The following is a 57,671-nucleotide window of genomic DNA, read 5'->3' on the forward strand; positions in this document are numbered from 1 at the left end:
TTTTAGATTTACCACAAGAAGAAAACACGGGTACAAAGACTCCTGAGCTACAAGGCAATATTAAATTTGAGCATGTCGATTTAACTTATAAAAATAATGTCAAAGCAATTGATAATTTATCATTAGATATACAATCAGGACAAACTGTCGCACTGGTTGGTCGTTCTGGGGCTGGAAAATCATCACTTGTTAATATGTTGGTGCGTTTCCAAGAAAAAAGCGCAGGTGAAATCTATTTAGATGATTTACCGATTTGTGATATTGAATTGACATGTTTACGTTCGCAAGTTGCGATGGTCAACCAACAAGTGGTTTTGTTTGATCGAACTGTTCGTGAAAATATTGCCTATGGTCAGTTGGAAGCAGCCACAGAAGAGCAAGTGATTGCTGCTGCAAAAGCGGCTTATGCACATGATTTTATCATGGCATTGCCAAAAGGCTATGATACGCCATTGGGTGCGCAGGGGCTTAGCCTATCAGGTGGGCAACGTCAACGAATTGCGATTGCACGTGCACTTCTTAAGAATGCGCCTATTCTTATTCTGGATGAAGCGACCAGTGCTTTAGACAATGAATCTGAGCATTTCATTCAGAAAGCCTTTGATGAAGCAATTTTAGATAAAAATCGAACAACGATTGTAATTGCACACCGTCTTTCGACTATTGAAAATGCAGATAAGATTGTGGTTATGGATAAAGGGCGTATTATAGAACAAGGTAGCCATGCTGAATTGTTGGCAAAACACGGCGCTTACTATCAGTTACATGAACGCAATTTTGAGGAATAACGGATGTCTCTCGCGCAAATCATTCAAGATGCTTGGAATAAACAATCCAAGTGGTTGATTGTACTGCGTCCGTTGTCATGGCTATATCAATTTGGTTTTGTTCTCAATAAACAGTTGTATCAATTTGGACTCAAAGAAACGTATAAAGCTCCAGTCCCGGTGATGATCATTGGAAACATCACTGTAGGTGGAAGTGGGAAAACTCCACTTTTGATTCAGTTGGTCAAATATTTACAACTTAATCAGGTTCGTGTCGGTGTGATTAGTCGTGGTTATGGGGGTAAGGGTCCATTTCCTGCACTGGTAACATTAGATTCCTTACCTGAAGCGGTGGGTGATGAGCCTTGTTTGATTGTGCAATCGACTGATGTGCCTATGGTGGTTGGCGCAAATCGCCGTGCAAGCATTGAGCTGTTGCTTCAGCGTTATGATTTGGATTTGATTATTAGTGATGATGGTTTGCAGCATTGGGCATTGCAACGACAGATTGAATGGATTGTTTTAGATAATAATCGAGGCTTAGGGAATAAAAAAATGCTTCCCGAAGGTTATCTGCGAGAACCAATCAGTCGTTTAAAGCAAAGTACAGTGATTGAACATGCGCAACAGCCACATTCACCATTGAACATGCATTTAGAGGTTGCCGAACCTTATTTGTTAAATCCTTTTTTTGATCAAGCTGAAGCTTTTGACCCCACGCTCGATTATTATGCGGTGGTGGGTATTGGGTTCCCACAGCGATTCTACAATACTCTGGAAAGTATTGGTGTGAGCCAATTTCAATGTCATGAGTTCCCAGACCATCATGATTATGAAATTGATGATTTACAATTTGAAGATGCAAATCCAATCATTACGACTGAAAAAGATGCGGTGAAATTACTGGCTTTATTAAAAGATCATCCTGAATTTAATCGCGAAATTTGGGTGGTTCCTGTCGGTGCAGTACTCTCAGAAGAATGTTATTTGCTCCTTAATCAACAACTCTCTCAGCTTGGTATTGATCTAATACAAGGTTAATTTGATGAAACATATTGTTATTCCTGCACGTTTTTCGAGTACACGTTTACCTGGAAAGCCACTTTTAGAAATTCATGGTCGTGCAATGATTCTGCGTGTCGTTGATCAAGCAAAAAAAGTTCAGGGGTTTGATGATCTGTGTGTAGCAACAGATGATCCACGTATTGCTGAGATTTGTCGTCAGGAGGGTGTGGATGTGGTGATTACAGATCCTAATCATCCATCGGGTACTGATCGTTTGAGTGAGGTTGCTCGAATCAAAGGTTGGGATGCAGATGATATCATTGTCAATGTGCAAGGCGATGAACCTTTACTCCCTGCACCATTGGTCATTCAAGTCGCAACACTGCTTGCCGAAAATCCACAATGTTCAATGTCAACACTATGCGAACCCATTCATCAGCTTGAAGAGTTCCAGCGTGAAAGTATTGTTAAAGTGGTCATGTCAAAATTTAACGAAGCGCTTTATTTTAGTCGTTCACCGATTCCGTATGAACGTAAAACTGAACAACTGAATGATCAAACATTACATCAATCTGCATATCGACATTTAGGTTTGTATGCGTATCGGGTGAAATTGTTACAAGAATATGTGACTTGGGATATGGGCACTTTGGAGCGTTTAGAGAGCCTTGAACAATTACGTGTTTTAGAGAATGGACATCGTATTGCCATAGATATTGCACAAGTCAATTTACCGCCAGGTGTGGATACACAAGCAGATTTAGATCGTTTAAATGCCTTAGATGTTTCTGTTTTTAAATAATTTATATTTAAGCTATTTGTTTTTTAGGTCTTTAATTTATGGATGCATCAAGTTCTCAGGTTTACCCTTGGCAACAACAAACATGGGATACACTGACTACACGTTTTCCCAAATTAGGACACGGTCTACTATTTTATGGTAAAAAGGGCTGTGGCAAAGAGGCTTTTGCACAGCATTTTTTGTCATGGGTTTTATGTTTAAATAAGACGCCACAAGGTGCTTGTGGTGAGTGTAGCAGTTGTCAGTGGTTAAAATCGGATACCCATCCTAATTATGTCAATATCACGACCGATGAAGAGAATAAGAAACAAAACGCGAAAATTAAGATCGAGAAGATCCGTGATTTACTACCATTTGTGCAACAGACAGTAGATGGTTGGCGCGTTATTGTGATTGAACCCGCTGAAGCATTAAATATTGCTTCAGCAAATGCATTATTAAAAACACTCGAAGAGCCTGGTGAACGGGTATTGATTATTTTGTTGGCGGATCATTATCTAAAGCTTCCTGCAACAATTCGTAGTCGATTACAGCATTTTGCGATGGATCGTATTACTCCTATACAAACAGAGCAGTATTTACAGCAACAACTTCCTGTAGAAAAACATGCTCAAATTCAGTTGTTGATGAACTTATCTAACAATATGCCTTTACAAGCACAGTCCCTTGCAGAATTGGATTGGCTGAATCGGCGTGGGGAATTTTTGCAAGATTGGTTCAAACTGGTCAGTCAAAAAAGCATGCCAATGCAGTTTGCTTCAAAATGGAATAAAGAACTGAGTTTTTATGATCTGATTCAAATGTTTGAATACTTGTTGTCAGATATAATTTGTGTCAAGCTGAATCAAGTTGTCAAAAATTCAGATTTAGTGTTTTCAGAGATTGCGACACAATATGATTTACAAACACTGTTCTCGATTTATGAAAACTTACAACAAGCGAAACTCAAAGTTGATCAAAATGTACAAACAAATCTAATTATTGATCAACTCACCATTCAGTTAATGAATGTGACATAAAATTTGAATATTTAAGGGGAATAATCATGCAACCACGTATGGGCGGTTTGATTCAAGTGAACATCGCTGATCGAGCAACTTTGCAGGCAAGCTATATGCCATATATTTTAGGTGGTGGTTTGTTTGTACCTTCAAAAACCCCAGTCAAAATGGGTGATGAAGTTTTTGTGCTTGCGGGCTTGCCAGATCAATCACAAAAAATTCCTTTAACGGGTAAGGTGATTTGGATCACGCAAAAACAAAATGGTATGAAGCCTCAAGGTTTTGCAATTCAGTTAACTGGTGAAAAAGGCGTCTATTACAAAATGGAAGCAGAAAAACTACTCGCTGGGAGTATGTCTTTGGATCGTCCAAGCTTTACAATGTAAGCCAATTTAGAATATTTAGGAAAGCCTGTGTTTGTTGATACGCATTGTCATTTAACCATGTTAAATCTTGAACCTTATGCAGGCGATTTGGATCTAGCATTACAGCAGGCACGGGATGCAGGAGTCTCTAAATTTATGGGGATTTCTGTGGATTTAGATGACCATATTGTGCTTGCTGATATCGCCGCACGTCATGCCGATGTTGGTTATAGTGTTGGGGTGCATCCTTGTGAAGATCCAGAGATGATGCAGCGCGCAACTGTAGAAAAACTTGTAGAACTTGCACAAACTGAAAAAGTTTGGGCACTGGGTGAAACAGGGTTAGATTACTTTCACAGCACCGAATTTATAGAAGAACAAAAACAATGTTTCGCACGACATATCCATGCATCGCAAATCGTCAACAAACCCGTAGTGGTACATACCCGTTCTGCAAAGCATGAAACTGTCGATATTATACGCGCTGAAAAGTCAACGCATGGTATTTTGCACTGTTTTACTGAGGACTGGGAAACTGCCAAAGCTGTTTTGGATTGTGGCTATTACATCTCATTTTCTGGGATTGTATCCTTTAAAAATGCACAGGATTTAAGAGATGTGGCTAAACAAGTACCACTTGATCGTGTTCTAATTGAAACAGATAGTCCTTATTTAGCGCCGATGCCTTATAGAGGAAAGTCTAACGAACCTAAATACGTTCCCTATGTAGCCAAAGCCTTAAGTGATGTATATGATAAAACACTTGAGGAGATGGCTTTCATTACCACACAAAATTTTGAAAATCTTCTTCGACAAAAGTAAAGCGCCACTGATTGATAAAATCATGACTAGAAGTGCGTCAATTTATTAACGGATAGAATTAACAAGAGAGTTTATCGGGTGAAGATGGATCGACAGGCTCAATTTAGAGCAAGAGAAGCTTTAATTTTTCAGGTTGCTGAACAATTGCTTTTAGAAAACGGTGAAGCGGGGATGACATTAGATGCACTCGCAGCGGAACTAGATCTAGCGAAGGGAACACTTTATAAACATTTTCAGAGTAAAGATGAACTTTACATGCTGCTGATTATTCGTAATGAACGCATGTTATTAGAGATGGTGCGAGACACTGAAAAAGCTTTTCCAGAGCATTTGGCTTTTTTTATGCTGCACCATTTACATCATCCTGAAAGAGCGGTGTTATTTCATCAAATTGAAGAACGTTTATCGACTACAGGACAAGGGATTTATCACTTGTTTAATGAGCTTTATCAGGTTCGCAAACAACGTCTTCGTCTGATTATTCGGATGACGGAAAGTTATTTGGAGTCCATACATAGTTTGATGTCAGTACGTGATTATTTGGCTTCGATTTGGTCAATCACACATGGCGGCGCTGCAATACTGAATTCAAGTTTTTATCAACGTTATTTGGGTTGTCGAGATACTTTGCGTGTGGCATTGATTGATCAAGCATTGGCGATTCCCAAACACCCACAAGCTTCAGAACAAGTGGCTTAACGGTTATGAAGCGTATGCCAACATCTCTCAACAATAAAGGTTTTACCTTGATTGAGGTGATGGTTGTCATTGTGATTATCAGCATTATCGCTTCATTGATTGTTTTAAATATTGACGGTGTTGATCAGCGTAAGGCGATGCAAGCACGTGAGATGCTATTGCTTGATTTAAAGCAAATCAATCGTGAAGCCAATGATCAATCCCGTATTTATGCTTTGGATTTTCATGCTGCAACCGATGTCGCTACCGCACAATATGGATTGGTCGAATATATTCCCATGCAGCAAGATCCAGTACAGCGTGTACGTGTGATTGATAACAAGCCTTGGAAAGATGTAACAGATTTTACCCGCCGAAATTTGCCAGATCAGGTTTCATTTTCTATTCAGCCTCAAGAGCATCAGTTTCGAGATGCCAATAATGCGGATTTATTGGGAAATAATGCACCTAAATTGATTTGGTTTGGCAATGGAGAAGCAAAACCTGTCATGATTCAAATGTATTATCAACAAAAACCTGTAGGTGGTGTGATTCGGGTAGACTATTTAGGTAAAGTCGATGAAGAAAAATAAAGGCTTTACCCTTATCGAAGTAGTCGTGGCATTGGCGATCTTTGCTGTTGCAGCAATGGCTTTGACTAAAGTTGCGATGCAATACACCCAATCTACAGCCAATGCCATTTTACGGACCAAAGCACAATTTGTTGCACAAAATGAAATTTCAATGATGATGATTAACCGAGAGTGGTTAACTGGAACAGCTTCAAAACAGATCACGGCTCAAGGTGAAACATGGCAAGTGGATAAAAAAGCAGAGTCTACACTGAGTCCTGATGTGCAAAAAATCGATGTGCAGGTCAGTTTATTTAATACTGATACAGGTAAAGTGGAAGCAGGAATCACCAATATGGTGTTTTATAATTATCCAATCAAAGAAAAATAGTCATGAACGTCGTCCAAAATAAAAACAATAATACTGTCAAAATGCAGAAAAGATCAGGCTTTACTTTGATTGAGCTACTTGTCGCAATTGCTATTTTTGCGGTGCTTTCTGCCTTGGGTTGGAAAATATTTGATTATTTGATTAAGGTCAAAGATCGTAATGTGATGCACGAAGAAAATTTAGGGCAACTCCAAGGTGCATATCAACAAATTCAGCGTGATACATTACAAATCGTGCCAATTTCAGCCCGAAGTGGTGAACAAGTTGAACCTGCATTGCGCTTAGATCGACAAAAACTATCATTTAGTAAAGCTGGTGTTACAGATCCTTTAAAGCAAGGTCTCTCACCTTATGAGCGAATAGAATACGGTTATGACCAGCAAGAGAAGAAACTATATCGATTAAAGTATTCCAATCTGAATCGAAATAGCTCGGAACAACCATTGTCGAGTGTCATGCTGACGGATGTAGATGCCTATCAAATTGAAATACTCAATCCAAATGAGTCAGATAGTTGGCCAAATGATTTAACTAAAAATGATAGCCAATTACCGCGTGGAATTAAAATGAAAATCACGATTCATGAAGTAGAATATGAGTGGATTTTTAGTTTATTGAATACTGATTTTTTGATAAAGAATAATCAAAATGGATAAATCATTTATACAATTCAAACCACAGCAAGGGATTGCCTTAATTACTATTTTAGTAATGGTGGCTTTGGCAACGATTATTGCTGCATCAATTGCAAAACATCAAAACTATACCAATGAAAGCACAGGCTTTTTAAAACGTCAAAGCCAAGCCTTGTTCTATGCCAAAAGTGCAGAAGCTTTTTATTCTGAGATATTGGTTCAGGATAGTGAGAATGGGAAAGAAGCTGACTACCTTCAAGAAACATGGGCAAAACCCATGCCAGCCTTTCCAGTGGAAGATGGTTATGTCTCAGGTGTTTTGGAAGATGAATCGGGTAAATTCAACCTCAATAGTCTATTAAACACTGAAGCTAAGCCGAATGAGGCAGCACAGAAATATTTCTCTAAATTGTTGGTGCGTGTGGGTTTACCCGCGGATAACGTTCAGGCAGTTATTGATTGGCAAGATCCTGATAATGAAACGATCGGCGCAATGGGAGCAGAAACAAGCTACTATCAAGGTCTCCCTAAACCTTATTCTGCTGCAAATCGTAAATTTGCCAGTATTGAAGAGTTAAAGTTGGTGCGTGGTTTTGAAGGTACCAAATATGATTTGATTGCGCCTTACATATCAGCTTTACCAGACATCAATACGCGAATTAATGTCAATACAGCACCTGCCATGGTTTTGGCAGCACTCAATGAAAAATTAGATGTCAATAGCATACAAACTGCATTAAATGCACGCCAAGAAAAACTTGAGTATTTTGCCAATGTGGGTGATTTGATGAAAATATCACCCTTTTATAGTTTGGATGCAACGGAAAAAACAGAAGCAGACAAAATTTTTGGTGTGAGATCGAATTATTTTAAAGCAAAAATCGAAGTCTTATTAAGCAACCGTAAGCGTCAATTTACCAGTCATTTGTTACGAAATGATCAGTCGCAAGTGTTTGTATACTCACGAAGTTTGGCACCTTTTTAATTGAAAGATTAAAAGAATTATTTGTAAGTTTATTATTCTAAAAGGATTTTTAAGGTTGTAAAAAGGTTGGTTGAGATATTTTATTGAATTGGATAAGCTCAATCCAAGCCAAAAAAGGGGATTATCCTTTTAGCTAATTGTAATGAACGAGAAAATTAATGCTCAGGGTTCGAGTTTTGCTTTATAATCGAGTTTCTTAACCGCTTTGTTTATAAAATTTGGCTCATGTTAATTCGTAAGTTATTTAAGTTTGAAAATGCACATATTGTGCGTAATTGCACATCAGATCGTTGTAAGCGATCTATACATGGGCATAGCTATAAAGTTGAGTTATTACTGAAAGCTTCAAAACTTGATCATGGTCAAATGGTATATGATTTTGGATTGCTGAAAGGAATAATCAAAGAAATTTTTGATAGCTTTGATCATGCGATTTGTTTTTGGCAAGAAGATAGTCCTGAGTATATTCAAGCGTGTAAAACATTTAGTGCGCGTTGGGTGGCATTACCCGTTTCACCTTCAGCTGAGCAGTTTTCACGCGTATTTTTCTTTCTTGCGCAACAGGTTCTAAAATCAACCATTACCCAGAATGGTGAAGGTGATGTTGAGGTTTATTCTGTTATCGTGCATGAAACAGATACAGGATATGCGCAAAGCTTTCAGGAAGATATTGAAAACACACAAATGGGACTGCTAAGTTTGGATAAAATTATTTTTTCTGAACAAGTTCAAGTTGAGTGGACAGACCCTGAAATGTATGAAAAATTGAAACAAGGTGTTCAATTTCAAAACCCTGAAGTGGATTTACAGGTTAAAATATAAATTGCGGTTTCAATCAAGAAACCCATTGAGATATAAATACGTTTTTTAGGAAATTAAAATTTAGGATGAAAGTTGATGCAATTGTCTGAACTCGAACAAACAAAACTAAATCAAGTTCGGTTAGATCAAAGTTGGAAAGAAGGCTTGGCTGATTTCCTATTAAGTCAGCAAATGGATGATTTGCGTTCTTTTTTAGTGGCTGAAAAAAATGCAAACAAAACCATATATCCACCAAGCTCGCTCATTTTCAATGCCTTAGACACAACGCCTCTTCCAAACGTAAAAGTGGTGATTCTTGGACAAGACCCTTATCATGGTCCTGATCAAGCGCATGGCTTGAGTTTTTCTGTACAAAAAGGGGTCGCATTACCTCCGTCTTTGCGCAATATTTTTCATGAACTGAATACCGATTTAGGTGTTCCAGTCTCACGTCATGGTGATTTGAGTAAATGGGCGCAACAAGGCGTGTTACTGCTTAATAGTGTATTGACCGTAGAGGCTGGGCAACCTACATCACATCAGAAACGTGGTTGGGAAAATTTTACCGATCATGTCATTGATGTACTCAATGAGCGAAGAGAGCAAATTGTGTTTATCCTATGGGGTGCATATGCTCAGAAAAAAGGACAACGTATCGATCAGAACAAACACCTCGTATTAAAGGCTGCTCATCCATCTCCATTGGCAGCAAATCGTGGTGGTTTTTTTGGTTGTAAGGTTTTCTCTAAAACAAATAATTACCTGAAACAACATGGCATTGAGCCAATCGACTGGCAGCTGGACGCATGACAAATTCTCCCGAAATAAATAACTATCACCCTGATTTGATTATCGAAGAAGCGCAAAATGGCTGGCGCATTATTCGGTTAAATCGACCTAAATCGCTTCATGCGCTGGATGAATCCATCGTTGCAGCACTGTTGAAGCTGTTTGAAGATTTTCATGATGATGATGCAGTCAAGGCAATTTGGTTAGATTCAACTACACCTAAGGCATTTTGTGCCGGTGGTGATGTGCGTAAGCTTCGTCAATTGGTGATTAACAATGAAGTCGAAACTGCCAATCAATTCTTTGAAACTGAATACGCTTTAGATTTATTGCTACATAACTATGCCAAACCTATTGTTGTTTGGGGTGAAGGTTATGTTATGGGTGGTGGTTTAGGCTTATTTATGGCTGCACCATTCCGTTTGGTGACGCCTTACTCTCGTTTGGCGATGCCAGAAGTGAATATTGGACTTTATCCAGATGTTGGTGCGACGCGATTCTTGGCAGATCGTGGTCCTATCGGATTATTTACTGGTTTAACAGGATCCATCATGACTGCTGCAGGTGGTTATGGAATCGGTTGGGCAACCCACATTTGTGATGCGCAACGTGATGTAGTGTTGCAAAAACTACTCGATATTGATTGGGATCATTATCCTGCTGGTGATTTCCGTGCTTTGGATGACACGCTAAATAGTTTACATCGCCCGGTTTCACCGGGTCCTCTACAAAACTCATTGGATGTAATCCATAGTGTTTGTCGTGGTGTAAACTTTGAACAAGATTATGAAGCGATCATTGGTTTAAGCGATGCACGCAGTGACTGGTTGCGCCAAGCCAGTGAGAACTTACAAAAAGGTTCTCCAAGTACTGCTGCAATTACATGGTTATTATGGCAATGGGGACGCCAAGTTCATTCTTGGGCTGAAGTATTTGAATTGGAAAAGCAAATTTCTGACTGGAAAATTCGTCATCCAGATTTTGTTGAAGGTGTACGTGCGCGTTTAGTTGACAAAGATCTGTCTCCAGAGTGGGAAAAGGTTGAATCAAGAACGTTAAAAGGCATTCTTGGACACAATCCGCCGAAAACGACTATTGAAAGTTGGAATGTACTATTGACTCAATATGGCATTACCTAGTCTAAAATGACTGAATTGCCGCAGCAAAATGTTGATGAAAAATGGATGCAACTTGCTTTAGAGCAAGCTGCATTCGCAGCTTCCCTTGGTGAAATACCTGTAGGTGCAGTCTTGGTCAGTCAAGGTCAATTAATTGGCATGGGCTTTAACCAACCGATTGCACAACATGATCCTACTGCACATGCCGAGATTCAAGCACTCCGGCATGCTTGTCTCAATATTCAAAACTACCGACTTCCTGAAGATACCACTTTATATGTAACGCTTGAACCTTGCACAATGTGTGTAGGTGCGTTGATACATGCTAGGGTACATCGTGTTGTATTTGGTGCAGAAGAACCTAAAGCTGGTTCGCTCATCAGTAGCCGAAGGTTGTTGGAGACAGGTTACTACAATCATATATTTGAATATCAAGGTGGATGTTTGCAGCAACAATGTTCACTTCAATTGTCTAATTTTTTTAAAATGCGTCGTGAACAAAAAAAACAATTCAAGCAACAACAAAAGACCTTAAATGACACATTAAAATGATCTAGAATACAGGTGTTTTTAATGACAATTGATATTGTCAAAAATAAGTGCGACAAAATATATGACCAGCATAAAAGGGTACAATAATGAATTCTATTCAAGTAAAACAAGAGTTTGATGCACCAGTTGAACAGGTATTTGACTTACTGTCGAAACATGCAACCTACAATGTGGCATTTGCGCCTGTACAAGTGGTACGTGTAAAAGATGCGGCTGATCCTGAACGTCCAGATGGATTAGGGTCGATTCGTCGTATGGGATTTGGTCCGATTAAACCAATTCAAGAGCAAATCACGTATCTAGATGTCAATAAACGTATCGAATATAAGTTGATTAAGAATCCACTCATCAAACACCATATTGGAATTATTGAGTTTGAAGAGCTTTCACCAAATAAAACCCGTGTTAACTATACGATCGAATTACAAGCACGTGCACCTTTTGTGAGTAAATTAATACTTGCACAGCTTAAACTAGCGATTACACTTGGCTTTAAGAAACTTGCAAAGTCTGTAGCTTAATTGGAAATACAATGACAATTCAAATTATCACGATTGATGGACCGAGTGGTTCTGGTAAGGGAACACTGGCAGCAAAACTCGCAGATCATTATCAATTTCATCTCTTGGATTCTGGGGCGCTCTATCGTTTGCTTGGGTTGTCGTTACATCAAAAAGCATTGTTGGATACTTTGGATGATGTGGATACACTTCAACAAAGCGTTACAATTGCAATGCATTTGGATATTGTGTTTAAGACGACTGAAACTGGTACAACTATTTTACTCGATGGGGAAGATGTGACCCAAACCATCCGTACTGAACGGGTGGGGGAATTTGCTTCAAAAGTTGCTGCAATTCCAGCGCTTAGGGCGGCTTTGGTTGAACGTCAGCATGCATTTGCTCAAATGCCTGGTTTGGTTGCAGATGGTCGAGATATGGCGACTTCGATCTTTCCACAAGCGCAAGCTAAAATATATCTCACCGCATCGGCTGAGTCCCGTGCAGCACGTCGTGTAAAACAGTTGCAGGGAATGGGGCTGGATGTTAAAATAAGCGACATTTTAGCTAATATACAAGCTCGAGATAAGCGAGATATGGAACGCGCAGTCGCTCCACTCAAGCCAGCAGTAGATGCTTATATCATCGATAGTTCAGAATTGAACATTGATGAAGTATTTAAACTGATGACTGATTATGTCGATACTCATTTAGCTAAGTAACGAATATTTAATTAAATATTAGCAAAAGCATAGCTTGATCAGTTTCATATGGACTATGTAGATGCTTAACTAAACCGGCCTTGTCTGATCCAAGACCGCTGACTTTTCTAGGTATATCATGACCGAATCTTTTGCAGCCCTCTTTGAAGAAAGCGAATCAACTCTTAATATCGACAAAGGTGCCGTTATTAAAGGTATCGTTGTTAGCATCGACTCTGACTGGGTTACTGTTGACACTGGCCTTAAATCTGAAGGTGTTGTTGCACGCTCAGAATTCTTAAACGAACAACGTGAACTTGAAGTTCAAGTTGGCGACGAAGTTGATGTTGTTGTTGAAGCGCTTGACAACGGTATGGGTCAAACAGTTTTATCACGTGAAAAAGCGAAACGTGCTGAAACTTGGACTAAACTTGAAAAAATCTTTGAAGACGGCGAAATCGTTACTGGTGTTATCTCTGGTAAGGTTAAAGGCGGTTTCACTGTTGACATCGGTCCAGTTCGTGCATTCTTACCTGGTTCATTGGTAGACACTCGTCCTATCCGTGACACAACTCACCTTGAAGGTAAAGAGTTAGAATTCAAAGTAATCAAACTTGATGCTAAACGTAACAACGTTGTTGTATCTCGTCGTGCTGTTATGGAAGCTGAATCTTCAGCTGACCGTGAAGCGCTTCTTTCTCAATTGGAAGAAGGTCAAACAGTTACAGGTACAATCAAAAACCTTACTGATTACGGTGCATTCGTTGACCTTGGTGGTATTGATGGTCTTCTTCATATCACAGATATGGCGTGGAAACGTATCAAACACCCTTCAGAAGTTGTTGAAGTGGGTCAAGAAGTTACTGTTAAAGTACTTAAATTTGACAAAGAACGTAACCGTGTATCTTTAGGTCTTAAGCAATTAGGCGAAGATCCTTGGTTAGCGATCATGAACCGTTATCCTAAAGGTTCTATCGTTAAAGCGCGTGTAACGAACTTAACAGACTACGGTTGTTTCGCTGAAATCGCTGAAGGCGTTGAAGGTTTAGTTCACGTTTCTGAAATGGATCACACCAACAAAAACATCCACCCATCTAAAGTTGTTCAGATTGGTGATGAAGTTGATGTTATGGTTCTTGAAGTTGATGAAGAGCGTCGCCGCATTTCATTGGGTATCAAGCAAACTCGTGCGAACCCATGGGAAGAATTCTCTAAGTCACACGACAAAGGTGAAAAAGTTTCAGGTACGATTAAGTCAATCACTGACTTCGGTATCTTCATCGGTTTACCAGGCGGTATCGATGGTCTAGTTCACTTGTCTGATATTTCTTGGAACGAACAAGGCGAAGATGCCATCCGTCGTTACAAGAAAGGTGATACAGTTGAAGCTGTTATCTTGTCTGTAGATGCAGAAGGTAACCGTATCAGCCTTGGTATCAAGCAAATGAACAGCGATCCGTTCAATGACTTCTTAGCTGCTAACGAACGCGGTGCGTTGGTTAAAGGTACAGTAACTGCAGTTGACGCTAAAGGCGCTACTGTTAAGTTAGCTGACGAAGTTGAAGCTTCTTTGAAAGCATCTGAAATCAACCGTGATCGCGTTGAAGATGCAACTAAATTCTTAGAAGTTGGTCAAGAAGTTGAAGCTAAAATCATCAATGTAGATCGTAAATCACGTTCTATCAACTTGTCGATTAAAGCGAAAGACGAAGCTGAAGAGAAAGAAGCAGTAGCTAACTTGAAAACAGTTGCAAATGGTCAAGACAATGGTCCTAAGACTATTGGTGATTTGATCAAAGCGCAAATGAACCACTAAGTTATTGTTAAGAAGTATTATTTAATGTAATTAATTAATATTTTTTATTCAAATACTGTAAAAGGTAGCGTAGTATATGATGACTGCGCTACCTTTTTGTATTTAAAAAGGATATTATCTAGTGTATGTCAAATAGCATTAAAATTAATGAGGTCTTAAATGACAACTGAAGCACTTAATAAGTCTGACTTAATAGAAAGAATTGCTCTCAAGAACCCACATTTGGCAGAGCCATTGGTTGAAGAAGCAGTAAAAATTATGATTGATCAAATGATTGCATCATTGTCTTCAGATGATCGTATTGAAATTCGTGGTTTTGGTAGCTTTGCACTGCACCACCGTGAGCCGCGTGTAGGTCGTAATCCTAAAACAGGTAAGTCTGTAGAAGTTGCAGCGAAAGCAGTGCCGCACTTTAAGCCTGGTAAAGCATTGCGTGATGCAGTAAACGAATCTGCTAACTAATAAAATTCGAATGGGGTGATTATGCGCTATTTCTTAGTTGCATTACTGTTGGTGGTATTTGGTTATGCTTTAGCATTAGTCTTACAAAACCCTGCTGAGCTACCAGTAGACTTGTTGTTTACACAGGTTCCAGCAATGCGTTTAGGGCTATTACTATTATTGACTTTAGTCCTCGGAATTGTTCTTGGATTGTTGCTTGGTGTACAGGTTTTCCGTGTATTCCAAAATGCTTGGGAAGTTAAGCGTCTTCGTAAAGATATTGATCATCTCAGAAAGGAACAAATTCAGACTGCGCAATTGGCTGCTGCTGAAGCTGCTGCAAATGCTCGTCATGAAAAGACGGTATTAGATATTCAACCTGAAAACAAGAATTCTAATCCTCTTTAATCATTATGCTAAAAAAGCGCTTTATCTCACCGGTAAAGCGCTTTTTGTTTTGTTATTGATTCCATTTGTTTTAGTTAAAATCGCACTACTTGATCAAGCGAAACACAGTAGTAACAAGCGTAGATACGAGAATAATACTGATCAGCGAATAATTTTTCCAAATTAAATACAAACCGACAGCGACACCGATAATTTTAGCAAAATCAGTCGATTCGTTGCCTTCAAAAAAAGTACTCAAGATTGCAATCGAAAAAAGTAAAGTGGTTGCTGCATCATTAAACAATTGTTCTTGCTGTTTACTGATCGAAAAATAATGATTAAATGCCAAGCCTGAGTAACGAATTAGGTATGTGCCACCTGCAAGAATCATAATACCAATTAAAATAATCATTTGTTGATTCATGTTATTTTCTTCCTGCAATTAGACCCAACAAGGACATGAGTATTGGGATTCCAGTTGGAAGAAAAGGAACTGTTGCTAAACTTATTATTGCACCTGTGATTGCGGATTTTCGTGTTGATTTTCGCTTTAATGCCTTGAATGTAAGTGCAAACAGCACTACAGGAAAAATCGTATCGATTCCTAAAAGTTTTGTATACTCTAGGTGGCTTCCCATAAGATAACCTATCAATACGCCTAAGGGCCAAGTCAGCAAAATTCCCATCCCACAAAGCCAATATGCACTACGTTTTAGAGTGTCTGATGATTGTGTAAGCCCGAATAATACACTCTCATCATTCATGATATGGCTTGCAAAAAACTTAAACTTATTATTTTCAATAAAATGGTGTACAGCTAAACCAAATGGGAGGTGGCGAAGATTGATTAAAAGCCCAGCAATTGCAGCAGTAATTGGACTGCTCCCAGAAGCGATCATGCCAATAAATGTAAATTCAGCAGCGCCTGCCAGTACGCAACTTGATAGAAGCAATGGAATCCAGATTGGCAGGTGATAGTTGACGGCAAGTGAGCCTAAGGAAACACCAATTAATCCTGTGGCTATACAAATAATCACAATAGATTTGACAAGAGGCTTAGGTAAGCTTTTAATTTCTTTATACTTCATCAGAGTCAGCCTGAATTTAGAGTGTAGGATTGTTCGATATAATGAACAGTCATTTGTTATAATAGTTTGATTATAATTGTTCGTCAAATCGAACGATCGTATTTTTTGAGTGAAATAATGACGATACCTATTGAAATCATTGCAACCAATTTACAAAGAGAACGAAAAAGTGCAGCCTTGTCCTTAGGAGAGGTTGCAAGACGTGCAGGCATCGCGAAATCTACACTCTCTCAGCTTGAGTCTGGACAGGGTAATCCTAGTCTGGAAACATTATGGGCATTATGTGTGGCTTTAAATATTCCTTTTGCTAAACTGGTAGAAGTACAAACACAATCATCGCAAGTTATTCGCTATGGAGAAGGTGCTTCTGTAACTTCTGAAATATCGAATTATCAAGCAGTCTTGTTAGCAACATGTCCACCGAATGCAAGACGGGATGTGTATATTTTAACGACTCAACCAGGAGAACCTCGTTGTAGTCAACCGCATCCTGTAGGGAGTGTAGAGCATATTATTATCATGCAAGGATCAGCGAAAGTAGGTTTGGTCAATGCTTATGAAGTTCTAAAAGCTGGTGATTATATGTCTTATCCAGCAGATCAAGCGCATATCTTTGAAGCACTCGAGCAAGATACACGTGCAATTCTAATTTCTGAACAGAGATAGTGCATTTTGCAATGTTAAAACTGGGTTTTTTAGTGAAGTCGGTTTTCTGCTTCTCCTAATCACTTTATAATGTGCCAAATTTTATGTGATGGAATGAAGATCCGTGAGTATTATTGTTGCCTTAGATGCAAAAAGCCAATATGACGCCCTAAAAATTGCTGATCAGCTCGATCCATCACTATGCCGTTTAAAAGTGGGTAAAGAACTATTTACTCATGAAGGTCCAAGTGTCGTTAAAGCATTGCATGATAAAGGCTTTGAAGTATTTTTGGACTTGAAATTTCATGATATTCCAAACACGACTGCGCAGGCAGTATGTGCTGCGGCTGACTTAGGGGTATGGATGGTGAATGTTCACGCTTCTGGTGGTCGTATGATGATGGAGACCTGTGTAGAGCGTTTAAAAGCAGGTAATTATTCTACACAACTGATCGCTGTAACTGTTTTGACCTCAATGGGGCGTGAAGATCTACGAGATATTGGTTTAGATATAGAACCTTTTGAGCAAGTGAAGCGTCTTGCCAAACTCACTCAAGACAGTGGTTTGGATGGTGTAGTCTGTTCTGCACAAGAAGCAAAAATGTTACGCCAAGATCTAGGTGCAGAATTTGCGCTTGTTACACCTGGGATTCGCCCAGCAGGTGCAAATGCAGACGATCAAAAACGTATCGTTACACCTAAACAAGCGATGCTTGATGGTTCGACACATTTAGTCATTGGTCGACCGATTACTCAATCGGCAAATCCAAGCCAAACACTTCAAGATATTCTCGCAACGCTTTAAAAAGTAAACCCTCTTTCAATATTGAAAAGAGGGTTATTTTTGGTTGCATTATAAAGAACATTTTAATCTAACGATGTATGAAAAACATTCGAAATTATAAATCGTTTAAAGTGCTGCCAATATGCTGACCGCAATTGGAGCAAGTACTGACAGGACAAAACCACTGACCATCGCATGTGGAATAAAGTCATTGCCGCAGGCTTGTTTTACCATGGGTAATGTGACATCCATTGCTGTTGCACCAGCTGAAGAAATTGCAGATCGTGGGTAACGCCATCCAATCATATACATAAATAAAATTGCAAATATTTCTCTAAATAAATCATTCATTAAAGCCACACTGCCTAAGTGAGCGTTCTTTAATTCTGTTACTACAATCCCTGTCATTGAATAGAAACCATAACCTTGCGATAACATGATTAAATCTCTCATACTGATGCCTTGTATCAAGAAAAATGAAGCAATTGCACCAAAGAGTGAGCCGATTACACATGCCAAAGGAACCAGCATGATTTTCCAATTTAACCAAGAACGATCCAGTGGTGAATAAGCTAAATCCAAACCGATCAATAGCATATAAACTAAAAGTAGGTTCCATGTACTGATATGTAAAGGTAAATCAGCAGCATGTGCAAATTCAGCCAGTGCATAACCGATTGCCAAAGCGATAAAGGCATAACTAATATTTAATAACGAACCGAGCAATAATTCAGCAGAGACTTTACCTTGGGCGGGTTTAAATCCAATCGCTTTAAACACGATGTAGCAACAGATAAAAGCACCCAATGATGTGGTTAATGCGATCGTCAGGGCGCTGGTTAATATTTGTGCAGGACTGGCAATATTGTGAATGGTCTGAGAAAATTCGATGGCAATCGCAATCAGTAAAATATAAGTGAAATAAGGTAATATCTTGAACGCGATTTTTTCAATAATTTGAGGAATTCTTCGAGCGAGAATAAATCCTAAAAACAAGCAAAATAATAGTTGGAAAATTAACCAAAGCGATTGCATAAAAAATAGATAGGCAGTGAAAACCTATCTATTATAGCGAAGCTTTTAAAAGCTGTTTGCAATATTATGACCTGATTTTCAAAAAAATTATGCGGCTTGAGATTTGGCTTGAAGTTTTTGTTTGTTTCCTAACAGTCTAAAATCACTCGGATTAAGCTTGCGTGTTTCTAACCAAAACTTCCAAGTATATGTAGGCCAAAGCGCAAAGTTTTTACCGCCATCCTGTTGATACCAACTCACACAACCTGACTGCCAAACGGTACCTTCAAGTTGCTTTTGAACTTTTTTATTAAATTGATCTTGAATTTCTGCTTTAACGACTACAGCTTGCGTTTGGGTTTTTTGCACCATCTGAATCAACTGTAAAATATAATTGACTTGGGATTCGATCATGAAAATAACAGAGTTATGCCCTAATACAGTATTCGGTCCAAGCAATTGGAATAGATTTGGAAAGCCTTTGGTAATGACACCATAGTAGCTTTCTGCGCCATCTTTCCAAGCTTGTTTTAATTCAAGACCATTTTCCCCATAGCAATCAAAAGATTTTAAGTAAATGCGTGGATCAGTAATAAAACCAGTACCATAGATTAAACAATCAATTTGGCGTGCTTTACCATCTTTCGTGATGATGCTGTCTTCCGTTATTTCTTGAATAGCATCAGTAATCAGTTCAACATTGTCACGATTGAAAGTTGGAAAATATTTATTTGAAATAAGGATGCGTTTACAGCCCATAACATAATCAGGAATGAGTTTTTTCGCTGTTTGTTGATCTTTGACTTGGAATTTAATGAAGGCTTCAGCAAGTTTTTGACCGTATTTCATGATTTGTGGTTTAACAATAGGTACTACACGCGACTCATTTGACCAATATAAACGGGCACGATGTAGTTTTCTAAACCATTCAAAGCGCTGAAATAGCTTTTTATCAAGTGTATTGTAGGCACGCTCATCGCGTGGGATTACCCAAGCAGGTGTTCGTTGTAATACGTAGAGATTTTTGACTTTGGCAGCGATTTCAGGAATGTACTGAATTGCACTTCCTCCAGTCCCAATAGAGGCAACATTCTTTTGATTCAGATTATATTTATGGTTCCATTGAGAGGAGTGAAACACTTCACCTTTAAATTTTTCAATGCCTTTAATCTGTGGGATTTGTGGAACATGCAGAGGACCAGATGCAAAAATAACAAATTGTGCATCAATTTGCTGACCATTTTTTAATGCTAAATGCCAATTAAACTGATCTTGGTCGTATTGTGCAGAAATCACTTCTTGGTTAAATTGAATATATTTTTTTAAATCATATTCTTGAATCAAATCTTGGATATAATCAAAAATTTCAGGTGCTTCCGCATAACGTTTTGACCAATCAGTTTTGGGGGCGAATGAAAGTGAGTACATGTGCGATTGAACATCACAAGCAGCACCAGGGTACTGGTTTTCACGCCATGTACCACCCACATCATTGGCTTTTTCAAGGATAATGAAGTCATGGATATTGGCTTGTATTAAGCGGATCGCCATGGCTAATCCCCCAAAACCTGCTCCAATAATTGCAACTTGTGTTGATTGTGCTTTTGCTTTAACCGCAGATGTTGTACTCATTTTTCTTTACTCTGAGTTTTCCAGTTTTGCATAGAATATAGAAATTGTAGAATTTGAAATATGATTGCGCTGACATGAAAATTGATATATTCGGCAATTTCCAAAAAGTTGACTTTGTAGTAAAAAGTTTGGGTGAAAATGAAATGATGATGAAATGAAGCGATCGATTCTCGGTTTAATGTATTTAATTCATGGTATGCGTAATGCGGGAATTGATGTTGACTCACGTCTTGCAAGTGTCGGGATTAAAGCTGATGCACTTGATCCGAGTTCAATTATTCATCCCAGTTTAGAGTGGGATATTCAGAAAATTATCGGTCAAGGTGTACAGCCTGAAACAGGTTTATTCATTGGTCAGCATTATTCTCTAGCAGGATTTGGTCCTTTATTGATGCTATTGGTGACTTGCAGTAATGTCGGTGATGCAATTCAAAATGGGATTCGTTATCAAGGTTTGACTTATCTGTATGGAGTACTTGGACTTGAAAAAGGCCATCATCAAATTGCACTGACTTATCAACCAGTGGATTTGGAAACCGAAATGGGTTTACTTCGGGCGCAATGTGAAATTTCAGGGACCTATAAATTTCTTGACGATATTTATAAAATGATGGGATTAACTGCACCAAGTGTCAGAATTGAATTACCGTTTCAGCAACCTCAAGATCCCAGTATTTTAAAACAATACCATGATTATTATGGTTCAGATTTACACTTTAATTGTGATAACGCTGCATTTTGGATTAATGAAGATGTGATGCAATTGCCCATACCTTCAGCCGATCCCATTACCCATCGGGTGTATGAGGCAAAATGTATTGCTGAAATTGAGCGTTTAAATGCTGAGGAACAGAAAATTGCTCCGCTGATTCAACGTGTCAATGATTATTTGGAATTACAACAAGGTGTTATTCCATCGATGGCTGAGGTTGCACAGGCTTTAAATGTTCCTGAGCGTACCTTGCGCCATCAGTTGCAACAATTGAATACCAGCTATAAACAGATTCGAGAGCAGTTAATTAAACATAAAGCTTTACGTTTGATTGAATATAAAGAGTATTCGATTGAAGTGATTGCCGAATTGTTAGGCTATTCAGAACCCGCGGCATTTAATCATGCATTTAAACGTTGGTTTGGACAAAGCCCGCGACAGTACGGTAAATAAACAGGTGGTGTTAAAATGAAATACAGTATCGAAATTATGCCAAAGTTTTATTTATCAAAAATGAATCTTCGATATACTTCCTTTAGCCTTTAAAAGTAACAATACGATATGTTATTAGATCAGAATAGAACTTCCTCAACAGCATTTACTCCCGTTTCACCTGCTGAGCGTTATGCCAAAGCATTATCCTCTGGGCAATTTTTACCAGATGACGCTCAAGCACAAGCAGTACATGAGCTGGAACGTGTATGGCAAGAGCTGATTAATCGTTATAAAGCTTCAAAAAAGGCTTTTCGTCGTTTCCGTCGCCAAACAGCGCCAAAAGGGGTTTACATGTGGGGTGGCGTTGGACGAGGAAAAACATGGTTAATGGATCAATTCTACGATTCCATCCCATTTCGTCGTAAAACACGCATGCATTTTCATCACTTTATGCAATTTGTTCATAAAGAACTTAATAAATTATCTGGGCAGCGTAATCCTTTGGATATTGTGGCAGATCAGATTTACAAAGAAGCGGTAGTTATTTGCTTTGATGAATTTTTTGTGTCCAATGTGACTGATGCAATGATTTTGAGTGACTTGTTCCAGAAATTGTTCACTCGTGGCATTACTTTAGTAGCAACTTCAAATATTGCGCCAGATGGCTTATACAAAAATGGTATCCATCGAGATCGTTTTATCCCAACCATTGAAATGGTGAAAACCCATTGCGTCGTTTTAAATGTAGATGCTGGGGTAGATTATCGTTTACGAGTATTGAAACAGGCACAATTGTTTAAAGCGCCGCTAACCGATGATCATAAAGTGTGGATGGCAAAACGTTTTAGTGCTTTGACAGCTTCACAGACGGTGTCGGAAGAACCTATTACGATTAATAATCGTATTGTTGAAACTCTGGGACATACTGAAGATGTATTATGGTGTGATTTCAGAGAGCTATGTATGAAGCCGCGTAGCCCATCTGACTTTATTGAAATTGCAAATATTTATAATACTGTTCTTGTGAGTAATGTACCGCATTTGACTGATTTGCTTTCAGAAGGAACACGTCGTTTTATTTATTTGGTCGATGAGTTTTATGATCGTGGAGTAAAATTATTATTAACTTCTGAAGATTCAATTATTGAAATTTATCAAGGTGAAAAGCTTGCCTTTGAAATTGAGCGTACACGTTCGCGTTTGCTAGAAATGCAGTCTGATGAATATTTACAGTCTGAACATCGTCTGATTAAAGGCAACAGTGAATTAGAAGTTGAATAATTGATTTATGTATGTAAAAAGCGATCTTGGTCAACAAGATCGCTTTTTTATGCAACCTATAGTCAAACCGCCTGATTATTCATACAAGTGATTTGGATGATTCGTTTATTTTGTACTTTTGAATCATAAACAGTATTGCTATCACGAGGCGACATGGATGTCGCCATGTTGAGCGGGGGTATTAGGATGTACCCCTCGCTCAACGGAAGATTTTTGTTACTTTTCATCTCTGAAAAGTAAAGTATCGCCTACGCAAAACAATTTAAACTTTAGAGCTAAAGCGTAGCAGTGTTAGCTTGATATCATTAAACAATATATTGATCGTTTTCAATTTTATTGATCAAGAGAAATGATATTCTACTGTATGAATTTTTCAACAGATTGACTATATAAATAAAACTTCAAGCTCAGTATTTTCCCATCCGCATAAGCTGATGGGAATGTATTGAATGGTTCTTTAGACACTTCGTCTGCAAAGATAGAAGTTAGCCCACTTGAATTTCTGTAGTAGGGTGGCGCACACGACTTTTATTCGGGGTTGCAATCAAATAAGCTAATGTAAGAGGACCTAGACGTCCAGCAAACATGAGACAAATTAAGGCAATTTGACTGCCTGCATGCAGATTTTCAGTTATTCCTCGCGATAAACCAACAGTACATGCTGCGGAGACGGCTTCAAATAGTAAATCTAAAAACTTTTTATCTGGTTCAAGGATCAATAAAGTAAAAAAACCAATCAAAATCAAAAGAGATGTGATGGCTATGACTGCAAGGGCTTTAAATGTAGCTTGATGAGAAACAGAATGACCAAAAACTGTAATTTCATCTGAACGTTTTAAAAAAGTGATGACACTTAAAATCATAATGATAAATGTACCCACTTTAATCCCACCCGCAGTACTGAGCGACCCACCACCAATAAACATTAGCACCATAGTGATTAAGGTAGAAGCATTGCTCATACTGCTGACTTCCAAACTGTTAAAGCCTGATGAACGAGGAACAGTTGCATGAAACCATGCGTTAAGTGCTTGGTCACCAAAAGACATAGGTGCAAGTGTGAGTGGATTAGATGCTTCAATCGCCCAAATCACGATAAACGCAAACAGATTGAGCCCAGCAATGGTCGACAGAATTAGTTTGCTGTTGGTTGAAAGTTTCTTCCAGCGTTTGGCTTTCTTAATGTCCATCAATACAACAAAACCAATACCACCAATGATATATAGCATACTGATGGTAAAGGTCACCATGTACTGATCTGAGAAACTCATTAAGCTGTTGGGGAATAGTGAGAATCCACCATTGTTAAAAGCAGAAATACTATAAAATAGGGCATAGAAGAAAGCGTGTTCTAGGTCGTAATGATGCGACCATGCCATGGTCAGAATACCCGTACCAATCGCTTCAAAAAATAATGAATAGAGAAAAACACCTTTAACAGTAAAAGTTGCTCTTGCTAAACTGGTTTGCCCAATGGTTTCTTGCGCCATAATTTGCTGTTTGAGCCCAATCTTGGACGATAGACTTAGTGCAGCGAGGATTGCGAAGGTCATAAATCCCAGACCACCACATTGAATCAAGATCATGACCACCACTTGACCGAAAGTGGTCAATGATTCACCGATATTGACGACGGAAAGCCCTGTGATCGTTACTGCGGATGTCGCAGTAAAGAGGGCATCCACCCAAGTCAAATCACCTTGATGGGCAAAAGGAAGTTTGAGCAACACTGTTCCAATAATAATAAAACTCAGAAAACCTAAAGCGAGTAAGCTTGGAGGGCTGAGATTGATACTGTTGTGTTGCTTGTTGATCAGTTCTTTTTTAGATAAACGCATAGTTATAACTATAAGAAGCGAATCGAAAATTGTCTGAGCATTTCTACAGGTCCTTCAAGAATTAAAATGTCTTTTTCCTGTAAAATTGTGCCTGGTGCAATATCATAGAGAACATGAGATCCACGTTGTAACAATAAAGTGGTGAGTTCTGGGGTATTTTCCATGACAGTTTGAAACTGAGCGCCTTGTAAGTTCGCACCAATTTCAATTTTTACGATATAACGATCATTATTGAGCGCCATATAGCGTCTGACCATCGGATAGCTTAAAGACTGGGCAACACGGATTCCCATATCTTCTTCAGGGTGAATGATTTTACTGATTCCCAAATGCGATAAAATCATGTGGTGTGATTTAGATTTGGCTTTGACAAAAATCTTTTCAATACCCAGGTTTTTGAGATGGAGCACGCACAAAATACTGGCTTCAATATCTTCTCCAATTGCAACTACAACAGCATCGCAATTTTTGATATTGAGTTCATCTAAAACATGTTCATCTGTTGCATCTGCAATGACGGCATGACTGATTTTATCTGCAATGTTTTCTACATTTTTCTTTAATGTATCAATACCAATCACATCATGGTTTAAGTTGGTGAGTTCAAGCGCAACAGCTTCACCAAAACTACCTAAACCGATAACAGCGAACTGCGCCATTCTACAAAATCCTTATCTCAGCACTGAAATTGTGTGAGCATTATCATCTTCAATTTTTATATATTTTATATTTAAAGTATTCAATCGCCAATCTCGAAACCTTGAATATAAACTGATATATGTAAATAAAACCTGAATTATGTCATAAAACCTTCAAATGAGTTAGCTATGCTCAGTCAAGGTATACAAAATTGATCTTCATCAAGATTTAGTTCTTTAAGTAAGTATAAGAAAATGGACGATAAAAAAATTTATAAAATACTCCAACATTGGTTCCCTGAATTGAAGCAAAGGGATATACCAAAAAAGAAGTATCGTAAAAGTTTTGAAGAGTTTCTGAATTGGATGGCTGCTGAAAAATTCGGCGGTCGTTTTCGTGCGTATTTGATGAAAATAGATCGCATGGAATTTCATGAAAATCAGATTGAGCGAAGTGCGGTATTTCATGAATATGCCGTTGATGGTCTAGGTATTCAAAGTACCATTCGTCAAAGAGCTCAACCTTTATTTGATCATTATGAATTGCATAAAGATGTTATTGGACGTTATTATAATGTGCAAGATCAAGTCTATGATATTGTATTTGAAGAAATATTAACCGAAGCAAAACAACATCAGCATGAGTTGCTTCTGATCTACGCTGAAGATTATTATTGGTTAATTGTTCCCAACCATGAGCATAAAATTGAAAAATTCTGTAAACATTTTAATAAACAATTTCATGATGAAGATGTCAGTATAGAGCACTATGCATTATTTGATTGTTCTAGATCGACTTGAGGTTTAAATTTGCTTTTCACTAAGCTAACAATAATATGATGAGAGATTATAATGCCACATAAAATATACCCACTTCTTCAAGCAACTGTTGCTGAATTAAAGACACAACCCATTCCAGTAGACGATGAATTCGATTCTTTTGATGAATGGATCAATGAACAGCATGATTTCCTACATTATTTTGAATTAAAAGATTATTATGATAATGGAATTGAAGATAACTTTTATTTTAAAAAGCATAATGTTGACACTGAACAATTGCAAAATGAAATTGAAAGTGCCGTTGGGGAACTCTTTGAACAATTTGAAGACCAAATCGATGTGATGGAACGTACAGAGGAAATCATTTTTGATGCGATTAAAAAAGTAGCCAACCAATACCAGTTATCATTATTAGTGGTTTATCGAGAGAATCCATATTGGATGTTGCTACCTACGCAAGATGAAGATCAATTAATTCAAATTGCAGATGCTTTTAATGAGGCATTTAATGATGATGGTGATTTAAATATGGTCGTATATTGAGTATAGGTCGCTTTATTGTATGATTGTTTTAAATATTTGATCTATACGTTTTAACTTCTTAAAACCCTTTCGACTATTAAAAAGTAAACTACGTGAAATTATAGCGATATTGATAGTTCTATCCTGCATTGCTAAAGAAGGAGATTGAGTAACTATTTTTGCTGAATGACGGTTCGGGAAAGAGTCATGAATCAAGCAAGTCTATTATTTTTATAAAATGGATATAAATAGCCCGTAAAGTATTACGGGCTATTTATAGGTTTCATTAAATTTATTTCAAGAAACGTTGATAACCGAGATTATTGGTAATTTCTTGGTATGGATAATTGATATTTTCCAAAGTCTCAATTAAACCATCTGGGTTTTGTACGGCATCTTCTGCATCCAAGCCAACCAAAACACGACCTTCAGCTGCCCCATGATTACGATAATGGAATAAGCTGATGTTATGTGTAGGACCCAAACGTTCAAGGAAAGTCAATAATGCGCCTGGGCGTTCAGGGAATTCAACTCGGAATAAACGTTCATTGGCAATATCTGCATGACCACCAATCAAATAACGAATATGCAGTTTTGCGACTTCATCATCAGATAGATCATCAACATCATAATGAACTTTCAATGCTTCATAGATGTCATGGCGTTCTTTTTCACCAAATTTCAAACTAATACCCACAAAAACCTGAGCTGCTGAAGCATCACTTGCGCGATAGTTAAATTCAGTGATATTACGACCTTGTAAAGCACGACAGAAGTTAAGGAAAGAACCTTTTTCTTCTGGGATCGTAACTGCAAAAATCGCTTCTTTACGTTCACCTAATTCAGTTCTTTCAGCAATATAGCGTAAACGGTCAAAGTTCATGTTTGCACCACAAACAATTGACACCATGTTCTTGCCTTCAAGCCCATGCATTTCTACATATTTTTTGATACCTGCCAAAGCCATTGCACCAGAAGGTTCTACGATACTGCGACATTCGTCATAAGTATCTTTAATCGCTGTACAGATTTCATCGGTGTTGACTAAAACAACCTCTGGCTCAACAATTGGTCCTGAAAGATCAGATTTTTGTAATTGAATCACTTCAAATGGTTTCTCACCAATCTGAGCCACAGCTGTGCCATCAGCGAATAAACCAACAGAAGGTAAAATCACGCGTTCTTTAGCTTCTAAAGCGGCTTTTAGACAGGCAGATTCATCATATTCTACAGGAATGACTTTGACATGTGGTGCGACATCTCCCAGATACGCTGCTACACCTGCAATAAGACCACCGCCACCAACCGCAACGAATACATATTCAACATCGCGCCATTGACGTAAAATTTCATTGGCTATCGTTCCTTGCCCAGCCATCACCAGTTCATCATCATAAGGTGGAATAAAGGTCATTCCTTCATCTGCTGCGCGTTGAATTGCATATTTATTGGCAACATCAAAAGAATCGCCGTGGAGAACCACTTCACCACCCAAACGTTTAACGGCTTGTACTTTAATATCGGGTGTGGTTTTGGGCATCACAATAATGGCGCGAATACCTAACTTTTGACCAGATAAAGCCACGCCTTGTGCATGGTTACCCGCAGAAGCAGTAATAACGCCACGTTCCAACTGAGATTTCGGTAATTGGCTGATACGGTTATAAGCACCGCGCAGCTTGAAAGAAAAGACAGGTTGTAAGTCTTCGCGTTTGAAGCGAATGTTATTGTTTAGTTTTTCACTAATTCGTGGCGCTGCTTCGAGTGGGGTTTCGATTGCAACGTCATAGACCGTTGCCTGTAATATTTGTCGAACCAAACGAGACAGCATGTTAATTTTCCATCTAACAGTTTAAAATGAGCATCCATTGTAACAAACCGTTGCACCTTTGCGTTTTAAAATTATGCAAAATGTGCAGGAAATTGAAATTTAATTGAGAGATGTCATGAGCCTTTATGCAACCCAGGATGAGAAAAAACAAGCTGCAGCCCAAGCCGCTTTAAAACACTTACCAAAAGGGGGCATTTTGGGTGTGGGAACTGGAAGTACAGTCAATTTTTTGATTGAGCTTTTGCCTCAACTTCAACTTGAAGCTGCGGTAGCAAGTTCTGAGGCGACTGCGCAACGCCTTAAAAAGTTAGGAATTGAGGTGGTTGATATGAACCATGTTGGTGGTTTAGATGCCTATGTGGATGGTGCGGATGAAATTGATCGTCATATGCATATGATCAAAGGTGGTGGTGCTGCACTGACACGCGAGAAAATTGTTGCTTCAATTGCAAAAAAGTTTGTATGTATTGTCGATGATTCAAAATGGGTTGAGCAATTAGGACGTGAATTTCCGTTACCAATTGAAGTGATTCCTATGGCACGCTCAGCAGTTGCACGCAAAATCGTCTCTTTAGGAGGTGATCCGACTTATCGTGAGGGTGTTGTTACTGATAACGGTAATGTGATTTTAGATGTTTTTAATTTGAATATTTTAAATGCGCTTGAATTGGAAAAGACCATCAACGATATTCCAGGTGTTGTATGCAACGGGATTTTTGCAATCAATAAAGCTGATGTTGCCATCGTTGCAACCAATAATGGTATTGAAGAGCGTACAGCGATCTAAATATTAGTTCTATTCCTGTTAAACCCTTCGTGGAGAAGGGTTTTCTTTCTTCTAGGGCATTGGGGTAAATTAAATTTAGAGTTATATGACAGCCACACTTCCTGAAATTAAAATTACTCATCATGCACGTGCAACACGTTTACGTTTACGTGTTGAACCATCTCAAATTCGATTAACTGTGCCCAAGTTTTGTACTCAACGTCAAATTGATGATTTTTTAAAACAGTCAGAACAATGGGTGATTGAAACATGGCAAAAACAGCAACAACATATTTCGCTTGTTGACCGAAGTTTACCATCTACATTGACACTATTTAATCTGCAACAACCACTCAAGATTATTTATCAAAAGCAAAGGCAAGCCTATGTTTTTGATGAGCAATCACTTACCATTTTGATCAGTGATCATCAAGCCGAAGTTTATTTAAAAAAATTTGTAATTCATTATGCTCAACAGCATTTGCCCAAGTACTTACAACAAATCAGTGAACAAACAGGTTTAAAGTATAAACAGTGTACAATTAGACAACCTAAAACCCGTTGGGGAAGTTGTACTTCTCGACATGATATTATGTTGAATAGCGCATTGGTATTGTGTGATTTACAGATCACACGCTATGTATGCATACACGAATTAGCGCATACTCGATATTTTGATCACAGCCCTACATTTTGGTCAGAAGTTTCGAAATATGATCCGAATTATAAGCAACATCGTCAAATTTTAAAAAATGGAACTTTACCTTGGTGGTGGAGCTGATCCAATCGTAAAATAAAGTGTAAATTTAAAAAAAATAGCGTTGGAAAGTAACATGGCAATAAAAAGAATCGTCAGTAATATTCAGGCTTTTGACCTGACCTTGGCACAAACATTTTATGCTGACTTTCTAGGCATGGATTTAGTCATGGATCATGGGTGGATCAAAACCTATGCCAATTATGAAATGATGCACCCTCAAATTAGCATTGCATCACAAGGTGGAAACTCAACAGTTGTACCTGATTTTTCAATCGAGGTAGATAATGTCGATGAACTGTATCAGCAGGCAGTGGAGTTGAATTTGATCATCACGTACGCGTTGACTCAGGAAGAATGGGGCGTAAAGCGTTTTTATGTCAAAGACCCATTTGGAAAAATCATCAATATATTGCAACATATTGAATCTTAGATTTATAAAATGATAATAGGATAGGTGTTCAATGCAATGGAACAAATTAGTCCCAGAACTAATCGTAAAAGATTTGCATAAAAGTTATCAGTTTTGGGTGGAACTTTTGGGCTTTACTGTTATGTATCAGCGAAAAGAAGAACAATTTATCTACCTTGATCTGGATGGTGTACAGTTTATGCTGGAACAACAACAGGAAGGGCAATGGCTTACAGCACAGTTAGATTATCCATTGGGACGAGGGATAAACTTTCAAATCGAAGTTGAACAGCTTGATGAGATTTTAAGTCGTTTAACTTTGGCTCAATGGTCACTGTTCAGTGAGTTGGAAGAATGCTGGTATCGTGCAGATGATGTAGAGCATGGTCAAAAACAATTTTTAGTCCAAGATCCAGATGGCTATTTATTACGTATTGTTGAGGTGCTTGGGGAAAGACCAATTTAACTTGATAAAGAATGAAATGCCATAAAAAAGATGCTTGGAACGATGATGAAGATCCGATATTTTCAACCACAAGATATGCTGCCATTGAGTGAACTTTTTTTAGAGAGTCGAAAGAAGAGTTGGTCATGGCTGGATTCTTCGAAATGGTAACTTGGAGATTTTGAGGTATCTACGCAAAATGAAATTGTTCTCGTTGCTGAAAATAATCAACAATATTTGGGCTTTGCTTCTATTTATCTTCAAGATAATTTTTTACACCATCTCTTTGTTACTCCAAGTTTACAAAATCAAGGTGTAGGCAACACTTTGTTAGCGTCGTCAGAAAAACTGTTTAATGACACAGGCTATCTCAAATGTTTATCTGAGAATAAAACTGCGCTGGCTTTTTATAAACACCATGCTTGGAAAGCAGTCAGTACAGGTGAAAGTGATGATGGTGCTTATGTATTGATGTCTAAAGAAAAAATTATAAAGTAGTCCTATTCACCCATTGTTTAATTTTATTGACTATTTGTTCGGGTTGCTTAATCCAAGCACTATGTTGATTTCCTTTGATGGTTTGGGTGAGATCTAAAGTTTCAACAATTGGCTGTTTGAAATAATGGCTTAAACCCAACATCGATGACATTGGTGCAAAGTCATCATCCTTTAAAGCAATAAATAAGGCTGCATTTTCAACAATCTTTTGCTGAGTGATGATGTGTTTATAATTTCCTGTAAAGACAACTTTTGACCAATCTCGCATTAAAGATTTGGCTTCTCGATTGCCAAAGGCAATTTTATACCCAGCAAAATAACCATCTTTTAAAATCATGGCATTGATAACACTAACCGCTTTTAAGATATTAATTTTGCCTTTTAAGTCCCAGTTTTTTAGCCCGATATTGCCTGTTGCTATACCAATAACTGTATTGTCATGGCTTTGGGCATACAATGTCGCCAAATGCCCACCTAAACTATGACCCAATAAAATAGGTGATTGAAGATTTGCGTCTAAGGCAACCTGTTCAAGTTGTGGAATAAAATCACGAATAAGATCGGCATAACCATAGTCAATTTGAGCAGATACATGAGGTGTGTTGCGTCCACAATATGGATAATCTGCAACAACGAGATTAAAACCATGATTTGTGAGTAAAGAAATTAACTTTTCGTATTTATTTATAGCCACCCCTAAAGCAGCCAATATAATAATGGTGTGTTTATTTTGTGGGTGAAAATAAAGCTCAACAAGGATAGGATGTTGTTGAAAATATATCGTTTTTTTGGTTAAGGTGTTATTCAACATTGGATTATTCCTTAAAAATATTGAGCTGAATCATATAGGGCAATCCTAATCTAGAAACCAAAGCTGTACGGGATTGAGGATGATTAAGCGATTCCTTATGTAAAAGTTTTTTGAAATGCGAATTAAATTGAGTTCGAGGATGCTGTATCAACACATCTTCAGCATATGTTTTTGAGAATCGTGCATAATCAGTGCCAATCACATCGCATGAAGTCGCTTGTTGTAGCAAGAGAGCCTCTATCGGTAAATCTTGATTAGATTCATCTAAATACCCATTCATATGTAGACAAATAGCTTCAGAAATAATCTTTGTTCTTGATGCATCATACTGATGTTTTAGACATAAACTTTCCGAACGTAAGGCGCTTTCATAAGTAAAGCAGTTACAAGAATATTGATCCAAATGCTCAACTAAACCTAAATCGTGCATTAAGCAGGCAATGACAAAACTCTCTTGGTCAAAATGCCAGTCTTTGCTATGTGCTATACCGACTCCCCAAAAAAAGCTACGCCAGGAATGGTGGAAAATTACTCGATCTTGTGTGTTTTCTAGCTCAGCCATTGCCTCTTTAACCATAGGTGTATCAGGGATTTGAACATCGTGTAATGCAAAATGAGTATGATTAACATGAGATTGTATAAAGGTTTTGGCGTACTTATACGTGTTTGGAAGTAAAGTCTGTTTGAGCAGGTTGATTTTTTCTTTAAAGCTTAGACTTCCTTGGTTGATTTCCATCCATTTTCGGGATCCGATCATAACAAGTTATTCCTATTGTTAATAATTAGAGTAATTGCTCTAATTTATTCTCTCTGAATTTATTGAGGAATACAAGAAGCTTTAAATCAATAGTGAGTGAAGCTGAGCTTTGTTCCTCGCGTGGATAAGCAACTTCTAATGGTTTTTGAATATAGCTGATGATATAAAATAGATGAGTTGTCTGATTAGAATAGGATAGGATTGAATCAAAGGCGCGATAAAAAGAGTATAAAATTTAGGTTTTCATCACATGAAGTAAATGAAACTCTTAAAAACAAATCAAATTACAAAATAATATGACTATTTTTAAGCATTAATTGGGCGTGTATAAAAAAATACTCTAAACTTGTCGACTTTCCGATATTTCCTATTTCTTATCATAAAGATATCAGACGTGAATTTTGCAGATACTCATTACTTTATTTTAATTGTACCCATCTGCCTGATATTAATGGGTAGTTTACTTCTGATTTGTCACTTCTTTTTTAAAGCACCTACATATTTATTTTGGTTGGGGATTGGTTATATTGTGCCATCATTTTCTTTGGCTTCACAAAGCTTTATGACCAACCAACAGTTGACATTAACAGCACCACTTTTAGGCTGTTTCTATTTACTCGGAGCTTGGGCAAGTGCTTATGCCATGGCATTACGCAAAGATGGAAACGCTCACAATCTATTGGCATTTGCTTTAATTGCTTTAACACTGCCGTTCATGATTTACTTTTCATATATTGATGAACAGCTTTGGATTAGAATGCTGATTTTAAATCTAGCCATTGCGACGATTGAGTCTTTGGTTTTGCCCTCACTTTTTAAAGATTATCAGCATCGTGACTGGCTTAATAAATTAGTAGATTATTCTTATCTTTTCATTGTTTTATATACTTTTTCCCGTAGCGTTATTGTTTACTTTTGTCTGCAAAATATTCAATCGAATATGCTTGTAGATTCTGCTTGGTGGCTCATGATGTTAGCTGCAAGTATTCTGTTGAGCTTATGGTTTGCGATTATTGTTGTTGGAAAACTGGTTCGGGATATCATTTTAAAATTGAATGATGATCGTTCAAGAGATCCACTGACACATTTGCTTAACCGCCGTGGGTTCTATGATGCTGCAAAAACAAGCTTAATTGATTTATCTCAAACACAATATTTTGTATTGATGTGTGATGTTGATCATTTTAAAAAAATTAATGACACCCACGGGCATTTGATTGGTGATCAAATTTTACAGAGAGTCAGTGATTTGGTCAGTCAAAATGTTGGAGAAGAAGACTTGGTCGGGCGTTTTGGAGGAGAAGAATTCATTGTTCTATTACAGGCTGCCGATACTGAACTTGCCTATAAAATTGCTGAGAAAATACGCATAAGTATTGAAAACGAGGTTTTTTCTTCTAAAAATATCTTATTAACAGCCAGTTTCGGGCTGGTTCAGTTACAGTATCGAAATTTAGCACTTGGTATAGAATCTGCAGATAAATGCTTATATGCCGCCAAACGTGCTGGTCGTAATTGTATTATCCAGGGCCAATGAATGCACGGATAATTAGAAATTAAGATTTGCAATGATATTAAAAATGATAAAAACCAAGTAAAACAGTTTAGAAAGCATAAACTTCCTGTCATACTACTGTCCAACAGAATGGATACTTTTAAATCGAGGTAAAAAACGTGATTTCAGTGGGTATTGTCGGTGGAACGGGTTATACAGGCGTTGAATTGTTGCGTCTTTTACTGCGACATCCAAATGTTCAAGTGAATGTACTGACATCGCGTACTGAAGATGGTCGTCGAGTAGATGATATGTTTCCTAGTTTACGTGGACATACGACACTTCACTATTCAGATTTAAAAATTGATGAACTAAAAAAATGTGATGTAGTATTTTTCGCGACACCGCATGGTGTTGCAATGCAACATGCCAAAGAGTTATTAGCATCAAACACCAAAGTTATTGATTTAGCAGCTGATTTTCGTTTGCAGAATTTAGCTCAATTTGAAAAATGGTACGGTATGCAGCATGCTTGCCCCGACATTTTAAAAGATTCAGTATACGGTTTGTCTGAGCTTAATCGTGAACAAATTAAACAAGCCAAGGTGGTTGGGAATCCGGGTTGTTATCCTACAACTGTACAACTGGGTTTAGCGCCTTTGTTCAAACAAGCTGCAACATTGGTTAAACCTGAAAGTATTATTATTGATGCAAAATCGGGTGTTTCTGGTGCGGGACGTAAAGCCAGTCTAGGCATGATCTATTCTGAAAATGCCGATAACTTCAAGGCTTATGGGGTTGCAGGACATCGACATCATCCGGAGATTGTCGAAGCACTTGAAAATATTTCAGGTCAACAAGGTGTATTTGATCACATCCTCTTTGTACCTCATCTGGTGCCGATGATTCGTGGTATGCTCAGTACAATTTATATTGATCTGACTGATGAAGGTGAGCAGGCTGATTTACAAACACTTTATGAGCAGTTTTATGCTGATGAAGCCTTTGTCGATGTAATGCCAGCCAACAGTTCACCAGAAACACGTTCAGTACGTGGTGCAAACCAACTAAGAATTGCGTTGTACAAACCACAACCGAAAAAGTTGATTGTATTATCGGTGCAAGATAATTTAGTTAAAGGGGCTGCAGGTCAGGCAGTACAAAATATGAATTTAATGTTTGGTTTTGCTGAAGATGCTGGTTTACAAGGTATCGGATTATTACCATAAAAAACGCTTTATAACTTCACACACATTTAACTTTGCGGTTAAATGTGTGTTTTGATGCGATCAATACTTTAGAGATGACGATGCAGAACACAGAAACAAATACCGCGTCACAACCAGCTCAAACACCAAAAAAACCTTTTCTAAAAGGCAATATGCCGTTGGTGATCGGGGGTGTCGTATTATGTGCGGGTAGTGTACTTTTAGGCTATACAGTTGGACACCGCCAAGGACTGACGGTTGTTGGTTTTGATGCAGACGCAGAACAATTGGTAGAAGTGGTTAAACAACAAAAAACGACACTGGCTACGTTAAATAAAAACTTAAATGCGACTGTACAAGAACGTGATGTGGCTGTTTCTAATGCCAATGATTTATTAGAAGCATTGAATAAAGCCAATGCAGAAAAATCACAAGTCGACGTGATGAGTGCAATTTACCGTGAAGTGTTAAAACAACGCGGTGGTTTAAGTTTAACGATTCAAAATCTCGCGGTTAAACCTTTGCCTGAAAATGCTTATGAATATCAACTTGATTTGATTCAAGTGAGTCCAAGACGTGCAACAGGTACAGTGGAAATTCGCTTAATTAGTGGTACAGAAGTGTTGACTGTGCCAATGAGTGATGCGAACTACAATTTTACGGATTATGAGCGTTTAACAGGTCGCTGGACGATGCCGAAAGGTTTCAACCCACAATTTATCGAAGTGCGTTTAAATGGTGCTACGCCAGTCATTAAGCGATTCAGTTGGTCACGCGGAAAGGCTGTGGACAGTGCAGCCGCATTTGCTGCTGAGGTACCTCAAGCAGAAGCCAATTCTCAATAAATCATAAGTATTTTGGAAAATATGCGAACTAATAAGCGTCAAATGAGTTTAAATGAAGTGAAATCATCGTTCCGTGATTCAGGATATGTAGATTGGCATTTGAATATTCGTGCAAGCCAATCTGAAGATCCTCATCACGAACAGGGGGATGTTGCTGTCCAAACAGCGCCCCCTGAAGTAAAAAGACCACCGATGTATTCAGTCATTTTACTAAACGATGACTATACGCCAATGGACTTTGTTATTGAAATTTTACAACAATACTTTGCTTTGAATCTTGACCAAGCCACTCAAGTAATGTTAACAGTACATTATGAAGGCAAAGGTGAAGCTGGCGTATATCCGAGAGATATTGCGGAAACAAAAGCCAACCAAGTAAATAACTACGCTCGATCTCAAGGTCATCCATTACTTTGTCAGATTGAGCCAAAAGAATAAGGGGGTTTCATGCTCAGTCGTCAATTAGAAGTTTCACTCCGTTTGGCTGTTAGCATGGCTCGTCAAAAGAGACATGAGTTTCTTACGGTTGAACATTTATTATTAGCTTTACTCGATAACGACTCAGCGGTAAATGCTTTAAAAGCATGTGGTGCTGAAATTATCAGTTTGCGAAAAGAATTAGAGGAGTATGTTGAGCAACATACGCCTAAACTCGGAGAAAACAACGACCAAGCCCCTCATCCAACTGAAAGTTTTGATCGTATATTGCAACGTGCAATTTTCCATGTTCAATCGAGTGGTGGTGATCGTACTGTAGAAGGTGCGGATGTTTTGGTTGCAATGTACTCTGAACGTGACTCTTTTGCTGTGTATTTGCTCAAACGCCACCAGATTAACCGTTTGACTTTAACTCAATATTTATCGCATGGTGCGCGTAAAGAAGAGATTCAAGTTGAAGAAGAATCTGATGATTTAGAAGGTGAATCAAGCGCTTCAGCAAATGCAGGTCCACTTGAGCTATATACCTTAAATTTGAATATTGAAGCGCAAAAAGGCAAAACTGATCCTTTGATTGGTCGTGAGAAAGAAATTGAGCGCGCTGCTCAAATTCTCTGCCGCCGTCGGAAAAATAACCCTTTATTGGTGGGTGACCCTGGTGTGGGTAAAACTTCAATTGCTGAAGGTCTTGCTTGGTTAATCGTGAATGGTAAAGCGCCAAAACCACTTGCCAATGCTGAAGTGTTTAGTTTAGATATTGGAGCTTTAGTTGCAGGTACTAAATATCGTGGTGACTTTGAGAAACGTTTAAAACAACTACTGAACGCTTTGAAAAAGAAACCCGATGCGATTTTGTTTATTGACGAAATACATATGATTATTGGCGCTGGCTCAAGTATGGGCAGCACGATGGATGCATCCAATTTGATCAAACCTGCATTGGCAAATGGAACTTTACGTTGCATTGGTTCAACGACTTTCCAAGAATATCGTCAAGTTTTTGAAAAAGATCATGCTTTATCACGTCGTTTCCAAAAAATTGATGTGAATGAGCCTTCTATCTCAGAGACAATCGATATTCTACGTGGGTTGAAAAGCAAATTTGAAGATTTTCATCATGTCAAATATGAAGATTCAGCTTTAGTGTCAGCGGTTGAGCTTTCTGCTAAATTTATCAATGATCGTTTCTTACCTGACAAAGCGATTGATGTGATTGATGAAGCAGGTGCGCAACGCCGTTTGAAAGCAGAACAAGATGATACATTGATCACAGTTGAAAATATCGAAGATATTATTTCTAAGATTGCACGTATCCCGCCTAAAACTGTTTCTAAAGATGATAAATCTGTATTGGAATATTTGGAGCGTGATCTTAAGCGTGTTGTATTTGGTCAAGATGAAGCGATTAGTGCATTAGCATCTGCGATTAAATTGTCACGTGCTGGTTTAAAAGCACCAGATAAACCTGTCGGTAGTTTTGTGTTTGCTGGTCCTACAGGTGTAGGTAAAACCGAAGTCACCAAACAATTGGCAAAATTACTCGGTGTTGAACTTGTGCGTTTCGACATGTCTGAATATATGGAACGTCATGCGGTATCTCGATTGATCGGTGCGCCTCCTGGTTATGTGGGTTATGACCAAGGTGGTTTGCTGACGGATGCCATCCATAAAAATCCGCATTGCGTATTGTTATTGGATGAAATTGAAAAAGCGCATCCAGATGTATTCAATTTGTTATTACAAGTCATGGATCATGGGGCGTTAACTGATAATAATGGGCGTAAGTCTGATTTCCGCAATGTGATTATTGTGCTTACCACCAATATTGGAGCCGAAAGTATTTCTCGTACCAGTATTGGATTTACAGAGCAAGACAACAGTAATGACAATCAGGAAGCAATGAAGCGTGCATTTGCTCCAGAATTCCGAAATCGTTTAGATGGCGTGATTCAGTTTAAAGCTTTACCTACAACCGTGATTGAATCTGTAGTAGATAAGTTCTTAACTGAGCTTCAAGCACAGCTTGATGACAAGAAAGTTGTACTTGAAGTTGATCAATCTGCGCGTGATTGGATGGCTGAAAATGGTTATGACCGTTTGATGGGCGCACGTCCAATGCAACGTTTAATCCAAGAGCATCTGAAGAAACCGCTTGCTGAAATGATCCTCTTCGGTGAGCTAGCAGATCATGGCGGTAATGTTGCAGTGTCTGTGAAAAAAGAGAATGGCAAAGCTGTTGGCTTAACACTTGAGGTTTTTGAGGACCAAACTGCTGAACCAGCATAATGATGGACGATGCTTAGCCTTAGTGATTTAGAAAATAACCCGCATTGATTGCGGGTTATTTTTTATTTGAATAATCTGTTTCTACAATCTTCATATTTTGCAGCCATGTTAAGAATAATGTTGGCCATTGCGTTGTTTCTGTATTTGCCTTTCCTAAACCCCAGCCATGTCCACCATTTTTAAATAAATGTAATTCATAAGGGATTTTGTTTTTATCTAAAGCGATTTGCATATCTAAACTATGTTGAACAGGTGCAATGCGATCATCAAGCGCATGTGCTAAAAATATTGGAGGAGTATGTTGATTCACCTGTAAATTGACTGAAAAAAATGCTTGTTTCACTGAATCATGATTTTTCCCCATTAAACTTTTATAAGCATGCGTATGATCTAAGGGGGCTTGCATACTAATCACAGGATAAAGTAAAGCGACAAAGTTGGGTTGAGCTGAGACTTGATCGATTGAATCATGAAGTGTTGAAAATTGATGTGACCATTGGGTAGCAAGCATACCTGCTAAATGTCCGCCAGCAGAAAATCCCAATACACCAATTTTTTCTGGATCAATATTAAATCGTTCTGCTTGAGCCCGAATGATGCGTATGGCTCTTTGTCCATCTTGAAAGGGCGCAAGAGTATCATTAGCATCCTGATTGGGCAATCGATAAACCAATTCAAAAACAGTAAAACCGTGTTGTTGTAGAAACTCTGATGTAGGTGTACTTTCTTTGGCAAGTTCTTCTCGGGCATATCCACCACCGCTGATCGTCATAACTGCAACATGGTTATTATATTTTGGTGTATATACGTTGAGATAGGGGGAGTTAATGTGGCTGACTGCACCATGTTTAATAACTGTATTTGGATTTTGTGTTGTGATGGATGTGTTTGTCCAAAGCGGAAGCGTAAATGTTGCTGCTTTTGTTTGTTGGCTGAAAAACAAGATCAGTAAGAAACCACATAAGGTATAGTGGATGTTCATTTAAGACGCCAAGATTTTAGAGATTATTATTTTATCGTATTTGTTTGCGTATAAAATAATCGATGGATGCTTTAATGTAGGATTTTCTTTTTTTAGTTCAACATAGGCAATAGTTGAATACTAAAAATTGAATCAGTCATCAAGGAAATTAAATTTATTGCTGATATTCTATGAAAATCACCTATACTTTTACAATATCAATTACGCTTGAGTAGAAATGGATATTGCATTTAATAAACTGTTCACCACGATTTTATTATTTTTAGTCACGGCAGTTACTGAAATTCTAGGTTGTTATTTTCCTTATCTCATTTTAAATCAAAACAAAAGCCATTGGTTATGGATACCTACTGCCTTAAGCTTAGCCGTATTTGTTTGGCTTTTAACTTTACACCCAGCAGCATCTGGGCGGATTTATGCAGCATATGGCGGAATCTATATTTTTTCGGCCTTAATGTGGCTGAGATTTGTTGATCAAGTTAGTCTCAGCCGTTGGGATTTACTTGGAGGATGTATCGTCATCATCGGAGCTTTGGTGATTATTTTACAGCCACAAGGGTTGATTCGCTAAAGACGTCCCGAATAGTTTGAATTTAAGATTTAGATTTTAGGTTAATGCGATCCCAATATTTCTAACTGAGTTATTTTACAAACTTCAGGTATTGCTTTCCGGTATTCTTGATAATCTTGAGTATATTTTTTAAACCATTTTTGATATTCAGGGTTCAATCTTAAATTTGCTAGATTGGGCTCATCTTCAAAAGAAGAAGGTTCAGTGCTGTTCTCATCTGAAAATTCTAATTGCTTTAAATACGAGAGTGCTTTTGCGGGTTGATTCAATAAGGCATAAAATTCAGCTAAAAATTCATTTTCACGCTGAGTATGCTTACGATTTTTATTGACCACTGTTTCAATTTTTTGTTGATTATCCCTTAACCATTTTTCAGCTGCTTTGGGGTTCTCTCTATTCAAGCCTTGGTAGTATTGCTGCGCAAGAATGATAAAGTTTCCAGAGTCAAAGGCTTGTTCAGGATTGGATAGATACTCAAATAAAGGCTTTTTGAGGATGTCCATTAAACGTTTCTGTTCTTCTATATCTCGATGATACTTGTATAGCAACATTAATTTATCACTTAATACAGCATAATAGTTCCTTTGATATTCTTCATCGTCAGGTTCAATTTGAATCAAGGTTTCAAACAATTGCTCCGCTTTAAGTAAATAAGTTAAACGAGGAGTTGGATCACTATTTTTTCGGTAATAAACAGACATTTGTGCATAGAAAAGTCCAAAATTATTCAATGCAATGGTATCTTTCGGGTCACGTTTCTTTAATGCAAGATAGGCTTGTTCTGTGAGTTCTTGAATAGGATGAGACTGCTCTGTGCAATGTTGATCAAGTAAATATTCAGCATAGCCAGAAGTAATGATCGCATAATTGTGTAAATAAACTGAATCGTTATAATCAATCTCTTCAGCTTTGAATAATTGTTGCACAGTGGGCTGTGATTTTTTGATTTGAGCTTTGATCTGAGGTTCTAGTTTGGCTAGTTTTTTATTTCCCAAAACCTGATCACTTAAATTTTCAATGGTTTCAATATCATTGTCACTGATCTCAGCGTAGACGATTGTGCAACTCAATGATAATAATAATAAGAGATTTTTTATTTTCAAGATGAATTCTTCACATTTATATTATTACAAATAATTGTATAGAAGCTCAGTTAAAACAGCAAAATTTGTTGTATTTGAATTAAAAAAGCATCCAGTAAACTGAATGCTTTTTATCGGTCATCCATGACTATTGAATAGGTGGATGCTGTAATTGGTTTAACTCTTTTTTACTGAAACCTCTTGAGATCAGTACTTTCTTAATTCCAGTAATCACATCTTGATCTGTAGTGTTCATCAACGCGGATAAGAGTTGATCATTGGATTTACAAGAGCAATCATTTTCAACACATGCAATCTGATTTTTATGTTCATTTTGCACAGTATCTTTAGCCATAAACAGCTTTTGCCAAAAACTCATAGAGCCTTCATACGCAACCTAACATAGTTCGAAATATAGACGTTTTTTTATAAAATTCAAGATGGCTGCTAAGGTAAATGGTCGAGTTATAGACTAAATTTGCCAATCATTGAAAATTTTCTAAGTTGCTTTTTTGAATTTAAATATAAGAAAATATGATATGTTGTTGATATAAATAAATATTATTAAGAAATAAAAATGCCATGAAATCTGTCATGGCATGTCATGGTTGTAATAAATTGTTTAAATCTTTTTAAGCAAAACCCCAGATTCAACATGATGGGTGTAGGGGAATTGATCAAACATTGCAAATTTAACAATTTTATGAGTCTTTGTGAGGGTTTCCAGATTGCTGTAAAGTGTATCTGGATTACATGAGATATAAAGAATCGTCTCGAAACCTTGCAATAATTTTAGCGTATCGTCATCAATCCCTGCACGAGGCGGATCGACAAAAACCGTATCAAATTGATAGCTTTGCACATCAATTTCTGCTTCTTGCAAACGACGGAATTCACGTTCACCATTATAAGCTTGGGTAAATTCTTCAGCAGATAGTCGTGCTACTTGAATATTATCAATCTTGTTTTGTTCAATATTCCATTGCGCTGCATAAACAGAAGACTTCGCTAACTCAGTTGCCAAAACACGATTAAAATTTAATGACAATGGAAGGGTGAAGTTACCATTACCACAATAGAGTTCAAGCAAGTCTTGATTGTCGCCATTCACTGCTTGGCAAGCCCACTGCAACATTTTTTGGCAAACTTGCGCATTAGGTTGAGTAAAACTACTTTCGATTTGTTTATACTGAAATTTTCTTTCAAATACCTGCAATTCTTCAACAACAAACTCATCGCTCAATACTAATTTTTGACCGCGGCTACGTCCAATAATTTTAATATTGAGTTTCTCAGCCAATCGTTTTGCTAAAACTTCCCATTCTTCATTCAAAGGTGCACGATAAATTAATGAGACCAGCATTTCGCCTTTCAGTGTTGCAAGAAAGTGCACTTCAAAAAGACGTTTGGATAAGATCGGATTGGCTTTTAGTTCAGCCAATAAAATTGGCATAAGTTGATTGATACTAAGATCTGCTATAGGAAATTCATTAATACGTGCAACTGTTTTTTGTTGATTTTCATCCCGTTCAAACATGGCATAGAACATATCGTCTTCTGTATGCCAAATACGAAATTCTGCACGCATACGAAAGTTTTGTTCTGGTGAAGCAAAAACTTCAAGTGATGGTGGATTAAATTCAGCAAACTGCGTTTGAATACGTTCAATTTTGGCATCAAGTTGTTGTTGATAAGATGAAGTCATATAAATCAGAAAAACGTTGGAATTAAGCAGTGATGATGGTATCAAAAATAGCTATAGATGGACACTAAATAACAGCCCATCTTACTTAATTTATTCTGCCTATAGATCAGACTCCGTGGATCATTTATTTTCAACACAGGAGTGAAATGCGGACTATCGATTGCTAAGGTGTTCAACCAAATAGTCAATAAACACCCTTACAGCAGGGAGTAAACCACGGCGTGAAGGATAAACTGCGTGAAAAATACCATGAGGTGCTTTCCAATCTGGCAATACACGGACCAATTCACCTGATGCAACAAAATCATTGGCAATCGTATCTGGAAGAAGTGCAATCCCACAGTTTTGACTGGCTAATTTTGCCAGCATCATCAAATCTGATCCCATAAGAACAGGATTGACTTTAATTTTTTTCTGTTGGTTCTGACCATCATGCAAAATCATTTGCTGATCCAAATGTTCATCGACCATACTTAAAATACGATGTTCAGTTAAATCTTCTGGTTTTTTTAGCATCCCAAATTCATTTAAGTAGGCTTGGCTTGCAAGAAGATGTTGCTCAATATTACCAAATTTTCTTAATACTAAACTTGGGTCATCATCTAAATTTGCACGTACGCGCAAAGCAAGATCAAAGCCTTCATTGATAATATCGACGCGGCGGTTACTGACCAACAGTTGAACTTTAATTTCAGGGTAGGCTTTTAAGAAAGCAGGTAAAATTTTGGATAATTCACTTTGGGCAACAGTAACGGGTACACTGACTTTAATCAGTCCTCGTGGTTGTTCGCTGAGATGATCGACCAAATCATGTGCAGATTGAGCTGCATTCATCATGACTTGAGCGTGGCGATATATGTTCATACCAATATCAGTCACAGCAAAATGACGAGAACTACGCTGAATCAGACGAACGCCTAATTTTTCTTCAAGATTATAGACTCGACGACTCAGCTTAGACTTTGGAATATCGGTCGCACGTTCAGCAGCACTAAATCCGCCATGTTCAACCACCAAACCAAAACAGTAAAAATCATCCAAATCAGTCAGCATGAGCCATTCCATTAATGCAACAATCTGGCATTTTTAACCTTAATTGTTGCATTGAGTCAATTGTGAAATTGTGAAAAAACAAAGAGTTTAAGCCGTACCCGCCATCAGAATAAATTGAACCTGTTTATATTCTTCCAATCTTAAAAGATCTTTGGTCGTTGGATGAGGAATACGAGAAAGATCCATATTGTCTGCCACATCAGCTAATTTGACAATTCTTGCAATTGGATTTTTTACAGCACGATAAGCCGCTTCGATACGGGATTCATTTTCTTTTTTGGTCAAGGCAAGGATGGCATCAACAATTTCTTGACTAAAACCAAGGGAAATTAAATCGACCACAGTTGTATCAGTATCTTCTAAAATATCATGCAATACAGCCACAATCTGCTGTTCAGAAGTTTTAACTTTAAACATTAATCTCAATGGATGGAAAATGTAGGGTTGTTGTCCTTTATCTTTTTGACCTGCGTGTTTACGAGCTGCTAAAGCAATCGCTTTTTCAATCGTTGACATAGTATCCTTATCTATCTTTTCTGTATTTATAAAAGGTTTTAACCCGTAATTTTGAACCTTCGATAGCATCGTCTAAATTCAGTGTTTAATTTTGCTAACTGGTTTAAAATACAATTTTATTTTGTTCTAAAGCGTATGCCATTTCAACTGATCACTCTAGAAAATTCTCAAGAAAATGTTACATGCCCCCATTGCAGACATCCAGTTATTGATTGGAATGAAGAGCAATATCTTCAACCCTGTGAACATACTTTGTTTATTGCGATGGATTTAGGTTTTGAATATATCTCAGATGCGTTTGAACAGACAATGCAACGTAGCGTGGATGAAATTCATCAACATGATGATCAAGGGCTTAACATCTTCAATGAATTGAGTCAAAGTACCTATGCAGATTATATCATTTTCAAAACCAGCCTAGGTGCCGTCGGTGCTCAAGAAATTTATCGCTATATCGGCTTTAGTGCTTAAATTTAATTTAAAAATACTCGATGTAGATCCTGATGAGCTGATTATTTCATAAATGTATGTTGGGAGATTTCTACTTCATCAAGCAGCCACTCAACAAATTTCGCAATCAATGGCGATTGTTGTTGTTCTGCATAGACAAAGTAATAGGCACGTGAGCCTTTGAGTTTAATATCAGAGGCAATCACTAAATCACCTGAGCGTAGTTCTTTTTCCAGCAATTTCTGTGGAATAAGTGCAACACCCATATGATGTGTAGCTGCTACAGCAAGCATTGAAAACAATTCATGCCTTTGTCCCTCTAAGGCAAAGGGATGTTCATAGCCATTCACTTCAAACCATTCTTTCCAAATATAGGGGCGTGTGGTTTGTTGTAGTAAAGGTAAAGTTGCTATTTCTTCCGCAGTCAAGCTACGACTTAAATGTCCTGAAGGTGCTTTTAATTTGGGGAAATACTTAAAAATTAAATCAGCTGAACAGACAGGTACCACATCTTCATTCATTAAAAAATGAATTTTTGCACCAGGCCAATTTTCGATTTGTTCGGGTGTTCCCGTATAAATGGCGGCATCAAAAATATGTTCACTGAATAAAAAGGGTTTGGTGCTGGTTTCAAGGTGAATGGTGATTTCTGGATAGACTGCATTGAACTTATATAGTCGGGGTAACAACCAACGTGTAGCAAATGTCGGAACCACACCAAGCTTTAATGTACCGCCTAAACCTTTATGACTGATTAAATCAAGCGTACTTTGTTCAATACCCAATAAATGAGATTTTATATTTTTATAATAGTGTTCACCTGCTTGGGTCAGTTCAACGCCATGTCGAGTTCGATTGAATAAATGTAGTCCCAAAAAATCTTCTAATTGTTGGACTTGACGAGAGATTGCGCTTTGTGTGAGATGCAATTCTTGTGCAGCAAAGGTATAACTCAAATGTTTCGCAGCAGCTTCAAAACAAATTAAAGATTGTAATGAGGGAATCATTCTACGCATATTCTTTCCTTGAATATCTTGGTTTATTTCGAAGTCACACTGAACATCTGCGGATGTCGTTTTTAGCAAAAATAATTCATCAACAATAGTTCCATAATTCTTAATATTTCTAAAAAGCCTATAAAAATACAGCAAGATGATCAGTTATTGAGTTTTATCTACAAAAAATATGAACCTACACTGAATTTATAAAAACATAAGATATGCGTAAATGGAATATCTGAATGAGAATTTATCGTTTGAAAGAATGATTTTTCACACATAACATCAAGGGCAAGAACACAAAATACATCAAGCAGAGGATGCGATGAATCAAATGGTCAATTCAGCAAAAAAACCACGTGTACAGTTTAATTGGCAAGATCCCTTTTTATTGGAACAGCAACTCACTGAAGAAGAGCGTATGATCCGTGATGCTGCCTATGCATATTCACAAGATAAATTGATGCCTAGAGTGCTTGAGCAGTTTCGCCATGAACAGACAGATATTTCAATTTTTCGTGAAATGGGGGAATTGGGGTTATTAGGACCTACAATTCCTGAGCAATATGGCGGTGCAGGGCTTAATTATGTGAGTTATGGTCTGATTGCACGTGAAATCGAGCGTGTGGATTCGGGCTATCGTTCAATGGCGAGTGTACAAAGTTCATTGGTGATGGTACCTATTAATGAATTTGGCTCAGAACAACAGAAGCAGAAATATTTACCAAAACTGGCATCAGGTGAGTTCATTGGCTGTTTTGGTTTAACCGAACCTGATCATGGATCTGACCCAGGAAGTATGATTACACGGGCAAAAAAAGTTGCAGGTGGTTATCGTCTGACGGGTGCGAAAATGTGGATTACCAATAGTCCAATTGCAGATATATTTGTGGTTTGGGCAAAGGAAGTTTCAGCGGAAGGTCATGTCGGTGAGATTCGGGGCTTTATTTTAGAAAAAGGTTGGGAAGGACTTTCAGCACCTGCAATTCATGGCAAGGTGGGTTTGCGTGCCTCGATTACTGGCGAAATTGTCATGGACAATGTTTTTGTTCCTGAAGAAAATGCATTTCCTGAAATTCGTGGTTTAAGAGGTCCTTTTACTTGCTTAAACAGCGCTCGTTATGGAATAGCATGGGGTGCAATGGGCGCTGCTGAGTTCTGTTGGCATACTGCTCATCAATATACAATGGATCGCAAACAGTTTGGTCGTCCTTTGGCAGCAAACCAATTGGTGCAAAAGAAGTTGGCAGATATGCAAACCGAAATTGCACTAGGTTTACAAATTGCTTTGCGCTTTGGACGTATGAAAGATGAGGGAATTGCTTCGGTGGAAGGAACTTCCTTAATTAAACGTAATAACTGCGGTAAAGCCTTAGATATTGCTCGTGTTGCTCGAGACATGATGGGCGGAAATGGCATCAGTGATGAATTTGGGGTTGCTCGCCATCTAGTCAATCTTGAAGTGGTTAATACCTATGAAGGTACACATGATGTCCACGCCTTGATTCTTGGACGCGCACAAACGGGTATCGCTGCTTTTTCTAATTAATTTATAAGTTTTAAAACAGGGATGTTGAATCAGCATCCCTTGAGGCTTTTTTTACCTTAAATTTCACAAAAATAAGGTAAACATATAAACGATAGAAGGATTCATCGTGAAAATATCTCATTATCTTTAACTATTCTACTTAAATACCCTAACTTCACTCCTAGATGGTACTCAATAAAAATAATAAAGAAAGCAATAGAGTAAAGATGAAAGATAAGCGATGACTCATTTGGGAAAATGAGGTAAAGGAAAAATGAACAATGAGGTTCAATCTGTTGCGATTACAGCAAAAGGCACAATGCCTTCGAATATTGGGACTTATGAAAAAATAGGACCCAACACATGGAAATGGGCATTGTTATTTGCATATTTTGCCATGGTGGTTGATGGCGTAGATATTATGTTGTTGTCCTATAGTTTAACCAGTTTAAAGGGTGAGTTTGCATTATCTACTTTTCAAGCGGGTGCTCTAGGGAGTGCATCATTAGCAGGAATGGGGATTGGTGGAATCTTGGGAGGGTGGTCTTGTGATAAGTTTGGTCGGGTGCGCACCATTGCAAATTCGGTGACCTTCTTTTCTGTAGCAACATGTCTATTGGGTTTTACGCAAAGCTTTGAGCAATTTATGGCATTGCGTTTTATTGGTGCATTAGGAATCGGTGCGCTATATATGGCATGTAATACCTTAATGGCTGAGTATGTGCCTACCACTTATCGCACAACTGTATTGGGTACATTACAGACTGGGCAAACAGTAGGCTACATTGTAGCAACACTTTTGGCGGGTGCGATTATTCCAGAACATGGTTGGCGGGTATTATTTTTCATTACAGTCATTCCTGCGTTTATCAATATTTTCTTACAACGATTTGTTCCAGAACCAAAATCTTGGCAGTTGACCAAAATTGATCAAATGCAAACGAAAAAGACGCCTGAAGTTGTAATTCGAGAAAAACCAAAAAGTGGCAGCATCTACAAGCAGATTTTTGCCAACTTTAAACATCGTAAAATGTTTTTACTGTGGATGACGACGGCATTCTTTTTACAATTTGGTTATTACGGTATCAATAACTGGATGCCAAGCTATCTTGAAACTGAAGTGCATATGAATTTTAAAAATCTAACCAGCTATATGGTAGGTTCATATACAGCGATGATTCTAGGCAAAATATTGGCAGGTTATCTCGCAGATAAATTTAATCGTCGAGCAGTATTTGTATTTGGTACGCTTGCCAGTGCGATTTTCCTTCCGGTCATTATTTTCTTTAATACACCAGACAACATTTTGTATTTATTGGTCACGTTTGGCTTCCTGTATGGAATTCCTTACGGTGTGAATGCAACCTATATGGCAGAATCATTCTCGACTGACGTTCGTGGTACAGCAATTGGTGGTGCATATAACATTGGACGTGTTGGTGCTGCAATTGCGCCAGCAACCATCGGATTTTTAGCCTCAGGAGGGACTTTTATGACTGCCTTTATTGTTATGGGGGCTGCATATTTTGTCGCAGGCGTACTTCCTGGATTATTTATTAAAGACCGTCAATATGATCCACAACAACAATAGTTATTGATCTAAACATATTAAGCGGCTTATGGCATATCGTAAATATAACGAATTGTTTGTAAGTCCGATTCAATCATGAGTTTGAGGGAGTGTTAATCACTCCTCGAATAGAGGCAAAATAAATGAGTGCATTAAAAGGAATTCGAGTTTTAGATCTCAGTAGAGTACTTGCAGGTCCGTGGTGTGGGCAAGTGTTGGCAGACTTAGGTGCAGAAGTCATTAAAATCGAACGCCCTAAAGTGGGAGATGATACCCGGATGTGGGGACCACCTTGGATGCTTAATCAACATGGTCAAACTACTCGGGAGTCAGGTTATTACCAATCTGCAAATCGTAATAAATCTTCTGTTGCCATTGATATTGCAACTGTAGAAGGTCAAAAACTGGTACAACATATTGCTCAAACCGCGGATGTGGTCATCGAAAATTTTAAAGCCGGATCATTAAAAAAATATGGTTTGGATTACGCAACTTTGAGCCAGATTAATCCAAAGCTAATTTACTGCTCAATTACAGGCTTTGGTCAAGATGGACCACGTGCTGAAGAGCCAGGCTATGATTTTATCATCCAAGGCATGTCAGGATTGATGAGTATCACGGGAGAACAAGAAGGTGAGTTGGGCGCAAGTTCACAAAAAGTCGGTGTAGCGGTTGTGGATATTCAAACAGGTTTATATGCAACCATTGCGATTCAAGCTGCGATTATTGCTCGCCAGCAAACAGGAGTAGGTCAGTACATTGATTTAGCACTACTCGATGTACAGGTTGCTGGTTTAGCGAATCAAGGAATGAATTATTTAAGTTCAGGTTGTACACCTAAACGGATGGGCAATAGTCATCCTAATATCGTGCCATATCAAACTTTTAAAGCGCGAGACAAAGAATTTATTATTGCCTGTGGAAATGACAAGCAATTTAAAGATTTGTGTATTGCGATAGGCAAACCTGAATTATTGGAAAATTCAAATTACCTTCGTAATCAAGATCGGGTGAAATATCGGCATGAATTAATAGCGATTTTGTCTGAATATTTCCTGACGCATGATGCTAGACATTGGGTAGATGCCATTCATGCTGTCAAAGTGCCTGTAGGTGTGATTAATTCTGTTGCAGATGCTTTACAAGAGCCGCAAATCCAATCTCGTAACATGGTTGTCAATATTCCACATGCGGATAATACTGACTTTAAAATGATTGGTTCACCGATCAAAATGTCAGGAACACCGATTCAATATCGCAAAGCTCCCCCACGTTTGGGAGAGCATACAAAAGAGATTTTAGGGCAACTCTATACTGATAATGAATTACAAGCATTTAAACAACAGGGCATTATTGATGGAATCGGTCTTTAAACACAGTTAAAAATACACAAATATTGAATGCACTTTGTGGTACATGATCAGCACTTCATCTGAGTTAATCAAAATAGCCTTTCTTCTAAAAGATAAAAGAAAGGCTGGAGAATACATATGATTTTGCTAAGTGAAGTAATTGTTGTTTAAGCTGTGGTTGGAAGTGTACGTTGTTGCATTAACACTTGTTGTGCAATATGTACTTCTTCTGCAGCTTTTGGGTTTATTGCATGCCATTGATCATTTGCATCTAATTCCCAAGCGCGAACATTGTCTTTTAGATAGCTGAGTAAACCATAGTCAATGATTTGCTTTTTAAGCTTTTTATCTTCGATTGGGAAGCAGGTTTCAACACGTGAAAACAGATTTCTGCCCATCCAGTCTGCACTGGCACAATACAACTCATCCTGACCATCGTTATAGAAATAATAAACTCGGGTGTGTTCCAGGTAGCGTCCTACAATCGAACGCACGCGAATATTTTCGGAAAGACCTTGTATTTGCGGTCTTAAACAGCAGATTGAACGTATGATCAAATCAATTTTTACACCAGCTTGAGAGGCTGTATACAATGCCGAGATGAGTTTTGGTTCAGTTAAAGCATTTACTTTAATGATAATTCTGGCTTTTTTACCTGCTTTGGCATGTGCTGTTTCTTGTTCAATCAAATGTAAAAGCTGTGCATGTAAGGTGAAGGGTGCATGAAATAATTTTTTCAGCTTTAACAGTTTCCCCATACCAGTTAGTTCTTGGAAGATTTTATGAACGTCCTCACAGATTTCTTCATGTGTCGTAAGTAAACCGTAATCGGTGTACATTCGCGCATTTCCAGCATGATAGTTTCCCGTGCCAAGATGAACATAACGTTTTAGTTTTCCAGCTTCTCGCCGTACAATTAAAATCATTTTGGCGTGGGTTTTGTAGCCAACAATTCCATAAACCACAACTGCACCAGCTTCTTGCAAAATATTAGCCACTGTAATATTGGATTCTTCATCAAAGCGTGCACGCAATTCAATGATGGCCGTAACTTCTTTGCCATTGCGAGCAGCTTCTGCCAACACTTGTACAATTTCTGAATCCGGTCCACTACGGTACAAGGTTTGCTTGATGGCAAGTACGTTTGGATCTTGTGCTGATTCACGCAATAAGTTAATGACGGGTTTAAATGAATCAAACGGATGGTGTAAAAGTACATCTTGCTTAGTCAGTACTTCAAAGATTTTATTCGAATTTCGAAGTGCTTTAGGAATAACAGCTTGATAAGGTTTAAAACGTAATTCAGGAATATCAAAATTGGTGATTAATCGGGTCAAATTAACAGGACCATTCACTTGATATAGGTGTTGTGGATCAAGATCAAACTGTTCTAAAAGATAATGATTGATTGAATGAGGACAATTGTCAGCAATTTCTAATCGAACCGCACGACCAAAACGCCGTGAGGATAACTCGTCTTTCAAAGCAACAGCGAGGTCATCAACATCTTCTGCGAGTGTCAAATCAGCATTCCGTGTCACGCGAAATTGGTAACAGCCCGTTGCAGTCATTCCTGGGAATAAATCGCTGATATGTTGCTGGATGATTGCAGACAGCAAAATATAATGTTCTTCGCCACCTGTCAGTTCATCAGGTAGACGCACCACACGCGGTAATGAACGTGGAGCAGGAACAATTGCCAATTCAATTTGTCGACCAAATGCGTCTTTTCCTTCTAAGGTGACAATAAAATTTAAGCTTTTATTGACCAGTCGAGGAAATGGATGTGCTGGATCCAAGCTGATAGGGGTAACCACAGGTTGAACTTGTTTAAAGAAGTAGTGCTTAATCCAATCCAGATGTTTTTCTAAGATATTGTGATATTGGATGAATTTAACGCCATAGTTTTCAAGTTCTGGTAACAGTATGTGGTTTAGAGTGTCATATTGCTCTTGAATCGCAAGGTGAGCACTTGCTGAGATTTGTTCAATGATCACTTCATTGGGAATGCCATCAGGCGCACTAGTAATGGTTTTGAAGTCAATTTGCTTCATGAGTCCAGCTACACGAATTTCAAAAAATTCATCCAAATTACGTGAAAAAATAATTAAGAAATTTAAACGTTCAAGTAAGGGATGATTTTTATCTTTGGCTTGTGCCAATACGCGTTTATGAAATTCTAGCAATGAAATTTCACGATTGATGTAGCTACTTGAACTGTGTTGAAATTCAGTTGAGGATAAATTTTTTGAAGCGGGCATGATCTGCGTCATTTGAAACTGTCTTAACGACCTTGATGGGCATAGTAAGTATTCTACATGACAAAATTGTTACAGTTAGCTAAAATATTGAAAATTATTTCAATTTTAACATATTTGTAAATTATTTTTAAAACGATACTTAAACAGGGGTTCTTGGGGATATCGCTTCAAAATCTTGTTCTATCAAACTGTTGAAGCGTGGAAATGTCAATTTTAAAATTGACATTGATCATTTTTAAGTTTTAGCTCATATACTTTTTCTGCTGAACTTAGTTTCATTTTCACATAATAGGGATTTCGTCTTTGGAATTCATTTTCAAAAATTAAACCACAGTTTTCAAGCATACCTTGCATGAGAAATTGCTGGGTTTTTTCTTTACCCATGCTGTCAGCAAACTGTTTGAAATTTTCGGATGTAATAATTCCTTCGAGATCAATGTGATCATGATACAAACGTATTTTTTCGATCACAGTATTTTGGTCAATTTGAACCGGTAATACACGTGAATCCTCATCACTTAAGGCATTTAAAACATCATCTAAATTTTTTGAATCCTTAATTTTGTAATTTTGTTCAATAAGTTGATTTTGAATTAAATAGTCATCCAATTCAGTTGCATAACTCTGGATGGATAAGCTCAGTAAAAGGGTTGTTATTGATGAAGATATTATTTTGAAATTCATTTGAATAATACACTTATTAAAAATATGGATTTATTATACTCAATCAAACAATATGTACCAGTGTTGTGACTTACTTTTATCAAAAGCTTACATCATTCACCTATGTTAAGGTGTTGGAAAAAAATGCAGAACTCGATTTGCTTCTTTTTCAAAATGCTTTAAAGCGTCTTGATCAGGTGGTTGTATATTGCACATACCTAAATTTGAGTTTTTTTCGACATCACAGGTGTATCTCCAATCACCGCGATGAAATAAACTATAATTTGCCGTTTTGTTTACCCTATAGTCATACACTTGGTTATGATCATCCCAAATCACAGTCATAGCATTGGTTTCACATTGATCCATATCAGCAAGTGTAGAATTATAATAAGTTAGTTTTTGATCGATAAAAAATAAATTGTATTGATAATCTCCAAAAAAATTTTCACATTTCGAATTATTTTTTTTCTTTGCTTTTATATTGATTGCGGTAAATTTATATCCATCTAGCTCAGCATCATATCGATTTGCACTATAAATTTTTTCTAAATTTTCTAATTCATCTGGGTAAGGGGATTTTAGTGTGTATGATTTGTAATTAGGAATTGATCTAATTTTTTGATTGTCAAAATAGCCTCTATATTTGTGAGTTTTAAAAAATTGATAAGGAGGAGGTTGATCAGGATTTAAAGCACCTAGAACCTGATCTCCTATTGTAAAGCCTAATTGATTTAAGGTTAATGTACCATATACACCTTGATAACCATTGTTTATAGACACAGGCTGTACTAAACGGCTGTGTTCAGAGGCTGCTGTTCGAATTTGTAAACTACCTAAAGACCTTGTTTGGAATGGAAAACTAACATTAAAGTTTTTAAGTTTGTATATAGCAGCAATAGATAAAGGAACATCAAATGTTAAAGTGTTTGAGTTGTTCGTTTTGATTGCTGTAATTTTGAGTTGTTTATATTTTTTTTCGATACAGGGTAATCCTAGAAAACCACATTTTTTTACTGTTCCAGTTAGACCTAATACACTGTAATTAGGATGATAGACGGCATAACCTTCAATCGGTATGTTTAGCATTTCATTTTTTTGTTGCTGACTCAATGTGCCAGATGTGTCATATAGATCAAGTGTTATGATTAAGTTTTTTGCATGTTGAATTGATGTAACTGTGATTAAAAAGCAACTGAATATAAATTTTTTCATTGTTAATACCATATTTACACGAACTCGAATATTCAATGATTTTAATATGATTTAATTTTAATAAACAGTTGTTGTAGATAAATGTAATAATTGACAAGCCCTAAATATTGAAACTACCCAAAAAATATGATCAAGTCATGGAAGTATAAAAACAACCTTCAAATCAAAATAAGCACCATAATTGGTGCTTATTTTATGGATATGATCTGATCATAACTTTAGAAAACTAATCTTTTTTTAAGTTTTCATTGATCAAGAATTCAACCAATGCTTTTTGTGCATGTAAGCGATTTTCTGCTTCATCCCACACCACTGCATTTTTATGATCCAACATATTTTCAGAAACTTCCTCACCACGATGTGCAGGAAGACAATGCATAAATAAACAATCAGGATGTGCTAAATCCATCAATTTTTCATTGACCTGATAAGCAGCGAAAGCTTTTTCACGAATTTTTTGTTCTTCCTCTTGTCCCATACTTGCCCAAACATCGGTGACTATGAGGTCTGCATTTACAGCAGCATCTTCAGCAGATTCAAACAGTTCAACACAATGGGCAAACTCAGAAAGAAATTCTGGTTTTGGTTCATAACCTTTTGGCGAAGCAATTTTTAATTTAAAACCCCACATATGTGCTGCTTCAATATAGGAGTTACACATATTATTGCCATCCCCAATCCAAGCCACTGTCTTTCCTTCAATTGAACCACGATGTTCAACAAAGGTCTGTACATCAGCCAATAACTGGCATGGGTGATGGTCATCGGTCAATGCATTGATCACGGGCACAGAAGAATATTCAGCAAAACGTTCGACAATATCATGACCAAAAGTACGAATCATGACGATATCAAGCATACTAGAAATGACTCGAGCTGAATCTTCAATCGGCTCACCACGTCCAAGTTGTGTATCACGAGATGATAGAAAAATTGCACTGCCACCAAACTGGCTCATACCAGCTTCAAAGGAGACACGAGTACGGGTGCTCGACTTTTCAAAAATCATCCCCATGACTTTTCCAACAAAAGGTTGGAATACTTCGTTATTGTGCTGTTTTCGCTTTAACTCTATAGCGCGTTCGATGATGCGATTCAGTTCAGCAGTGGATAAGTCACGTAAAGTAAGAAAATGTCGTAGAGCCATGGTTACTCCACAATAATTGTCTAGTCAAAGCCAATAGCGAATTGACCAACAATTCATTGTTGGTTGATGAAAATAAAAAGGAGAATCATCTAATATACTATATGAATATGAAAACGCAAAAAAATTAGACCTTTTGATGCCCTTGTAGGAAGCGATCTACGCAATAACTGATGCAATCGAGTATTTCTTGATCAGAATCTTTAATTTCAATCCCCATCAAGATTCGCCATTCTAAATTTCTAAGGATGCCAAAATAGAATTGTGCTGAATAAAGTGGATTTTCACAGACCAGTTTTTGGTTTTCTGCATAACGTTCTAAAGCACTGGCAATCGAAAGTTGGACTTGTTTGGGACCCTTTTCATGAATATAGAGTGCCAATTGTGGATCTTTTTGTGAGCGTTCAAAGATCAGACGTATAAATGCAATGTTATCGGGCATGATCATATGCTTATAGAAGGTGATTAAGGTATTAATTAGATAAGCCCGAAGATCATTACATGTTGGATTAAAGGGCATACAAACATCTTTAAAGAAAAGATCACGGCGATAGTCGCAAATTGCGGTAAATAGACCTTCTTTATTGCCGAAATACTTATAAATCGATGCTTTTGAACCACCCGCATGATTGACAATGTCATCGAGTGACACTGCATCATAACCATGTTCCAAAAAAAGTTGATTTGCACTAATCAATAATGCCAAACGACGTTCATGACCACGTTTTGTTTGTGGAAAATCACATCCAGAGGCTTCAATATGTGCTAAATCTTGGTTCATAAATTGCGAATAAAAAGTACGTTGTAATTATTATAGCAAAAATGTCAATAAATTTCTTTGTCAGTATTGATTTGTCTTGTTTGATTAGAAATTGTGCATTAAATTGAAAAAATGAATCAAAATTCATTTTTCTTTGACTAAAGTTTTAGAGTAATATACCTAAATGGTCATATGCGATTTACAAATTATGGCTATACTCAAAACTCAATAAACAAGTGACCACTGTGGAAGGGAATATGACACAACAAACGTCTGCAGGCTTAAGATTTAGACAAGCGCTAGAAGTGGAAAAACCATTACAAATCATTGGTACAGTCAATGCCTATGCCGCAATGATGGCGAAACAAGTGGGTTATAAAGCAATCTATGTTTCAGGCGCTGGGGTAGCCAATTATTCATATGGTTTACCAGATTTAGGGATGACGAGCTTAGACAATGTATTGGAAGATGTTCGCCGTATTACAGAACGTGTAGACACACCATTATTGGTCGATATTGATACAGGTTGGGGCGGTGCTTTTAATATTGCACGTACAATAAAACAAATGATTAGTGCAGGTGCTGCTGCTGTTCATATCGAAGATCAAGTGGCGCAAAAGCGTTGCGGGCACCGTCCAAATAAAGAAATCGTTTCTCAGCAAGAAATGGTCGATCGTATTAAAGCAGCAGTCGATGCTAAAACCGATTCAAACTTTGTCGTAATGGCACGTACAGATGCCTTACAAAAAGAAGGATTGCAAGCGGTTATTGA

The 57,671-nt window shown here is 37.7% G+C and carries 63 protein-coding genes (2 of these 63 cut by a window edge); 42 read left to right on the top strand and 21 right to left on the bottom strand.

Annotation, left to right across the window (positions count from 1 at the left end):
* The 20 genes from msbA to AC1Z3T_RS04660 all read left to right on the top strand — a co-directional run.
* Positions 1-788: the 3' portion of a lipid A export permease/ATP-binding protein MsbA gene (msbA, locus tag AC1Z3T_RS04565; RefSeq protein WP_004830996.1), read on the top strand. The gene continues 943 nt to the left of window position 1, outside the view; the window shows 788 of its 1,731 coding nt (coding positions 944-1,731); its start codon lies beyond the left edge, outside the window; it ends in the stop codon at positions 786-788.
* A 3-nt stretch (positions 789-791) separates the two neighbouring features.
* On the top strand, positions 792-1,808 hold the full coding sequence (lpxK, locus tag AC1Z3T_RS04570; protein WP_005029269.1) for a tetraacyldisaccharide 4'-kinase: 1,017 nt from the start codon (positions 792-794) through the stop codon (positions 1,806-1,808).
* A 4-nt stretch (positions 1,809-1,812) separates the two neighbouring features.
* On the top strand, positions 1,813-2,574 hold the full coding sequence (gene kdsB, locus AC1Z3T_RS04575) for a 3-deoxy-manno-octulosonate cytidylyltransferase (protein WP_121775060.1): 762 nt from the start codon (positions 1,813-1,815) through the stop codon (positions 2,572-2,574).
* Positions 2,575-2,612: 38 nt separating this feature from the next.
* On the top strand, positions 2,613-3,593 hold the full coding sequence (locus tag AC1Z3T_RS04580) for a DNA polymerase III subunit delta' (protein ID WP_151797318.1): 981 nt from the start codon (positions 2,613-2,615) through the stop codon (positions 3,591-3,593).
* 26 nt (positions 3,594-3,619) lie between these two features.
* Positions 3,620-3,961 carry a PilZ domain-containing protein gene (locus tag AC1Z3T_RS04585; protein WP_004830992.1) on the top strand — a complete coding sequence of 114 codons (342 nt, stop codon included), beginning with the start codon at positions 3,620-3,622 and terminating at the stop codon, positions 3,959-3,961.
* 27 nt (positions 3,962-3,988) lie between these two features.
* Positions 3,989-4,762, top strand: a complete 774-nt coding sequence (locus AC1Z3T_RS04590) for a TatD family hydrolase (RefSeq protein ID WP_046760311.1) — start codon at positions 3,989-3,991, stop codon at positions 4,760-4,762.
* Between the two features lie 84 nt (positions 4,763-4,846).
* Complete coding sequence (locus AC1Z3T_RS04595; RefSeq protein WP_004830990.1) at positions 4,847-5,461, top strand: TetR/AcrR family transcriptional regulator; 615 nt, start codon at positions 4,847-4,849, stop codon at positions 5,459-5,461.
* Positions 5,462-5,466: 5 nt separating this feature from the next.
* Positions 5,467-6,033, top strand: a complete 567-nt coding sequence (locus AC1Z3T_RS04600; protein WP_009586651.1) for a prepilin-type N-terminal cleavage/methylation domain-containing protein — start codon at positions 5,467-5,469, stop codon at positions 6,031-6,033.
* Positions 6,020-6,403 (top strand): type II secretion system minor pseudopilin GspI, encoded by a 384-nt coding sequence (gspI, locus tag AC1Z3T_RS04605; RefSeq protein ID WP_004830987.1) that lies wholly within the window; start codon positions 6,020-6,022, stop codon positions 6,401-6,403. The genes AC1Z3T_RS04600 and gspI overlap by 14 nt, the downstream gene beginning before the upstream one ends.
* A 2-nt stretch (positions 6,404-6,405) precedes the next feature.
* Positions 6,406-7,059 (top strand): type II secretion system minor pseudopilin GspJ, encoded by a 654-nt coding sequence (gene gspJ, locus AC1Z3T_RS04610; protein ID WP_483396479.1) that lies wholly within the window; start codon positions 6,406-6,408, stop codon positions 7,057-7,059.
* A complete protein-coding gene (gspK, locus tag AC1Z3T_RS04615; protein ID WP_483396480.1) occupies positions 7,052-8,023 on the top strand; it encodes a type II secretion system minor pseudopilin GspK in 972 nt (323 codons plus the stop codon). Before gspJ ends, gspK begins: the two co-directional genes overlap by 8 nt.
* Before the next feature lie 225 nt (positions 8,024-8,248).
* Positions 8,249-8,845: a 6-pyruvoyl trahydropterin synthase family protein gene (locus tag AC1Z3T_RS04620; protein ID WP_005029250.1), complete on the top strand. Its 597-nt coding sequence runs from the start codon at positions 8,249-8,251 to the stop codon at positions 8,843-8,845.
* Positions 8,846-8,920: 75 nt separating this feature from the next.
* Positions 8,921-9,634 carry a uracil-DNA glycosylase gene (gene ung / locus AC1Z3T_RS04625; RefSeq protein WP_483396481.1) on the top strand — a complete coding sequence of 238 codons (714 nt, stop codon included), beginning with the start codon at positions 8,921-8,923 and terminating at the stop codon, positions 9,632-9,634.
* Entirely contained in the window at positions 9,631-10,752 is a 1,122-nt protein-coding gene (locus AC1Z3T_RS04630) for an enoyl-CoA hydratase/isomerase family protein (RefSeq protein ID WP_263511434.1), read from the top strand. The genes ung and AC1Z3T_RS04630 overlap by 4 nt, the downstream gene beginning before the upstream one ends.
* A gap of 6 nt (positions 10,753-10,758) precedes the next feature.
* Entirely contained in the window at positions 10,759-11,283 is a 525-nt protein-coding gene (tadA, locus tag AC1Z3T_RS04635) for a tRNA adenosine(34) deaminase TadA (RefSeq protein WP_042087213.1), read from the top strand.
* Between the two features lie 86 nt (positions 11,284-11,369).
* On the top strand, positions 11,370-11,804 hold the full coding sequence (locus AC1Z3T_RS04640) for an SRPBCC family protein (protein WP_004830980.1): 435 nt from the start codon (positions 11,370-11,372) through the stop codon (positions 11,802-11,804).
* Between the two features lie 11 nt (positions 11,805-11,815).
* Complete coding sequence (gene cmk, locus AC1Z3T_RS04645; RefSeq protein WP_004830979.1) at positions 11,816-12,505, top strand: (d)CMP kinase; 690 nt, start codon at positions 11,816-11,818, stop codon at positions 12,503-12,505.
* Positions 12,506-12,623: 118 nt separating this feature from the next.
* Positions 12,624-14,300, top strand: coding sequence for a 30S ribosomal protein S1 (rpsA, locus tag AC1Z3T_RS04650; RefSeq protein WP_100885089.1), 1,677 nt, complete (start codon positions 12,624-12,626; stop codon positions 14,298-14,300).
* A gap of 159 nt (positions 14,301-14,459) precedes the next feature.
* Positions 14,460-14,762 (top strand): integration host factor subunit beta, encoded by a 303-nt coding sequence (locus tag AC1Z3T_RS04655; RefSeq protein ID WP_004720793.1) that lies wholly within the window; start codon positions 14,460-14,462, stop codon positions 14,760-14,762.
* 21 nt (positions 14,763-14,783) lie between these two features.
* Positions 14,784-15,149, top strand: a complete 366-nt coding sequence (locus tag AC1Z3T_RS04660) for a lipopolysaccharide assembly protein LapA domain-containing protein (RefSeq protein WP_004830977.1) — start codon at positions 14,784-14,786, stop codon at positions 15,147-15,149.
* Between the two features lie 85 nt (positions 15,150-15,234).
* Here the strand turns inward: AC1Z3T_RS04660 and AC1Z3T_RS04665 are convergent, their stop codons facing one another.
* Positions 15,235-15,552, bottom strand: a complete 318-nt coding sequence (locus AC1Z3T_RS04665; RefSeq protein ID WP_005029240.1) for an AzlD domain-containing protein — start codon at positions 15,550-15,552, stop codon at positions 15,235-15,237.
* Position 15,553: 1 nt separating this feature from the next.
* The gene (locus AC1Z3T_RS04670) at positions 15,554-16,216 is read right to left on the bottom strand and encodes an AzlC family ABC transporter permease (RefSeq protein ID WP_058971303.1); all 663 of its coding nucleotides are present in this window, start codon (positions 16,214-16,216) and stop codon (positions 15,554-15,556) included.
* A 117-nt stretch (positions 16,217-16,333) separates the two neighbouring features.
* Here AC1Z3T_RS04670 and AC1Z3T_RS04675 point away from each other — a divergent pair, with 117 nt between their 5' ends.
* A complete protein-coding gene (locus AC1Z3T_RS04675) occupies positions 16,334-16,882 on the top strand; it encodes a helix-turn-helix domain-containing protein (protein WP_004830974.1) in 549 nt (182 codons plus the stop codon).
* A 103-nt stretch (positions 16,883-16,985) separates the two neighbouring features.
* Complete coding sequence (pyrF, locus tag AC1Z3T_RS04680) at positions 16,986-17,666, top strand: orotidine-5'-phosphate decarboxylase (protein WP_058971301.1); 681 nt, start codon at positions 16,986-16,988, stop codon at positions 17,664-17,666.
* Positions 17,667-17,771: 105 nt separating this feature from the next.
* Here the strand turns inward: pyrF and AC1Z3T_RS04685 are convergent, their stop codons facing one another.
* Positions 17,772-18,680 carry a LysO family transporter gene (locus AC1Z3T_RS04685; protein WP_483396482.1) on the bottom strand — a complete coding sequence of 303 codons (909 nt, stop codon included), beginning with the start codon at positions 18,678-18,680 and terminating at the stop codon, positions 17,772-17,774.
* Between the two features lie 87 nt (positions 18,681-18,767).
* Entirely contained in the window at positions 18,768-20,291 is a 1,524-nt protein-coding gene (locus AC1Z3T_RS04690) for a flavin-containing monooxygenase (RefSeq protein WP_483396483.1), read from the bottom strand.
* 154 nt (positions 20,292-20,445) lie between these two features.
* Between AC1Z3T_RS04690 and AC1Z3T_RS04695 the strand changes: the two genes are divergently transcribed.
* Together AC1Z3T_RS04695 and zapE are read left to right on the top strand one after the other, a co-directional pair.
* Entirely contained in the window at positions 20,446-21,456 is a 1,011-nt protein-coding gene (locus AC1Z3T_RS04695; protein WP_483396484.1) for a helix-turn-helix domain-containing protein, read from the top strand.
* A 108-nt stretch (positions 21,457-21,564) separates the two neighbouring features.
* Complete coding sequence (zapE, locus tag AC1Z3T_RS04700) at positions 21,565-22,719, top strand: cell division protein ZapE (protein WP_009586656.1); 1,155 nt, start codon at positions 21,565-21,567, stop codon at positions 22,717-22,719.
* A 485-nt stretch (positions 22,720-23,204) separates the two neighbouring features.
* On the opposite strand, the gene AC1Z3T_RS04705 is transcribed toward zapE, so the two are convergent.
* A complete protein-coding gene (locus tag AC1Z3T_RS04705; RefSeq protein ID WP_004830967.1) occupies positions 23,205-24,557 on the bottom strand; it encodes a TrkH family potassium uptake protein in 1,353 nt (450 codons plus the stop codon).
* An 8-nt stretch (positions 24,558-24,565) separates the two neighbouring features.
* The gene (locus tag AC1Z3T_RS04710) at positions 24,566-25,216 is read right to left on the bottom strand and encodes a potassium channel family protein (RefSeq protein WP_004830966.1); all 651 of its coding nucleotides are present in this window, start codon (positions 25,214-25,216) and stop codon (positions 24,566-24,568) included.
* 234 nt (positions 25,217-25,450) lie between these two features.
* Between AC1Z3T_RS04710 and AC1Z3T_RS04715 the strand changes: the two genes are divergently transcribed.
* Positions 25,451-25,996 (top strand): hypothetical protein, encoded by a 546-nt coding sequence (locus AC1Z3T_RS04715; RefSeq protein ID WP_004830964.1) that lies wholly within the window; start codon positions 25,451-25,453, stop codon positions 25,994-25,996.
* Positions 25,997-26,047: 51 nt separating this feature from the next.
* Positions 26,048-26,521, top strand: a complete 474-nt coding sequence (locus AC1Z3T_RS04720) for a hypothetical protein (protein WP_199959040.1) — start codon at positions 26,048-26,050, stop codon at positions 26,519-26,521.
* 271 nt (positions 26,522-26,792) lie between these two features.
* Here AC1Z3T_RS04720 and ilvA read toward each other — a convergent pair whose 3' ends face one another.
* A complete protein-coding gene (gene ilvA / locus AC1Z3T_RS04725) occupies positions 26,793-28,331 on the bottom strand; it encodes a threonine ammonia-lyase, biosynthetic (protein ID WP_004830962.1) in 1,539 nt (512 codons plus the stop codon).
* Between the two features lie 115 nt (positions 28,332-28,446).
* Between ilvA and rpiA the strand changes: the two genes are divergently transcribed.
* The 5 genes from rpiA to AC1Z3T_RS04750 all read left to right on the top strand — a co-directional run bounded on the left by rpiA (position 28,447) and on the right by AC1Z3T_RS04750 (position 31,209).
* Positions 28,447-29,118 carry a ribose-5-phosphate isomerase RpiA gene (gene rpiA / locus AC1Z3T_RS04730; RefSeq protein ID WP_004830961.1) on the top strand — a complete coding sequence of 224 codons (672 nt, stop codon included), beginning with the start codon at positions 28,447-28,449 and terminating at the stop codon, positions 29,116-29,118.
* An 85-nt stretch (positions 29,119-29,203) separates the two neighbouring features.
* Entirely contained in the window at positions 29,204-29,878 is a 675-nt protein-coding gene (locus AC1Z3T_RS04735) for a M48 family metallopeptidase (protein WP_483396485.1), read from the top strand.
* A 52-nt stretch (positions 29,879-29,930) separates the two neighbouring features.
* The gene (locus AC1Z3T_RS04740; protein ID WP_009586657.1) at positions 29,931-30,287 is read left to right on the top strand and encodes a glyoxalase superfamily protein; all 357 of its coding nucleotides are present in this window, start codon (positions 29,931-29,933) and stop codon (positions 30,285-30,287) included.
* Between the two features lie 31 nt (positions 30,288-30,318).
* Positions 30,319-30,732 (top strand): bleomycin resistance protein, encoded by a 414-nt coding sequence (locus AC1Z3T_RS04745; protein WP_151780763.1) that lies wholly within the window; start codon positions 30,319-30,321, stop codon positions 30,730-30,732.
* A gap of 183 nt (positions 30,733-30,915) precedes the next feature.
* Positions 30,916-31,209 (top strand): GNAT family N-acetyltransferase, encoded by a 294-nt coding sequence (locus AC1Z3T_RS04750; RefSeq protein WP_373867736.1) that lies wholly within the window; start codon positions 30,916-30,918, stop codon positions 31,207-31,209.
* Here the strand turns inward: AC1Z3T_RS04750 and AC1Z3T_RS04755 are convergent.
* Both AC1Z3T_RS04755 and AC1Z3T_RS04760 read right to left on the bottom strand, forming a co-directional pair.
* On the bottom strand, positions 31,199-32,020 hold the full coding sequence (locus tag AC1Z3T_RS04755; RefSeq protein ID WP_042087192.1) for an alpha/beta fold hydrolase: 822 nt from the start codon (positions 32,018-32,020) through the stop codon (positions 31,199-31,201). The genes AC1Z3T_RS04750 and AC1Z3T_RS04755 overlap by 11 nt on opposite strands.
* Positions 32,021-32,024: 4 nt before the next feature.
* Entirely contained in the window at positions 32,025-32,777 is a 753-nt protein-coding gene (locus AC1Z3T_RS04760) for an HD domain-containing protein (protein WP_483396486.1), read from the bottom strand.
* 451 nt (positions 32,778-33,228) lie between these two features.
* Here AC1Z3T_RS04760 and AC1Z3T_RS04765 point away from each other — a divergent pair, with 451 nt between their 5' ends.
* The 5 genes from AC1Z3T_RS04765 to clpA all read left to right on the top strand — a co-directional run bounded on the left by AC1Z3T_RS04765 (position 33,229) and on the right by clpA (position 39,049).
* Positions 33,229-34,314, top strand: coding sequence for a GGDEF domain-containing protein (locus AC1Z3T_RS04765; RefSeq protein WP_479736684.1), 1,086 nt, complete (start codon positions 33,229-33,231; stop codon positions 34,312-34,314).
* 137 nt (positions 34,315-34,451) lie between these two features.
* The gene (gene argC / locus AC1Z3T_RS04770; protein WP_004830953.1) at positions 34,452-35,501 is read left to right on the top strand and encodes an N-acetyl-gamma-glutamyl-phosphate reductase; all 1,050 of its coding nucleotides are present in this window, start codon (positions 34,452-34,454) and stop codon (positions 35,499-35,501) included.
* Positions 35,502-35,581: 80 nt separating this feature from the next.
* Entirely contained in the window at positions 35,582-36,325 is a 744-nt protein-coding gene (locus AC1Z3T_RS04775) for a DUF6776 family protein (RefSeq protein WP_004830952.1), read from the top strand.
* 21 nt (positions 36,326-36,346) lie between these two features.
* Positions 36,347-36,763, top strand: coding sequence for an ATP-dependent Clp protease adapter ClpS (clpS, locus tag AC1Z3T_RS04780; RefSeq protein ID WP_004830950.1), 417 nt, complete (start codon positions 36,347-36,349; stop codon positions 36,761-36,763).
* 9 nt (positions 36,764-36,772) lie between these two features.
* Complete coding sequence (clpA, locus tag AC1Z3T_RS04785) at positions 36,773-39,049, top strand: ATP-dependent Clp protease ATP-binding subunit ClpA (protein WP_004830949.1); 2,277 nt, start codon at positions 36,773-36,775, stop codon at positions 39,047-39,049.
* A gap of 55 nt (positions 39,050-39,104) precedes the next feature.
* On the opposite strand, the gene AC1Z3T_RS04790 is transcribed toward clpA, so the two are convergent.
* On the bottom strand, positions 39,105-40,031 hold the full coding sequence (locus AC1Z3T_RS04790; RefSeq protein ID WP_005029204.1) for an alpha/beta hydrolase: 927 nt from the start codon (positions 40,029-40,031) through the stop codon (positions 39,105-39,107).
* A 217-nt stretch (positions 40,032-40,248) separates the two neighbouring features.
* Between AC1Z3T_RS04790 and AC1Z3T_RS04795 the strand changes: the two genes are divergently transcribed.
* Positions 40,249-40,602 (top strand): YnfA family protein, encoded by a 354-nt coding sequence (locus tag AC1Z3T_RS04795; protein ID WP_005029202.1) that lies wholly within the window; start codon positions 40,249-40,251, stop codon positions 40,600-40,602.
* 41 nt (positions 40,603-40,643) lie between these two features.
* Here AC1Z3T_RS04795 and AC1Z3T_RS04800 read toward each other — a convergent pair whose 3' ends face one another.
* From AC1Z3T_RS04800 to AC1Z3T_RS04820, 5 genes are all read right to left on the bottom strand, one after another.
* Positions 40,644-41,705, bottom strand: coding sequence for a tetratricopeptide repeat protein (locus AC1Z3T_RS04800; protein ID WP_483396487.1), 1,062 nt, complete (start codon positions 41,703-41,705; stop codon positions 40,644-40,646).
* A gap of 127 nt (positions 41,706-41,832) precedes the next feature.
* Complete coding sequence (locus tag AC1Z3T_RS04805; RefSeq protein ID WP_004830945.1) at positions 41,833-42,063, bottom strand: hypothetical protein; 231 nt, start codon at positions 42,061-42,063, stop codon at positions 41,833-41,835.
* A 243-nt stretch (positions 42,064-42,306) separates the two neighbouring features.
* Positions 42,307-43,389: a tRNA (uridine(54)-C5)-methyltransferase TrmA gene (gene trmA / locus AC1Z3T_RS04810; RefSeq protein ID WP_483396488.1), complete on the bottom strand. Its 1,083-nt coding sequence runs from the start codon at positions 43,387-43,389 to the stop codon at positions 42,307-42,309.
* A gap of 153 nt (positions 43,390-43,542) precedes the next feature.
* Positions 43,543-44,442, bottom strand: coding sequence for a LysR family transcriptional regulator (locus AC1Z3T_RS04815; protein ID WP_004830943.1), 900 nt, complete (start codon positions 44,440-44,442; stop codon positions 43,543-43,545).
* Between the two features lie 87 nt (positions 44,443-44,529).
* Complete coding sequence (locus AC1Z3T_RS04820; protein WP_004830942.1) at positions 44,530-44,958, bottom strand: HD domain-containing protein; 429 nt, start codon at positions 44,956-44,958, stop codon at positions 44,530-44,532.
* 135 nt (positions 44,959-45,093) lie between these two features.
* Here AC1Z3T_RS04820 and AC1Z3T_RS04825 point away from each other — a divergent pair, with 135 nt between their 5' ends.
* A complete protein-coding gene (locus tag AC1Z3T_RS04825; protein WP_005029192.1) occupies positions 45,094-45,429 on the top strand; it encodes a hypothetical protein in 336 nt (111 codons plus the stop codon).
* A 41-nt stretch (positions 45,430-45,470) separates the two neighbouring features.
* On the opposite strand, the gene AC1Z3T_RS04830 is transcribed toward AC1Z3T_RS04825, so the two are convergent.
* Positions 45,471-46,424: a LysR substrate-binding domain-containing protein gene (locus AC1Z3T_RS04830; protein WP_483396489.1), complete on the bottom strand. Its 954-nt coding sequence runs from the start codon at positions 46,422-46,424 to the stop codon at positions 45,471-45,473.
* A 307-nt stretch (positions 46,425-46,731) separates the two neighbouring features.
* Here AC1Z3T_RS04830 and AC1Z3T_RS04835 point away from each other — a divergent pair, with 307 nt between their 5' ends.
* The 3 genes from AC1Z3T_RS04835 to AC1Z3T_RS04845 all read left to right on the top strand — a co-directional run bounded on the left by AC1Z3T_RS04835 (position 46,732) and on the right by AC1Z3T_RS04845 (position 50,877).
* Positions 46,732-47,955 (top strand): acyl-CoA dehydrogenase, encoded by a 1,224-nt coding sequence (locus AC1Z3T_RS04835; protein ID WP_199995701.1) that lies wholly within the window; start codon positions 46,732-46,734, stop codon positions 47,953-47,955.
* A gap of 253 nt (positions 47,956-48,208) precedes the next feature.
* On the top strand, positions 48,209-49,525 hold the full coding sequence (locus tag AC1Z3T_RS04840; protein WP_042087172.1) for an MFS transporter: 1,317 nt from the start codon (positions 48,209-48,211) through the stop codon (positions 49,523-49,525).
* Between the two features lie 122 nt (positions 49,526-49,647).
* The gene (locus tag AC1Z3T_RS04845; protein ID WP_483396490.1) at positions 49,648-50,877 is read left to right on the top strand and encodes a CaiB/BaiF CoA transferase family protein; all 1,230 of its coding nucleotides are present in this window, start codon (positions 49,648-49,650) and stop codon (positions 50,875-50,877) included.
* Positions 50,878-51,023: 146 nt separating this feature from the next.
* On the opposite strand, the gene ppk1 is transcribed toward AC1Z3T_RS04845, so the two are convergent.
* The 5 genes from ppk1 to AC1Z3T_RS04870 form a co-directional block, all read right to left on the bottom strand.
* Entirely contained in the window at positions 51,024-53,129 is a 2,106-nt protein-coding gene (ppk1, locus tag AC1Z3T_RS04850) for a polyphosphate kinase 1 (protein ID WP_009585017.1), read from the bottom strand.
* 201 nt (positions 53,130-53,330) lie between these two features.
* Positions 53,331-53,801 (bottom strand): hypothetical protein, encoded by a 471-nt coding sequence (locus AC1Z3T_RS04855; protein WP_483396491.1) that lies wholly within the window; start codon positions 53,799-53,801, stop codon positions 53,331-53,333.
* Positions 53,802-53,906: 105 nt separating this feature from the next.
* A complete protein-coding gene (locus AC1Z3T_RS04860; protein ID WP_483396492.1) occupies positions 53,907-54,995 on the bottom strand; it encodes a hypothetical protein in 1,089 nt (362 codons plus the stop codon).
* A gap of 226 nt (positions 54,996-55,221) precedes the next feature.
* Complete coding sequence (argF, locus tag AC1Z3T_RS04865; protein ID WP_004830931.1) at positions 55,222-56,142, bottom strand: ornithine carbamoyltransferase; 921 nt, start codon at positions 56,140-56,142, stop codon at positions 55,222-55,224.
* Positions 56,143-56,266: 124 nt separating this feature from the next.
* Positions 56,267-56,920 carry a TetR/AcrR family transcriptional regulator gene (locus tag AC1Z3T_RS04870; protein ID WP_004830930.1) on the bottom strand — a complete coding sequence of 218 codons (654 nt, stop codon included), beginning with the start codon at positions 56,918-56,920 and terminating at the stop codon, positions 56,267-56,269.
* Between the two features lie 236 nt (positions 56,921-57,156).
* On the opposite strand from AC1Z3T_RS04870, the gene prpB reads away from it, so the two are divergent.
* Positions 57,157-57,671, top strand: partial view of a methylisocitrate lyase gene (prpB, locus tag AC1Z3T_RS04875; protein WP_004830929.1) — the 5' portion only. Its footprint extends 370 nt past the window's final position; only the first 515 of its 885 coding nucleotides appear in the window; the start codon lies at positions 57,157-57,159; its stop codon lies off the right edge, out of view.

This window comes from Acinetobacter sp. B-6, assembly GCF_056930735.1.

Coding starts and splice junctions, on each gene's coding strand:
- lpxK (WP_005029269.1), top strand. CDS start 792: ATGTCTCTCGCGCAAATCATTCAAGATGCTTGGAATAAACAATCCAAG.
- kdsB (WP_121775060.1), top strand. CDS start 1,813: ATGAAACATATTGTTATTCCTGCACGTTTTTCGAGTACACGTTTACCT.
- AC1Z3T_RS04580 (WP_151797318.1), top strand. CDS start 2,613: ATGGATGCATCAAGTTCTCAGGTTTACCCTTGGCAACAACAAACATGG.
- AC1Z3T_RS04585 (WP_004830992.1), top strand. CDS start 3,620: ATGCAACCACGTATGGGCGGTTTGATTCAAGTGAACATCGCTGATCGA.
- AC1Z3T_RS04595 (WP_004830990.1), top strand. CDS start 4,847: ATGGATCGACAGGCTCAATTTAGAGCAAGAGAAGCTTTAATTTTTCAG.
- AC1Z3T_RS04600 (WP_009586651.1), top strand. CDS start 5,467: ATGAAGCGTATGCCAACATCTCTCAACAATAAAGGTTTTACCTTGATT.
- gspI (WP_004830987.1), top strand. CDS start 6,020: ATGAAGAAAAATAAAGGCTTTACCCTTATCGAAGTAGTCGTGGCATTG.
- gspJ (WP_483396479.1), top strand. CDS start 6,406: ATGAACGTCGTCCAAAATAAAAACAATAATACTGTCAAAATGCAGAAA.
- gspK (WP_483396480.1), top strand. CDS start 7,052: ATGGATAAATCATTTATACAATTCAAACCACAGCAAGGGATTGCCTTA.
- AC1Z3T_RS04620 (WP_005029250.1), top strand. CDS start 8,249: ATGTTAATTCGTAAGTTATTTAAGTTTGAAAATGCACATATTGTGCGT.
- ung (WP_483396481.1), top strand. CDS start 8,921: ATGCAATTGTCTGAACTCGAACAAACAAAACTAAATCAAGTTCGGTTA.
- AC1Z3T_RS04630 (WP_263511434.1), top strand. CDS start 9,631: ATGACAAATTCTCCCGAAATAAATAACTATCACCCTGATTTGATTATC.
- tadA (WP_042087213.1), top strand. CDS start 10,759: ATGACTGAATTGCCGCAGCAAAATGTTGATGAAAAATGGATGCAACTT.
- AC1Z3T_RS04640 (WP_004830980.1), top strand. CDS start 11,370: ATGAATTCTATTCAAGTAAAACAAGAGTTTGATGCACCAGTTGAACAG.
- cmk (WP_004830979.1), top strand. CDS start 11,816: ATGACAATTCAAATTATCACGATTGATGGACCGAGTGGTTCTGGTAAG.
- rpsA (WP_100885089.1), top strand. CDS start 12,624: ATGACCGAATCTTTTGCAGCCCTCTTTGAAGAAAGCGAATCAACTCTT.
- AC1Z3T_RS04655 (WP_004720793.1), top strand. CDS start 14,460: ATGACAACTGAAGCACTTAATAAGTCTGACTTAATAGAAAGAATTGCT.
- AC1Z3T_RS04660 (WP_004830977.1), top strand. CDS start 14,784: ATGCGCTATTTCTTAGTTGCATTACTGTTGGTGGTATTTGGTTATGCT.
- AC1Z3T_RS04665 (WP_005029240.1), bottom strand. CDS start 15,552: ATGAATCAACAAATGATTATTTTAATTGGTATTATGATTCTTGCAGGT.
- AC1Z3T_RS04670 (WP_058971303.1), bottom strand. CDS start 16,216: ATGAAGTATAAAGAAATTAAAAGCTTACCTAAGCCTCTTGTCAAATCT.
- AC1Z3T_RS04675 (WP_004830974.1), top strand. CDS start 16,334: ATGACGATACCTATTGAAATCATTGCAACCAATTTACAAAGAGAACGA.
- AC1Z3T_RS04685 (WP_483396482.1), bottom strand. CDS start 18,680: ATGCAATCGCTTTGGTTAATTTTCCAACTATTATTTTGCTTGTTTTTA.
- AC1Z3T_RS04690 (WP_483396483.1), bottom strand. CDS start 20,291: ATGAGTACAACATCTGCGGTTAAAGCAAAAGCACAATCAACACAAGTT.
- AC1Z3T_RS04695 (WP_483396484.1), top strand. CDS start 20,446: ATGAAGCGATCGATTCTCGGTTTAATGTATTTAATTCATGGTATGCGT.
- zapE (WP_009586656.1), top strand. CDS start 21,565: ATGTTATTAGATCAGAATAGAACTTCCTCAACAGCATTTACTCCCGTT.
- AC1Z3T_RS04705 (WP_004830967.1), bottom strand. CDS start 24,557: ATGCGTTTATCTAAAAAAGAACTGATCAACAAGCAACACAACAGTATC.
- AC1Z3T_RS04710 (WP_004830966.1), bottom strand. CDS start 25,216: ATGGCGCAGTTCGCTGTTATCGGTTTAGGTAGTTTTGGTGAAGCTGTT.
- AC1Z3T_RS04715 (WP_004830964.1), top strand. CDS start 25,451: ATGGACGATAAAAAAATTTATAAAATACTCCAACATTGGTTCCCTGAA.
- AC1Z3T_RS04720 (WP_199959040.1), top strand. CDS start 26,048: ATGCCACATAAAATATACCCACTTCTTCAAGCAACTGTTGCTGAATTA.
- ilvA (WP_004830962.1), bottom strand. CDS start 28,331: ATGCTGTCTCGTTTGGTTCGACAAATATTACAGGCAACGGTCTATGAC.
- rpiA (WP_004830961.1), top strand. CDS start 28,447: ATGAGCCTTTATGCAACCCAGGATGAGAAAAAACAAGCTGCAGCCCAA.
- AC1Z3T_RS04735 (WP_483396485.1), top strand. CDS start 29,204: ATGACAGCCACACTTCCTGAAATTAAAATTACTCATCATGCACGTGCA.
- AC1Z3T_RS04740 (WP_009586657.1), top strand. CDS start 29,931: ATGGCAATAAAAAGAATCGTCAGTAATATTCAGGCTTTTGACCTGACC.
- AC1Z3T_RS04745 (WP_151780763.1), top strand. CDS start 30,319: ATGCAATGGAACAAATTAGTCCCAGAACTAATCGTAAAAGATTTGCAT.
- AC1Z3T_RS04755 (WP_042087192.1), bottom strand. CDS start 32,020: ATGTTGAATAACACCTTAACCAAAAAAACGATATATTTTCAACAACAT.
- AC1Z3T_RS04760 (WP_483396486.1), bottom strand. CDS start 32,777: ATGATCGGATCCCGAAAATGGATGGAAATCAACCAAGGAAGTCTAAGC.
- AC1Z3T_RS04765 (WP_479736684.1), top strand. CDS start 33,229: ATGGGTAGTTTACTTCTGATTTGTCACTTCTTTTTTAAAGCACCTACA.
- AC1Z3T_RS04775 (WP_004830952.1), top strand. CDS start 35,582: ATGCAGAACACAGAAACAAATACCGCGTCACAACCAGCTCAAACACCA.
- clpS (WP_004830950.1), top strand. CDS start 36,347: ATGCGAACTAATAAGCGTCAAATGAGTTTAAATGAAGTGAAATCATCG.
- clpA (WP_004830949.1), top strand. CDS start 36,773: ATGCTCAGTCGTCAATTAGAAGTTTCACTCCGTTTGGCTGTTAGCATG.
- AC1Z3T_RS04790 (WP_005029204.1), bottom strand. CDS start 40,031: ATGAACATCCACTATACCTTATGTGGTTTCTTACTGATCTTGTTTTTC.
- AC1Z3T_RS04795 (WP_005029202.1), top strand. CDS start 40,249: ATGGATATTGCATTTAATAAACTGTTCACCACGATTTTATTATTTTTA.
- AC1Z3T_RS04805 (WP_004830945.1), bottom strand. CDS start 42,063: ATGAGTTTTTGGCAAAAGCTGTTTATGGCTAAAGATACTGTGCAAAAT.
- trmA (WP_483396488.1), bottom strand. CDS start 43,389: ATGACTTCATCTTATCAACAACAACTTGATGCCAAAATTGAACGTATT.
- AC1Z3T_RS04815 (WP_004830943.1), bottom strand. CDS start 44,442: ATGCTGACTGATTTGGATGATTTTTACTGTTTTGGTTTGGTGGTTGAA.
- AC1Z3T_RS04820 (WP_004830942.1), bottom strand. CDS start 44,958: ATGTCAACGATTGAAAAAGCGATTGCTTTAGCAGCTCGTAAACACGCA.
- AC1Z3T_RS04825 (WP_005029192.1), top strand. CDS start 45,094: ATGCCATTTCAACTGATCACTCTAGAAAATTCTCAAGAAAATGTTACA.
- AC1Z3T_RS04830 (WP_483396489.1), bottom strand. CDS start 46,424: ATGCGTAGAATGATTCCCTCATTACAATCTTTAATTTGTTTTGAAGCT.
- AC1Z3T_RS04835 (WP_199995701.1), top strand. CDS start 46,732: ATGAATCAAATGGTCAATTCAGCAAAAAAACCACGTGTACAGTTTAAT.
- AC1Z3T_RS04840 (WP_042087172.1), top strand. CDS start 48,209: ATGAACAATGAGGTTCAATCTGTTGCGATTACAGCAAAAGGCACAATG.
- AC1Z3T_RS04845 (WP_483396490.1), top strand. CDS start 49,648: ATGAGTGCATTAAAAGGAATTCGAGTTTTAGATCTCAGTAGAGTACTT.
- ppk1 (WP_009585017.1), bottom strand. CDS start 53,129: ATGACGCAGATCATGCCCGCTTCAAAAAATTTATCCTCAACTGAATTT.
- AC1Z3T_RS04855 (WP_483396491.1), bottom strand. CDS start 53,801: ATGAATTTCAAAATAATATCTTCATCAATAACAACCCTTTTACTGAGC.
- AC1Z3T_RS04860 (WP_483396492.1), bottom strand. CDS start 54,995: ATGAAAAAATTTATATTCAGTTGCTTTTTAATCACAGTTACATCAATT.
- argF (WP_004830931.1), bottom strand. CDS start 56,142: ATGGCTCTACGACATTTTCTTACTTTACGTGACTTATCCACTGCTGAA.
- AC1Z3T_RS04870 (WP_004830930.1), bottom strand. CDS start 56,920: ATGAACCAAGATTTAGCACATATTGAAGCCTCTGGATGTGATTTTCCA.